At 70.9% G+C, this 56,352-nt stretch carries 49 protein-coding genes, 10 tRNA genes, 1 other RNA gene, 2 pseudogenes and 1 riboswitch (2 of these 63 cut by a window edge); of the genes and pseudogenes, 27 read left to right on the forward strand and 35 right to left on the reverse strand.

What is annotated here, in order from left to right; genetic code table 11:
* From ACIRQ9_RS00490 to ACIRQ9_RS00505, 4 genes are all read right to left on the reverse strand, one after another.
* Positions 1-683, reverse strand: partial view of a M23 family metallopeptidase gene (locus ACIRQ9_RS00490; protein WP_404165627.1) — the 5' portion only. 361 nt of this gene lie to the left of the window's left edge; only the first 683 of its 1,044 coding nucleotides appear in the window; its start codon is at positions 681-683; its stop codon lies beyond the left edge, outside the window.
* Between the two features lie 7 nt (positions 684-690).
* Positions 691-851, reverse strand: a riboswitch (cyclic di-AMP (ydaO/yuaA leader).
* Positions 852-1,108: 257 nt separating this feature from the next.
* Positions 1,109-2,203 carry a PP2C family protein-serine/threonine phosphatase gene (locus ACIRQ9_RS00495; RefSeq protein ID WP_404165629.1) on the reverse strand — a complete coding sequence of 365 codons (1,095 nt, stop codon included), beginning with the start codon at positions 2,201-2,203 and terminating at the stop codon, positions 1,109-1,111.
* Between the two features lie 201 nt (positions 2,204-2,404).
* Positions 2,405-2,478 (reverse strand) — tRNA-Met (locus ACIRQ9_RS00500).
* A gap of 56 nt (positions 2,479-2,534) precedes the next feature.
* A complete protein-coding gene (locus ACIRQ9_RS00505) occupies positions 2,535-3,665 on the reverse strand; it encodes a dihydrofolate reductase family protein (RefSeq protein ID WP_404165631.1) in 1,131 nt (376 codons plus the stop codon).
* A gap of 69 nt (positions 3,666-3,734) precedes the next feature.
* Here ACIRQ9_RS00505 and ACIRQ9_RS00510 point away from each other — a divergent pair, with 69 nt between their 5' ends.
* Positions 3,735-4,262, forward strand: coding sequence for a MarR family winged helix-turn-helix transcriptional regulator (locus ACIRQ9_RS00510; protein WP_404165633.1), 528 nt, complete (start codon positions 3,735-3,737; stop codon positions 4,260-4,262).
* A 207-nt stretch (positions 4,263-4,469) separates the two neighbouring features.
* Positions 4,470-5,111, forward strand: coding sequence for a GTP cyclohydrolase II (ribA, locus tag ACIRQ9_RS00515; protein WP_404165635.1), 642 nt, complete (start codon positions 4,470-4,472; stop codon positions 5,109-5,111).
* A 15-nt stretch (positions 5,112-5,126) separates the two neighbouring features.
* Here ribA and ACIRQ9_RS00520 read toward each other — a convergent pair whose 3' ends face one another.
* From ACIRQ9_RS00520 to ACIRQ9_RS00550, 7 genes are all read right to left on the reverse strand, one after another.
* The gene (locus ACIRQ9_RS00520) at positions 5,127-5,681 is read right to left on the reverse strand and encodes a DoxX family protein (RefSeq protein WP_404165637.1); all 555 of its coding nucleotides are present in this window, start codon (positions 5,679-5,681) and stop codon (positions 5,127-5,129) included.
* A 186-nt stretch (positions 5,682-5,867) separates the two neighbouring features.
* Complete coding sequence (locus ACIRQ9_RS00525; RefSeq protein ID WP_404165639.1) at positions 5,868-6,596, reverse strand: SDR family oxidoreductase; 729 nt, start codon at positions 6,594-6,596, stop codon at positions 5,868-5,870.
* Positions 6,597-7,036: 440 nt separating this feature from the next.
* Positions 7,037-7,109 (reverse strand) — tRNA-Lys (locus ACIRQ9_RS00530).
* 98 nt (positions 7,110-7,207) lie between these two features.
* Positions 7,208-8,722, reverse strand: a complete 1,515-nt coding sequence (locus tag ACIRQ9_RS00535; RefSeq protein ID WP_404165641.1) for an amino acid permease — start codon at positions 8,720-8,722, stop codon at positions 7,208-7,210.
* 226 nt (positions 8,723-8,948) lie between these two features.
* A complete protein-coding gene (locus ACIRQ9_RS00540) occupies positions 8,949-11,138 on the reverse strand; it encodes a DEAD/DEAH box helicase (RefSeq protein WP_404165642.1) in 2,190 nt (729 codons plus the stop codon).
* A gap of 261 nt (positions 11,139-11,399) precedes the next feature.
* Positions 11,400-11,924, reverse strand: coding sequence for a hypothetical protein (locus ACIRQ9_RS00545; protein WP_404165644.1), 525 nt, complete (start codon positions 11,922-11,924; stop codon positions 11,400-11,402).
* A 79-nt stretch (positions 11,925-12,003) separates the two neighbouring features.
* Positions 12,004-12,357 (reverse strand): metallopeptidase family protein, encoded by a 354-nt coding sequence (locus ACIRQ9_RS00550; protein ID WP_351316094.1) that lies wholly within the window; start codon positions 12,355-12,357, stop codon positions 12,004-12,006.
* 148 nt (positions 12,358-12,505) lie between these two features.
* On the opposite strand from ACIRQ9_RS00550, the gene ACIRQ9_RS00555 reads away from it, so the two are divergent.
* The 9 genes from ACIRQ9_RS00555 (at position 12,506) to ACIRQ9_RS00595 (ending at position 20,063) form a co-directional block, all read left to right on the forward strand.
* Positions 12,506-14,074, forward strand: a complete 1,569-nt coding sequence (locus tag ACIRQ9_RS00555; protein ID WP_404165646.1) for a metallophosphoesterase — start codon at positions 12,506-12,508, stop codon at positions 14,072-14,074.
* A gap of 80 nt (positions 14,075-14,154) precedes the next feature.
* Positions 14,155-14,227, forward strand: a tRNA-Glu gene (locus tag ACIRQ9_RS00560).
* Positions 14,228-14,264: 37 nt separating this feature from the next.
* A tRNA-Asp gene (locus tag ACIRQ9_RS00565) sits at positions 14,265-14,339 on the forward strand.
* 24 nt (positions 14,340-14,363) lie between these two features.
* Positions 14,364-14,440 (forward strand) — tRNA-Phe (locus ACIRQ9_RS00570).
* Between the two features lie 246 nt (positions 14,441-14,686).
* Complete coding sequence (locus tag ACIRQ9_RS00575) at positions 14,687-14,962, forward strand: hypothetical protein (protein WP_404165648.1); 276 nt, start codon at positions 14,687-14,689, stop codon at positions 14,960-14,962.
* Positions 14,963-15,034: 72 nt separating this feature from the next.
* Positions 15,035-15,385 carry a hypothetical protein gene (locus tag ACIRQ9_RS00580; protein WP_404165650.1) on the forward strand — a complete coding sequence of 117 codons (351 nt, stop codon included), beginning with the start codon at positions 15,035-15,037 and terminating at the stop codon, positions 15,383-15,385.
* An 81-nt stretch (positions 15,386-15,466) separates the two neighbouring features.
* The gene (gene hrpA / locus ACIRQ9_RS00585) at positions 15,467-19,411 is read left to right on the forward strand and encodes an ATP-dependent RNA helicase HrpA (protein ID WP_404165652.1); all 3,945 of its coding nucleotides are present in this window, start codon (positions 15,467-15,469) and stop codon (positions 19,409-19,411) included.
* A gap of 93 nt (positions 19,412-19,504) precedes the next feature.
* Positions 19,505-19,579: transfer RNA gene (locus ACIRQ9_RS00590), tRNA-Asp, on the forward strand.
* A gap of 292 nt (positions 19,580-19,871) precedes the next feature.
* Positions 19,872-20,063, forward strand: coding sequence for a DUF6274 family protein (locus ACIRQ9_RS00595; protein ID WP_404165654.1), 192 nt, complete (start codon positions 19,872-19,874; stop codon positions 20,061-20,063).
* A gap of 526 nt (positions 20,064-20,589) precedes the next feature.
* Here the strand turns inward: ACIRQ9_RS00595 and bldC are convergent.
* Together bldC and ACIRQ9_RS00605 are read right to left on the reverse strand one after the other, a co-directional pair.
* On the reverse strand, positions 20,590-20,796 hold the full coding sequence (gene bldC, locus ACIRQ9_RS00600) for a developmental transcriptional regulator BldC (RefSeq protein WP_003949541.1): 207 nt from the start codon (positions 20,794-20,796) through the stop codon (positions 20,590-20,592).
* 633 nt (positions 20,797-21,429) lie between these two features.
* Positions 21,430-22,272: a hypothetical protein gene (locus tag ACIRQ9_RS00605; protein ID WP_404165656.1), complete on the reverse strand. Its 843-nt coding sequence runs from the start codon at positions 22,270-22,272 to the stop codon at positions 21,430-21,432.
* Positions 22,273-22,508: 236 nt separating this feature from the next.
* Here ACIRQ9_RS00605 and ACIRQ9_RS00610 point away from each other — a divergent pair, with 236 nt between their 5' ends.
* Both ACIRQ9_RS00610 and ACIRQ9_RS00615 read left to right on the forward strand, forming a co-directional pair.
* Positions 22,509-23,600: a Leu/Phe/Val dehydrogenase gene (locus ACIRQ9_RS00610; protein ID WP_404165658.1), complete on the forward strand. Its 1,092-nt coding sequence runs from the start codon at positions 22,509-22,511 to the stop codon at positions 23,598-23,600.
* A 300-nt stretch (positions 23,601-23,900) separates the two neighbouring features.
* The gene (locus ACIRQ9_RS00615) at positions 23,901-24,161 is read left to right on the forward strand and encodes a DUF3073 domain-containing protein (protein ID WP_351937593.1); all 261 of its coding nucleotides are present in this window, start codon (positions 23,901-23,903) and stop codon (positions 24,159-24,161) included.
* An 87-nt stretch (positions 24,162-24,248) separates the two neighbouring features.
* On the opposite strand, the gene purM is transcribed toward ACIRQ9_RS00615, so the two are convergent.
* From purM to purS, 8 genes are all read right to left on the reverse strand, one after another.
* On the reverse strand, positions 24,249-25,319 hold the full coding sequence (gene purM / locus ACIRQ9_RS00620) for a phosphoribosylformylglycinamidine cyclo-ligase (RefSeq protein WP_404165661.1): 1,071 nt from the start codon (positions 25,317-25,319) through the stop codon (positions 24,249-24,251).
* Positions 25,320-25,350: 31 nt separating this feature from the next.
* Positions 25,351-26,880, reverse strand: coding sequence for an amidophosphoribosyltransferase (gene purF / locus ACIRQ9_RS00625; RefSeq protein ID WP_404165663.1), 1,530 nt, complete (start codon positions 26,878-26,880; stop codon positions 25,351-25,353).
* Between the two features lie 221 nt (positions 26,881-27,101).
* On the reverse strand, positions 27,102-27,515 hold the full coding sequence (locus ACIRQ9_RS00630) for an META domain-containing protein (protein WP_404165665.1): 414 nt from the start codon (positions 27,513-27,515) through the stop codon (positions 27,102-27,104).
* 78 nt (positions 27,516-27,593) lie between these two features.
* Positions 27,594-28,391 (reverse strand): sterol carrier family protein, encoded by a 798-nt coding sequence (locus tag ACIRQ9_RS00635; protein WP_404165667.1) that lies wholly within the window; start codon positions 28,389-28,391, stop codon positions 27,594-27,596.
* 40 nt (positions 28,392-28,431) lie between these two features.
* Positions 28,432-28,944 (reverse strand): GNAT family N-acetyltransferase, encoded by a 513-nt coding sequence (locus ACIRQ9_RS00640; RefSeq protein ID WP_404165669.1) that lies wholly within the window; start codon positions 28,942-28,944, stop codon positions 28,432-28,434.
* A gap of 313 nt (positions 28,945-29,257) precedes the next feature.
* A complete protein-coding gene (purL, locus tag ACIRQ9_RS00645) occupies positions 29,258-31,516 on the reverse strand; it encodes a phosphoribosylformylglycinamidine synthase subunit PurL (RefSeq protein WP_404165671.1) in 2,259 nt (752 codons plus the stop codon).
* Positions 31,513-32,193 (reverse strand): phosphoribosylformylglycinamidine synthase subunit PurQ, encoded by a 681-nt coding sequence (purQ, locus tag ACIRQ9_RS00650; RefSeq protein WP_404165673.1) that lies wholly within the window; start codon positions 32,191-32,193, stop codon positions 31,513-31,515. The genes purL and purQ overlap by 4 nt, the downstream gene beginning before the upstream one ends.
* The gene (gene purS / locus ACIRQ9_RS00655; protein WP_093501106.1) at positions 32,190-32,453 is read right to left on the reverse strand and encodes a phosphoribosylformylglycinamidine synthase subunit PurS; all 264 of its coding nucleotides are present in this window, start codon (positions 32,451-32,453) and stop codon (positions 32,190-32,192) included. Before purS ends, purQ begins: the two co-directional genes overlap by 4 nt.
* 358 nt (positions 32,454-32,811) lie before the next feature.
* Between purS and ACIRQ9_RS00660 the strand changes: the two genes are divergently transcribed.
* From ACIRQ9_RS00660 to ACIRQ9_RS00695, 8 genes are all read left to right on the forward strand, one after another.
* Complete coding sequence (locus ACIRQ9_RS00660) at positions 32,812-33,129, forward strand: Lsr2 family protein (protein ID WP_404165676.1); 318 nt, start codon at positions 32,812-32,814, stop codon at positions 33,127-33,129.
* A 136-nt stretch (positions 33,130-33,265) separates the two neighbouring features.
* Positions 33,266-33,337 (forward strand) — tRNA-Gly (locus tag ACIRQ9_RS00665).
* 81 nt (positions 33,338-33,418) lie between these two features.
* Positions 33,419-33,494, forward strand: a tRNA-Gly gene (locus tag ACIRQ9_RS00670).
* Positions 33,495-33,623: 129 nt separating this feature from the next.
* Positions 33,624-34,559 carry an ABC transporter ATP-binding protein gene (locus tag ACIRQ9_RS00675; RefSeq protein ID WP_404165678.1) on the forward strand — a complete coding sequence of 312 codons (936 nt, stop codon included), beginning with the start codon at positions 33,624-33,626 and terminating at the stop codon, positions 34,557-34,559.
* Positions 34,556-35,362 (forward strand): ABC transporter permease, encoded by an 807-nt coding sequence (locus ACIRQ9_RS00680; RefSeq protein ID WP_404165680.1) that lies wholly within the window; start codon positions 34,556-34,558, stop codon positions 35,360-35,362. Before ACIRQ9_RS00675 ends, ACIRQ9_RS00680 begins: the two co-directional genes overlap by 4 nt.
* A gap of 126 nt (positions 35,363-35,488) precedes the next feature.
* On the forward strand, positions 35,489-36,727 hold the full coding sequence (locus tag ACIRQ9_RS00685; RefSeq protein WP_404165682.1) for a sensor histidine kinase: 1,239 nt from the start codon (positions 35,489-35,491) through the stop codon (positions 36,725-36,727).
* Positions 36,727-37,341, forward strand: a complete 615-nt coding sequence (locus ACIRQ9_RS00690; protein WP_362170131.1) for a response regulator transcription factor — start codon at positions 36,727-36,729, stop codon at positions 37,339-37,341. The genes ACIRQ9_RS00685 and ACIRQ9_RS00690 overlap by 1 nt, the downstream gene beginning before the upstream one ends.
* Positions 37,342-37,363: 22 nt before the next feature.
* Positions 37,364-37,439: transfer RNA gene (locus ACIRQ9_RS00695), tRNA-Gly, on the forward strand.
* A gap of 39 nt (positions 37,440-37,478) precedes the next feature.
* On the opposite strand, the gene ACIRQ9_RS00700 is transcribed toward ACIRQ9_RS00695, so the two are convergent.
* From ACIRQ9_RS00700 to ffs, 6 genes are all read right to left on the reverse strand, one after another.
* Positions 37,479-38,378 carry a phosphoribosylaminoimidazolesuccinocarboxamide synthase gene (locus ACIRQ9_RS00700; RefSeq protein WP_404165685.1) on the reverse strand — a complete coding sequence of 300 codons (900 nt, stop codon included), beginning with the start codon at positions 38,376-38,378 and terminating at the stop codon, positions 37,479-37,481.
* Between the two features lie 70 nt (positions 38,379-38,448).
* Positions 38,449-39,942 carry a N,N-dimethylformamidase beta subunit family domain-containing protein gene (locus tag ACIRQ9_RS00705; RefSeq protein WP_404165687.1) on the reverse strand — a complete coding sequence of 498 codons (1,494 nt, stop codon included), beginning with the start codon at positions 39,940-39,942 and terminating at the stop codon, positions 38,449-38,451.
* A 255-nt stretch (positions 39,943-40,197) separates the two neighbouring features.
* On the reverse strand, positions 40,198-41,961 hold the full coding sequence (locus ACIRQ9_RS00710) for a hypothetical protein (RefSeq protein ID WP_404165688.1): 1,764 nt from the start codon (positions 41,959-41,961) through the stop codon (positions 40,198-40,200).
* Positions 41,962-42,241: 280 nt separating this feature from the next.
* Positions 42,242-43,495, reverse strand: a complete 1,254-nt coding sequence (gene purD, locus ACIRQ9_RS00715; protein ID WP_404165690.1) for a phosphoribosylamine--glycine ligase — start codon at positions 43,493-43,495, stop codon at positions 42,242-42,244.
* A gap of 82 nt (positions 43,496-43,577) precedes the next feature.
* Entirely contained in the window at positions 43,578-45,788 is a 2,211-nt protein-coding gene (locus ACIRQ9_RS00720) for a DNA polymerase III subunit gamma and tau (protein ID WP_404165692.1), read from the reverse strand.
* A 45-nt stretch (positions 45,789-45,833) separates the two neighbouring features.
* Positions 45,834-45,932: signal recognition particle sRNA small type (gene ffs / locus ACIRQ9_RS00725), an RNA gene on the reverse strand.
* 72 nt (positions 45,933-46,004) lie between these two features.
* On the opposite strand from ffs, the gene ACIRQ9_RS00730 reads away from it, so the two are divergent.
* Positions 46,005-46,092 (forward strand) — tRNA-Ser (locus tag ACIRQ9_RS00730).
* 79 nt (positions 46,093-46,171) lie between these two features.
* Here the strand turns inward: ACIRQ9_RS00730 and ACIRQ9_RS00735 are convergent.
* The 4 genes and pseudogenes from ACIRQ9_RS00735 to ACIRQ9_RS00750 all read right to left on the reverse strand — a co-directional run.
* A complete protein-coding gene (locus ACIRQ9_RS00735; RefSeq protein WP_404165694.1) occupies positions 46,172-46,522 on the reverse strand; it encodes a hypothetical protein in 351 nt (116 codons plus the stop codon).
* A 49-nt stretch (positions 46,523-46,571) separates the two neighbouring features.
* Positions 46,572-47,817: pseudogene (locus ACIRQ9_RS00740) on the reverse strand (tyrosine-type recombinase/integrase).
* A 10-nt stretch (positions 47,818-47,827) separates the two neighbouring features.
* Positions 47,828-48,058 carry an excisionase family DNA-binding protein gene (locus ACIRQ9_RS00745; protein WP_404165696.1) on the reverse strand — a complete coding sequence of 77 codons (231 nt, stop codon included), beginning with the start codon at positions 48,056-48,058 and terminating at the stop codon, positions 47,828-47,830.
* A pseudogene (locus ACIRQ9_RS00750) lies at positions 48,051-48,968 on the reverse strand (replication initiator); the annotation flags it as partial. The pseudogene ACIRQ9_RS00750 and the gene ACIRQ9_RS00745, both read right to left, overlap by 8 nt.
* 156 nt (positions 48,969-49,124) lie before the next feature.
* On the opposite strand from ACIRQ9_RS00750, the gene ACIRQ9_RS00755 reads away from it, so the two are divergent.
* Positions 49,125-49,532: a hypothetical protein gene (locus tag ACIRQ9_RS00755; protein ID WP_404165698.1), complete on the forward strand. Its 408-nt coding sequence runs from the start codon at positions 49,125-49,127 to the stop codon at positions 49,530-49,532.
* A 97-nt stretch (positions 49,533-49,629) separates the two neighbouring features.
* Here the strand turns inward: ACIRQ9_RS00755 and ACIRQ9_RS00760 are convergent, their stop codons facing one another.
* Complete coding sequence (locus tag ACIRQ9_RS00760; RefSeq protein WP_404165700.1) at positions 49,630-49,806, reverse strand: hypothetical protein; 177 nt, start codon at positions 49,804-49,806, stop codon at positions 49,630-49,632.
* A 367-nt stretch (positions 49,807-50,173) separates the two neighbouring features.
* Here ACIRQ9_RS00760 and ACIRQ9_RS00765 point away from each other — a divergent pair, with 367 nt between their 5' ends.
* On the forward strand, positions 50,174-50,380 hold the full coding sequence (locus ACIRQ9_RS00765) for a hypothetical protein (RefSeq protein ID WP_404165702.1): 207 nt from the start codon (positions 50,174-50,176) through the stop codon (positions 50,378-50,380).
* Between the two features lie 218 nt (positions 50,381-50,598).
* Here ACIRQ9_RS00765 and ACIRQ9_RS00770 read toward each other — a convergent pair whose 3' ends face one another.
* Positions 50,599-51,036 carry a DUF6228 family protein gene (locus ACIRQ9_RS00770; RefSeq protein ID WP_404165704.1) on the reverse strand — a complete coding sequence of 146 codons (438 nt, stop codon included), beginning with the start codon at positions 51,034-51,036 and terminating at the stop codon, positions 50,599-50,601.
* Between the two features lie 837 nt (positions 51,037-51,873).
* On the opposite strand from ACIRQ9_RS00770, the gene ACIRQ9_RS00775 reads away from it, so the two are divergent.
* Both ACIRQ9_RS00775 and ACIRQ9_RS00780 read left to right on the forward strand, forming a co-directional pair.
* Positions 51,874-52,398 carry a hypothetical protein gene (locus ACIRQ9_RS00775; RefSeq protein WP_404165705.1) on the forward strand — a complete coding sequence of 175 codons (525 nt, stop codon included), beginning with the start codon at positions 51,874-51,876 and terminating at the stop codon, positions 52,396-52,398.
* Positions 52,399-52,897: 499 nt separating this feature from the next.
* Positions 52,898-53,275 (forward strand): hypothetical protein, encoded by a 378-nt coding sequence (locus ACIRQ9_RS00780; protein WP_404165707.1) that lies wholly within the window; start codon positions 52,898-52,900, stop codon positions 53,273-53,275.
* Positions 53,276-53,390: 115 nt separating this feature from the next.
* Here ACIRQ9_RS00780 and ACIRQ9_RS00785 read toward each other — a convergent pair whose 3' ends face one another.
* Both ACIRQ9_RS00785 and ACIRQ9_RS00790 read right to left on the reverse strand, forming a co-directional pair.
* The gene (locus ACIRQ9_RS00785) at positions 53,391-53,768 is read right to left on the reverse strand and encodes a hypothetical protein (RefSeq protein ID WP_404165709.1); all 378 of its coding nucleotides are present in this window, start codon (positions 53,766-53,768) and stop codon (positions 53,391-53,393) included.
* A gap of 532 nt (positions 53,769-54,300) precedes the next feature.
* A complete protein-coding gene (locus tag ACIRQ9_RS00790; RefSeq protein ID WP_404165711.1) occupies positions 54,301-54,612 on the reverse strand; it encodes a hypothetical protein in 312 nt (103 codons plus the stop codon).
* A 625-nt stretch (positions 54,613-55,237) separates the two neighbouring features.
* Here ACIRQ9_RS00790 and ACIRQ9_RS00795 point away from each other — a divergent pair.
* Positions 55,238-56,352, forward strand: partial view of a helicase-associated domain-containing protein gene (locus ACIRQ9_RS00795; protein WP_404165713.1) — the start only. The gene runs 1,321 nt beyond the window's last position; 1,115 of the gene's 2,436 nt are visible here — the first part of the coding sequence; the start codon lies at positions 55,238-55,240; the stop codon falls past the right edge of the window.

Here is a 56,352-nt window from a genome sequence, read left to right on the forward strand (position 1 = left end):
GTGCCGGTGATCGTGTACGAGACGACCGGCAGCGTGTACTGCTTGGCCAGCGCGGCGAGCCGCTTCTGCTCGGCCTGCGCCTTCTCGGCGGCCTGCGCCTTCTGCTTGGCGTCGGCGGCCTGGGTGGCCGCGGCCTTCTCCGCCTTGGACTCGGCGTCGGAGACCGCCTTGTCGGCGGCGGCCACGGCCTTGGCGGTGGCCCGGACGTCGATCTGGGTCTGCTGCTGCTCGGCCTGCGCGATGATCCGGCTGCGCAGTGCCTCACCGGCGTCGGAGGAGGAGTCCGCGTCGGTGGCGGTCGCCGTGGTGACGCGGCTCAGCGCGGTCTGGGTGGCCTGGGTGGCCTGGTGGCCGGTGCCGTCGCCGAGCAGGGAGTCGACGGAGGACGGCAGGTCCGGCAGCGAGAGGGAGACCGGCGGCTTGCCGGTGTTGGCGCTGGCCATGCCGCCCGCGCCGACGGCGGCGATGACACCGACGCCGAGGACCGTGGAGCTGCGGGCGAGTCCGCCGCCGCGCTGCTTGGCGACGCGGTGCCGGCCGCGTACCGGGGCGAGGGACTCCTCGGTGGGGTTCCACTCCTCCCAGGGGCCCTCGTCGGTGCGCCCGGCGCCGTAGCCGTAAGCCTCGGGCTGACGCTGACTGGGCACGAACGGGGCTGTCGGAGCAGGCCGGTTGGACGCCACGCGGGCGCACTCCTTTCCTTCCGCTGCCTACCGGGTTAGCTGACGGGTTCGGAGCGGGAAGGTCTCCTACGCGCGTATACCGACCGTTTCGTACCCGGCGACATACGAGCGATTCACCCCAATGAGGTGGTTCCCCGGTTCCCTTGCGGGATTCGGCGCGTGCGCACGGAGCCGTCGCGGGTGACGGCTGGGACGACCGCGCTGCGTTATCGAACGTTAATAGACGCGGCTGGCAGATTCCAAGCCGTTCTCCTTGATCATTAAGCTTTCGAAGCGAGGACTTACCTGTCACGAACGGCCAAAAACGGTCGAGTTGGCCGCGCGGTCGGTGCGGCACGGGAGTCACAGCGTTTTGATGGTGACCCGGGCGTGATGCGGAGGGCTGCCGTCCGCACACCGAGGGTGACCTTCCCCTGGACGGACGCTCAGGCGCGCCGCACCACCAGCAGCGCCATGTCGTCCGCCGTCCGGCCGCCGGTGTGCCGGCGCACCTCGGCCGCGAGACGGGCCAGCAGCGCTCCCGGGGCGGTGCCGGCCCGGCCGGCCAGGCGCCGCTCCGGGTCGAAGAACCGGCCGTGCGCGTCCCGGGCCTCGGAGAGGCCGTCGGTGTGCAGCAGCAACGCGGTCCCGCTCGGGAACGGCCGCTCGGCGGCCCGGTCCGGCCAGGCGCCCAGCTCGCCCATCCCCAGCGGCAGCGCGGCCTCGGACACCTCGACCGGGCGCACCGTGCCGTCGGCGTGCAGCAGCAGCGGTGGCGGATGGCCCCGGTTGACGACCCGGACCCTGCCCTCGCCGTGCGGGAGTTCGGCGAGCACGGCGGTGGTGAACCCCTCGAAGGTGTCGACTCCGCCGCGCCGGACGCACTCCCGGGCCAGCGCCCGCTCCAGCCGGCCCGCCACCGCCTCCAGCGAGGCCTCCTGCTCGGCGGCCTCCCGGAACGCGCCGAGCACCACCGCGACGGCGGCGACCGCGCCCATGCCCTTGCCGCGGACGTCGCCGACGACCAGCCGTACCCCGTACGGGGTGTCCTGGACGGCGTACAGGTCCCCGCCGACGAGGGTGCCCTCCTGGGCCGCCTCGTAACGGGCGGCGATCTCGAAGCCGCCGATCCGCTCGGCGGGCTCGGGCAGCACCGCGCGCTGGGCGGCCTCGGCGACCTCGCGGGCGGAGGCCAGCCGCTGGTCGCCGAGGCGCACGACCCGGTTGATGCCGGCGGCGAGGGCGGAGACGGTGGCCACGGTGGTCAGCTCGGTGACGGCGTCCGCGTCGGGCACGAGACCGAAGCGCGCGTGCACGCCGTAGACGGCGAGGAAGGAGGCCAGGCCGGTCAGGACCGTGGTGCGCAGGGAGGAGAGCGGGGCGGCGACCAGCGGGGCGGCCGTGAAGAAGGGGACGGCCGTGTACGCGACCGGGGTGAGCACGTCGTAGAGGACACCGGCGACGATCAGCAGAGCGGGCAGCAGGCGGGCCAGGGTGCGGACGGTCACGGACCCGTCCTCCCGCGCCTCTTCGAAGCCCACGGCCTGACTCTCCTCTGTTCGGGGATCCCCTTGTGTGTCCGTCCAGATTTGCGGTTGCGAGCGGACGGGGGCGAGCGGTGTGCGCCGGGTGGATGAGCACGGAGAGATGTGACGACGGACACGTGCCGGTGCACGCCGGGCCGCGCCGGACACGACTCAGGGCCGGAATCCGTGTTCTGGATTCCGGCCCTGGGCCTTCAGTAGCGGGGACAGGATTTGAACCTGCGACCTCTGGGTTATGAGCCCAGCGAGCTACCGAGCTGCTCCACCCCGCGTCGTTGAAACCAGCATACGCCATCGGGAGAGGCGAAGTCACATCGGTCGAACGCGGTCAGCCCAGCAGGTGGCCGTTCGGGGCCTTCGCCAGCTCCTCGTAGGCGCCGAGCACCAGCACCGCCACCCCCGCCTCGCGCAGCGCTCCCGTCCCGTCGGCCGCCTCGACGAAGGTGTCCGGTTCGCGCCACGCCGTCACCACCCGGCGCACCCCGGCTCGCAGGATCAGCTCCGCGCAGGGATGCGGCCGGGAGGCGCGGCGGGTGCAGGGTTCGAGGCTGGTGTAGACGGTGGCCGCGGCGAGCCGCGGGTCGTCCGCGGGGATCTTGGCCAGGGCCGCCTCCTCCGCGTGCACGACGGGGTCGCCCGCCTCGCGCGAGTGACCGCGGGCCAGTTCCGTGCCGTCGGCCGCGACCACCACGGCGCCGACGCTGAACGCGGTCCGCGAGGGCGGGCAGTCGGCCGCCAGTTCGCAGGCGATCCGCAGCCAGTGCCGGTCGGCGGCGGACACCGACCCGCCCGCGCCGGGTGCGGTGGGCTCGTACCGCATCAGAACGACGTCCTCGATACGGCGGCTCTCCACGAGCCGCAGCCGTCCCGCCTGGTATCCGCCGGGGCCGAACAGGCGCGGCGCCTTCGGGTCGCCGACGAGGAGGGGCGCCAGGACGAGCTGGAGTTCGTCGGCGAGGCCCTGCCGCAGGAGCTGGGTGTGGACGGTGCCGCCGCCCTCGACCATCAGCCGGCCGACCGCGCGCGCCTCGTACAGGTCCCGCAGCAGCGCGGGCCAGTCGAGCTCGGCGCCGAGGGAGACGACGTCCGCGGCGACCCCGAGGCCGCGGATCCGCGCCGCGCCCGCGTCCGTGGTGTACACGACCTTCTCGCCGCCGGTGTGCCAGAACCGCGCGTCCGGATCCAGGTCGCCGGTCGCGGTGACCGTGACCTTCAGCGGGTACTCGGGCCTGCCCGCCGCGACCCGGGCGGCGCGCCTGCCGGGGTCGTTCACCAGCAGCCGCGGGTTGTCCGCGCGGATGGTGCCGGCGCCGATCAGGATCGCGTCGACGCAGGCCCGCACCTCGTCGACGCGGTCGAAGTCGGCCGGGGAGGAGAGCAGCAGCCGGTCGGGGCCGGTGTCGTCGAGAAAGCCGTCGAGGGAGACGGCGGCGGACAGCAGGACGTAGGGGTACGGCATCGGACGGGCTCACTCCCGGGGGCGACGGGCAGGCTTGGTTAAAGTTTGAAACAAACCTACACTGGCGGTATGACGACTCGCTGGCTGACGCCGAAGGAGCAGAGCGCCTGGCGCGCCTACATCTCGGCGACGCACCTCCTGGAAGACGCTATGGACCGGCAGCTCCAGCAGGACGCCGGCATGCCGCACCTGTACTACGGCATCCTCGTCAGTCTCTCCGAGGCCCCCGAGCGCAGGCTGCGGATGACCGACCTCGCCGAGAAGTCGAAGATCACCCGGAGCCGGCTGACGTACGCGGTGACCCGGCTGGAGAAGGACGGCCTGCTGCGGCGCGAGGACTGCCAGTGGGACAGGCGCAGCAGCTTCGCCGCCCTGACCGACGAGGGCCTCGCGGTGCTGGAGCGGGCCGCGCCGGGGCATGTCGAGACGGTACGGGCGGCGGTGTTCGACCAGCTCTCCCCCGAGCAGGTCGCGCAGTTGGAGGAGATCAGCGCGGCGATCACGCGGGCACTGGAGGGCGACGCGTCGACGCCGCGGCCGACCTCCGACGAGGTTCCCTGGCGCCGGCGGTCCTCGCCCTGTTCCGGCCCGTCGTAGCAGCTCCGCGACGGCCTCGGACGGGCCTCCGTCAGACCTCCTCCGGGCCGCCGCCCGCCGGATGGCTCACGGGCGGGAGCGGGTGGTTGTTCCCGCGGAAACGCTGTTGCTTCAAATTTAAAACGTGGGTAGGGTTCCCAGCGGTGAATCTGCTTCAAATCTGAAGCAGATTCCGCTGCCGTCCTGCACCCGGACACAGGAGACCCGATGCCCGACTTCCCCGCCGCCACCCAGCGCGCCCGCGTCCGGGTTCCGCTGCGCTTCACCGACGGCTACACCGTCGACGCCGAACTCGTCACCTTCCACGGCCTCGCCGACGGCCAGGAACACGTCGCCGTCGTCCTCGGCGACCCCGCGCCCGGCACGCTCCCGCTGGTCCGCCTGCACTCCGAGTGCCTCACCGGCGACGTCTTCGGCTCGGCCCGCTGCGACTGCGGACCGCAGCTGCGCGAGGCCGTCGAGCGCATCGCGCAGCGCGGCGGCGTCCTGCTCTACCTGCGCCAGGAGGGACGCGGCATCGGCCTCTACAACAAGCTCGACGCCTACGCCCTCCAGGACCAGGGCCTCGACACCTACGAGGCGAACGCCGCCCTCGGCCTCCCCGAGGACGCCCGCGACTACACCGCCGCCGCCCAGATGCTGGCCGCCCTCGGCCTCACCGAACTCGACCTGCTCTCCAACAACCCCGACAAGGCCGAGCAGTTGCGCGACCTCGGTGTCACCGTCCGCGACCGCGTGCCGACCGGCGTCTTCCGCACCGCGCACAACGTCCGCTACCTGCGCGCCAAGGTCCTGCACACCCAGCACACGCTGCCGCTCGGCGAACTGACGGACCTCACCGCGGGCTGAGGCACCGCCGCGCCGTCACAGACTCAGCGCGATCGCGGCGCCGATGCCGCCGAGGCCGAGGGCGACGGCCGCCTCGGGCCAGCCGCCGTCGCCCCAGCGGAAAAGCCGGTCGGCCGCCAGCCGGCCAGGACCGAGGGCGGCGAGGCCGAGGGCGACCACGCAGATGGCGACGTTGTACTCCACGCCGCCGTCCTCGTCCCACAGGCCGTGCGCGGCGGTGACGGTCACCATGGCGTTGATCATCACGCCGACCACGGCGGCGGCCGCGAGCGGCGTGAGCAGCCCGACCAGCAGGCCGAGACCGCCGAGCAGCTCGGAGAGGCCGCCGATCACGGCGAACAGCTTCCCCGGGTGGTAGCCGAGGTCGGCGAACCCCTTGCCGGTGGCGGTCAGACCGGGCCCGCCGAAGAACCCGAAGAGCTTCTGGGAGCCGTGCGCGGCCAGGAACAGCCCGAAGGTCAGTCTGATGAGCAGCAGCCCCCAGTCACCGGCGGTGGTGTGCCGCTCACGGTCCCGCCGCGCGGGCTGCCGCGCGCGGACCGAAGGCCAATCCGTAGTGCGCCTCGCCATGTGAAGACTCCGGTACGGACGACGATGGGGCGTCTCCCCTGCCGGGAGAGGCGTCGTTGGACCGGACGGCGGCGAGCGCGCGCCACCACGCCGCGTCGGCCGCCCCCACCGATGCTTCCGCACCCGCGCCGGGCGCGCACGTCGAGAGCGCGGCGCCCGCGGCGGGGCCCGCTCGGCGCCGGGCCGTCAGGCGAGCCAGTCGGTGTAGCGGGTGGGCGCGACGCGGGCGTTCGGATCGGTCAGGACATCGCCCTTGACCTGGGCGAACATACCCGCGGTCGGGTCGGTGACGACGGTGCGGTGGTCGCCCTTGCGGGACAGCGTGAGCCGGCCCAGCTCGTCCAGGGGGAAGACGTCGGGTCCCGCGATGTCCCGGATGCCGTTCAGCGGCGCACCCGCGGCGACCTCCGCGACCTCCGCGGCCACGTCGGCGGCGGCGATGGGCTGGATCGGCGTCGCGGGCAGCCGGACGGTGTCGCCGTCGGAGGTCCAGGACATGATGCCGTCGACGAACTCCATGAACTGCGTCGCCCGGACGATCGAGTAGGGCACCGGACCGGTCGCGAGGATGTGCTCCTGCAGCGTCTTGGCCCGGTAGTAGTCCAGCTCCGGCACCTGGTCGACGCCGACGATCGAGAGAACCACGAAGTGACCGACGCCGGCCCGGTCGGCGGCGGCCACGAGGTTGTCCATCGAGGTCTGGAAGAAGGCGGGCGAGGCGTCGTCGAAGGTCGGCGAGTTCGTCAGGTTGACGACGACGTCGGCCCCGGCCATCGCCTCGTCCAGCCCCTGGCCGCTGAGGACGTCGACGCCGGTGGACTTCGAGTACGGCACGGCCTCGTGCCCGGCAGCGCGCAGATCCCGGACGACCTGCGATCCGATCAGCCCGGTACCGCCGATGACTGCGATCTTCATGTCATGCCTTTCGCGAGGCATACGACTGCTTGTGCACAGAAATATGCCACCGAACCCCCACCCGGTCGCGCCAGGAGCCCCGCGCCCACCGCACCCAGCCCCACGGCTGCGCCTCCCCCGGCCCCGATCCGGCCCGCGCCCCCCTCCCCCAACTCACCTCCACCTTCTCCGCCTTGCCGGCCGAGCCCGCGTACCGGATCCAGCGGTGCGGCGATTCGGCGTCGTCCCTGCACGCGGATTCCGCGAAGGCGTCCCACCGTTCGGTCCCGGCGGGAGCAGTCGGCGCCGTCGACGGCCCAGGGCTCTTCGTCGGCCGTCGCCGCGGCGTTGGGCATCCCTGGCGCGGCGCCGCCCGAAACGACACAGCGCCCGATCCGGCCGAGGTCGGATCAGGCGCTGTGTGGCAGGTGGTCAGGGGGCTTACCCCCGACCGCGTCCGGTAGGCCGTGTGGGACTCGAACCCACAACCAATGGATTAAAAGTCCACTGCTCTGCCAATTGAGCTAACGGCCCGGGCGATGTTGCCTCCCCGAGCATAGCCGGACGGAGCCGTGTCGCCGATCGGGTATCGGGGTCACGGCCGCGTCGCGCGGCAGAAGTGGCCCGTAGGGTCAGAGATCGACCAGTTTGGCGGTGTCCTCGTGGCGGGCCGTGTCCGGGCGGAGGAACCAGTTCCGGGCCGAGACGCGCCACCAGATCGCGGCGAAGCCGAGGACCGCGAGGACGGCCACCGGGGCGTAGTTGAAGGACTCCCAGGTGACCGGGGAGACCTGCGGGAGCATGAAGAGGACGGTGATGACGCCGACCCAGGTCACCGAGATCACGCCGATCACCCCGGACCAGCGGCCCAGGTGCCACGGCCCGCGTTCGAACGCGGCGCCCTTCCTGACCCGCAGCAGCGTCGGGATCACGTAGGCGACGTACAGCCCGATGACCGCGATGGAGGTCACCGCGGCGTAGGCCGTGCGGTTGATCAGGTACGGAAGGCCGAGGACGAGCGCGGACAGGGCCGCGAGCCAGACCGCCGCGACCGGGGTGCGGGTGCGCGGGCTGACCGTGTGCCAGACGCGGGAGAAGGGGAGCGCGCCGTCGCGGGAGAAGGCGTAGATCATGCGGCTGTTGGCCGTCACCGACGCCATGCCGCAAAAGAGCTGCGCGCCGATCACGACGAGCAGCAGCAGCTTGCCGGTCGTCGCGCCGAGCGCGTCGAGGAGGATCTGGGCCGGGGGCGCGCCGGTCGGGGACGACAGTTCCCTGTCGTAGGACTGGATGGCGAAGGTGAAGCCGAGGAGCAGCACGAAGCCGGCGATCCACGACGTCCAGATCGAGCGGACGATGCCGCGCGGTCCGGCCGTCGACGCGTCGTGGGTCTCCTCGGTCATGTGCGCCGAGGCGTCGTACCCGGTGAAGGTGTACTGGGCCATCAGCAGGCCGAGCAGGACGACGTAGGGGCCGCTGCTCCAGCCCGTCTCGTTGACGAACTTCGTGAAGACGAAGGAGGCCGACTGGTGGTGGTCGGGGACGAACGTCAGCGCGCCGACGATGACCGCGACGCCGACGACGTGCCACCACACGCTCACGCTGTTGAGCAGGGCGACGATGCCGACGCCGAAGGTGTTGAGCAGGCCGTGCAGCAGGAGGATCGCCGCGAAGAGGAGAATCGTGCGGCCGGGCGTGACGGTGAAGTCGAACTGCAGGTTCAGGTAGGCGCCGAGGAAGGACGCGGCGCCGAAGTCGATGCCCGCGGTCACCGCGACCTGGCCGAGCACGTTGAACCAGCCCGTGAACCACGCCCAGGCGGCCGCGCTGCGCGGCGGGGCCAGGCGGTGGGCCCAGAAGTAGAGGCCCGCCGAGGTGGGATAGGCGGAGCAGATCTCGGCCATGGACAGGCCCACGAAGAGGGTCATCAGGCCCACGGCCACCCAGCCCCAGGTGATCACGGCGGGACCGCCGGTGACCATGCCGAAGAGGTAGAGGGTGAGACAGCCGGAGAGGACCGAGATGATCGTGAAGGAGACCGCGTAGTTCGAGAAGGCCGACATCCGCCGGGCCAGGACCTGGGTGTAGCCGAGCTGGGCCAGCCGCTCCTCGTCCGAGGCCGCTGTGCCTATCGCGTCATCTGTCATGCCCCCAGCGATTCCCTCGCCGAGGGCGTGACATGCATCACAACATGGCTGGAAACACTCTGGAACCCGCCGGAAACAGAGCTGGAAGAGGCCCTCGTAGTGCTGCCGGCCCGTCGCGATCCGCACCCGGTGAAGTGACCGTGAACAGAGGAGGTTGTCGGGTACGGGAACGCGGAAGGGCCCGCACGACCGGAGTCGTGCGGGCCCTTTCTCAGCTCACTCGGGGTCAGCCGTTGCGCTTCCAGCGCGGCTTGTCGTCGCGGCGGCCGAAGGAGCCGGTGCCGCGGTGGTCGTCACGACGGCCGTAGGGGCGGTCGTGGCCGGCGCTGCGGAAGCCCGGACGGTCGTCGCGGTGGTCGCGGTTGAAGGGGCGGTCGCTGCCCCGGTGGCCGGCCGGACGGTCGTCGCGGCGGAAGCCGCCACGGTCGCCGCCGTCACGACGGTCGTCCCGGCGGAAACCACCGGAGGGACGGTCGTCACGACGCTCGAAGGAACGGCCGCCACGGTCACCGTCACGACGGTCGTCGCGGCGGTCGTCCCGGCGGAAACCACCGGAGGGACGGTCGTCACGACGCTCGAAGGAACGGCCACCACGGTCGTCCCGGCGGAAGCCGCCCGAGGCCGGACGGTCGTCGCGGCGGAAGCCGCCACGGTCGCCGCCGTCACGACGGTCGTCCCGGCGGTCGTCCCGGCGGAAACCACCCGACGGACGGTCGTCACGACGCTCGAAGGAACGGCCGCCACGGTCACCGTCACGACGGTCGTCGCGGCGGTCGTCGCGGCGGAAACCACCGGAGGGACGGTCGTCACGACGGTCACGGCGCTCGAAGTTGCCCCGCTCGTCGCGCTGCTGGCGCGGACGCTCGTACGAGGCGGACTCCTGCCGGACCGGCGCCTCGGCGGCCGGCTCCTGCTCCGCGGCCTCGACCGCGGTCGCGGCAGCGGCCTCGGCCACCGCCGTCTCCGGGTCGTCACCGCGCTCACGGGCCGCGCGGACGACCAGGCGGTCGGCCTCCTCGCGCAGCTCGACGGCGCGGCGCTGGGCCCGCTCCAGGTCCTTGGTGAGCTGGGCAACCTCGCGCTCGGCCTGCTGCGCCGCGTTGCCCGCGGACTCGGCCTGGACCTCGGTCATCGAACGGGCGCCGGTGATCTCGGCGACCTCGGGCTCGAAGGCCGTGCCGGAGTTGATGATGTGGCGGCCGGCGTCGACGCCCGCGTCCTCCATGAGCCGGAAGATCTGCCGGCGCTGGTGCGGGAGGGAGAGGGAGACGACGGTTCCCGTGCGGCCGGCACGGGCGGTACGGCCCGCGCGGTGCAGGTAATCCTTGTGGTCACCGGCCGGGTCCACGTTCAGGACCAGGTCGATGCCGTCGACGTGGATGCCGCGGGCGGCGACGTCGGTGGCGACGAGCGCGTTGACGTAGCCGTCCTTGAAGTCGGCCAGCGTCCGGGTCCGGGCGCCCTGCGTCATGCCGCCGTGCAGCGCGTCGGCCTTCACACCGGCGTCGCGCAGCTGCTCGGCGATGCGGTCGGCGCCCAGCTGGGTGCGGACGAAGATGATCGTGCGGCCCTTGCGGGAGGCGATCGCGGCGGTGACCGGCGCCTTGTCCTTGGGCTTCACGATGAGGATGTGGTGGGACATCGTCGTGACGTTGCCCTGGGCGCTGTCGACCTCGTGGATGACCGGGTCGGTCAGGTAGCGCTTGACCAGCGTGGAGATCTCGTTCTCCATCGTGGCCGAGAACAGCATCCGCTGGCCGCCGGCCGGGACCTGGTCGAGCAGCTCGGTGACCTCGGGCAGGAAGCCCAGGTCGGACATCTGGTCGGCCTCGTCGAGGACGGCGATCTGCACGTCCTCCAGGGAGCAGGCGCCGCGGTTGATGATGTCGCGGAGGCGGCCGGGCGTGGCGACGAGGACGTCGACGCCGCGCTCCAGGGCGTAGATCTGGTTGCCCATGGACGTGCCGCCGCAGACGACCTTCATCTTCAGGCCGAGGACGTCGCCGTACGGCTGGAGGGCGTCCGCGACCTGCATGGCCAGCTCACGGGTCGGGGTGAGGATGACGGCGCGGGGCCGCTTCTTCTCGGTACGGCCGCCGGCCAGCGTGGCCAGGGTGGGCAGACCGAAGGAGAGGGTCTTGCCGGAGCCGGTGCGGCCTCGGCCGAGGATGTCCTTTCCGGCCAGGGCGTCCGGGATGGTCGCGGCCTGGATCGGGAAGGGGGTGGTCACACCGTTCTGCGCGAGCTTGCGCACGACGCCCTCGGGGAGGCCGAGGTCGGCGAAGGTGCTCTCAGGGGTGGTGTCAGTGGTGTCGGTGGTGGTGGTGTCAGCGGTCTCCTGGGAGACCTGGGTCACCAGCTCGTTGTCCTCGTTGTTCTCGGACACGACGAACTGATCAGTACTGGACACGGACATGCGAATGCGAAACCTTCCGGAGTCTCTTCGGCACGCGCCCGTCAACTCCGTGATTCGCTCACGACCGCCTCAATGCGGTCCGCCACGGCAAGGGAGAGTACGCGCCACACGGCGCGCTCTGTGGTGGCGCCGGGCAAATGGGATCAAACGATCTACCACCATACGCACCCACCACCCCTCAAGGCAAACCCGCCCCCGAATGCCCAGCTCACACCCCTCGCGGCCTTGGGCCGGGACCGGCGCTCCGGGAGGGAGTGACGCCTAGACGGGCAGGCCCGCCCGCGGCGCCGGCTCCCGCTGGAGCAGCTGCGGCCCGGTGTCCTCGTGGGCCGACGACGACGGCTCGGCGGACGGCGGGTCGGTGTCCGGCGGTGGCGGCGTCGGGGAGGCCGGCGGCGGCGTGGGGGAGGCCGGCGGCGGGGTCGGGGAGGCCAGCGCGCCCGTCGGCCCGGCCGGCGCACCCGGAGCCCCGCTCCCGCCCTGCTTCACCGGCGCCGTCGGCCCCGCGCTCGCGCCCTTCGTCGGCTCGGCGGACGCCGACCCGGACTCCCCCGGCTTCGGCTTCCCGCCGTGTCCGCGCTTCCCGTCGGCCGCCTCGCCGCCGTAGCCCGCACCGCCCTCGCCGGAGACCCCGGAACCGTCGTCGGCCCGGTCACCGGCGCGGTGCCCCGCGGAGTGCGACGGCTTGGCCTTCCCCGCGTCGTCCCCGACGTTCACACAGCCCGCGGCGGCCGCGACGGCCATCACGGTCACGGCCAGACGGGCGGGTACGTACAAAGGGCGCACGGCGGCCACCTCCGAGGGCGGAGAAAGGAGTCAACCTCCCCAACTCCCGCCGCCCGCAAGAGGACACGCAACCGACGTGTCACCCGTACCCCAGTGCGTGCAGCCGCGCGTCGTCGATGCCGAAGTGGTGGGCGACCTCGTGCACCACGGTGACCTCGGTCTCCGCGACGACCTCCTCGCGCGAGGAGCACATCCGCAGCGTCGGACCGCGGTAGACGGTGATCCGGTCCGGCAGCACACCCGCGTACCACTCCCCGCGGTCGGTCAGCGGGGTGCCCTCGTACAGCCCCAGCAGCTCGGGGTCGGACGGGTCGTCGGGCTCGTCCTCGACGAACACCGCCACGTTGTCCATCAGCCGGGTCAGCTCCGGCGGGATCCGGTCGAGCGCCTCGGCGACCAGTTCCTCGAACTCCTCGCGCGTCATCTCCAGCACAGGCCCATTGTCCGGCACGAAGCGCCCGTACGAGAGCCCCGGACGCCCCGGCATCCGCCTCCGGGACCTCCGCCGTCCGCCTCCGCACCCCCGCCCCGGAGCCCGACGTCCTCGCATACGCGCCCGCAATCCTGGGCATACGGCACCAATGGCCAGCGTCCGAGCCCGAGCCCGTACCCGCCTCCCCGATCTGGAACTGGCCCCCGACGCCCACGCGCCGCCCGTCTGGGTCCGGATCCTCGGCCTGACGGCCGTCGTCCTGGCCGGCGCCTGGCTCGGCCTGCTGGTGGTCGGGAACGTCCGGGCCCAGGTCGGCCCGATGGACACGACGATGACCCTGCGCCCGTCCCTGCACGGCGGCACGAAGATCAACGTCTCCCCGCTGGGCGCCCTCTCGCTGGACACGCACACCGCGCCGGTCCGCCTGGACGTCAACGTCGACCAGCTCGACCCGGTCCGCTCCCAGGCCCTGGTCGACCACCCCGAGCGCCTCTCCGGCCTCCAGGACGAGGTCGCCCGGGACGTCGAGCACGGCACCCTCGACGTGGCGGTGCGCTCCTGCGTGGCCGTCGTCTGCGGCGCCGCCGCCCTCGGTCTCGCCGTCTACCGCCGCCCGCGCCGCGCCCTGACCGCCGGCGGCCTCGCGCTGGCCCTGCTGGCCGCCTCCGGCGTGAGCGCGTACGCCACCTGGAATCCCGAGTCGGTCCTGGAGCCGAGGTTCTCCGGCCTGCTCTCCTCGGCCCCGGCCCTGGTCGGCAACGCCCGCAGCATCGTCACGGAATTCGACGTCTACCAGAAGGAGTTGGCGCGTCTGGTGACCAACGTGACGAAGCTGTACGACGCCACCTCCACGCTCCCCGCCTACTCACCGGACCCGACCACCCTCCGGGTCCTGCACGTCTCCGACATCCACCTCAACCCGGCGAGCTGGAAGATCATCGCCTCGCTGGTGGAGGAGTACAAGGTGAACGTGATCGTGGACTCCGGCGACACCATGGACCATGGCACGGCGGCCGAGAACGCCTTCCTGGACCCGGTCGCCGACCTGGGCGTGCCCTACGTCTGGGTCCGGGGCAACCACGACTCGAAGATCACCCAGCGCTATCTGTCCCGCATGAAGAACGTGCACGTCCTGGACGACGGCCGCGCCGAGACGATCGCCGGGATGCGCTTCGCCGGGATCGGCGACCCCCAGTTCACGCCCGACCGCTCGGCCGCGCCGGGCGGGGACGCGGCGGAGGAGCGGGCCGGTGACCGCCTGGCGACCGCCCTGCGGGAGCAGCGCGCGGCCGGCACCCCGGTGGACGTGGCCGTCGCCCATGAACCGACGGCGGCGCGGATGACCGACGGCGAGGTGCCGCTGGTCCTGGCCGGCCATCTGCACCACGAGCAGAACGAGGTCCTGGCGCACGGCACCCGGCTGCGGGTGGAGGGCTCCACCGGCGGCAGCGGCCTGCGGGCGGTCGAGGGCAGGTACCCCGACCCCATCGAGGCCTCGGTCCTCTACATCGACCGTGACACCCGCCGGCTCCAGGCCTGGGACGAGATCAGGCTGGGCGGCCTGGGCGAGACGACGGCCGAGGTCAGCCGTCACCTCACGACGGACCCGTTCGACCGGCGGCTCCGCGGCGGACAGCCGGCCGGCACCCCCTCCTCCTCGAAGGGCCCGTCGGCCCCGGGAGGCACCTCTCGCACTCCGACGCCCGCGGGGTCGTAAACCGTTTTGGCGATACTCCCCGCCATCCCATATGCTTCTCACGTCCCCGACGCGCTGAGAAGCGCCCAGGCGGGCCGATAGCCCTCATCGTCTAGCGGCCTAGGACGCCGCCCTTTCAAGGCGGTAGCACGGGTTCGAATCCCGTTGGGGGCACGCAAGATCGTGTGCGACACTGTTGCACGCAAAGCTTGGTCCTGTGGAGCAGTTTGGAGTGCTCGCCACCCTGTCAAGGTGGAGGCCGCGGGTTCAAATCCCGTCAGGACCGCTGGGGTTTCACGTGAAACCTCGTGGCTGGGTAGCTCAGTTGGTACGAGCGATCGCCTGAAAAGCGATAGGTCGCCGGTTCGACCCCGGCCCCAGCCACCATGAACAGCCCCTCCGGCTTCCGGAGGGGCTGTTCTGCGTGATGAAGCGCTGCCGGGGTCGCCGCGTCTTGGGGAAGATCAGAGCGGACCATGCCATTCCCTTGAGATCGCGCTGCGGGCATGACGGCTGCATGCCAAAGCCGTACCGGACGCTCCGTGGAGACCTCCTGCACAGACCGCCGCGGGACTCTCCCTCGCCGCGATCGTCGTCGCGGGGGTGATGAGCGGCTGGGGAACCGGAGCCGCGGTGGCCGACCCGGGATCCGGCCGAACGCTGTACGTGGACCACGACGTCAAGTGCGGCGACAGCGGGACGGGAACCCAGGGCCTGCCGTTCCGCACGGTGCGGGCCGCGGCGGACGTGACCCGACCCCTGAGCTTCACCAAGGGGCACACCGCGGCCGGCCGCGCCCTGGTCAAGGTCGGCGCCGACGGCGCGATCGACCTGCACCACGCCGGGACCGTCGCGATCGACGTCTCCGCGGACCTGGTCGGCGACGACCTCGTCCTGGCGACGGGCTGATCGGCCTCGCTGGCGCCGGGACCGGCCCGGCGCTAGGTTCTGCCGCGTCGAGTCGTCGTCAGGGTGGGGAAGATGAGCCGGGATCAGGACGTGGAGCTGGAGAAGGTCCGCGCGAGATACGGCCTGCTGGCCGTCGTGATCAGCAATCTCGCGATCGCCGCGGTCGCGGTGTTCGGCGTCTGGCGGCTGAGCGGTGACACGTCGGTGATCATCGGCGTGCTGACCGCGGCCTTCACCGCGGTCAGCAGCATGACCACGGCCTACCTGGGCATCAAGGCGGTGTCGAACACGGCGAAGGCCATCGCCGCGTCCGCCGCCAACGCGGCCCCGGCCCCGGCCCGGCCCGGCCCCGAAACCCCGGCACCGGCCGCCGGCCCCACCGCGGATCCCGCGGCCGCCGCGCCCGCCCAGCGCGCCCGGTAACCACCCGCCGGCGCCCGGCCGAACCGCCGGAGGCAAAAGCGTTCGCCAGGAATTTCCCCGAGGTGAGATCCTGGACCGCGTATGTCTACGCATCCCGCCCCCGCCCTCGGCGCCCTCGCACCCCGCCTGACCGAGCTTTCGCTGCGCGACGCGCACCGGCTCGGGCGCAGGCTGGAAGGCGCACGCAAGATCCGTAAGCCGGAGGCCCGCGCCGCCGTCCTCGCGGAGATCGAGACCGAGGTGGCCAGGGCCGAGGAACGGATGGCCGGCCGACGCGCCGTCGTGCCCGCCGTCTCGTACCCCGAGCAGCTGCCCGTCAGCCAGAAGAAGGACGAGATCGCCGAGGCGATACGCGACCACCAGGTCGTGATCGTCGCCGGTGAGACCGGCTCAGGCAAGACCACGCAGATCCCGAAGATCTGTCTGGAACTCGGCCGCGGCGTGCGGGGCATGATCGGGCACACCCAGCCCCGCCGGATCGCCGCCCGCACGGTGGCCGAGCGGGTCGCCGAGGAACTGCGCACCCCGCTGGGGGAGGCCGTCGGCTGGAAGGTCCGCTTCACCGACCAGGTGAACCCGGACGCCACCTTCGTCAAGCTGATGACGGACGGCATCCTGCTCGCCGAGATCCAGACCGACCGCGAGCTGCGCGCCTACGACACGATCATCATCGACGAGGCCCACGAGCGGTCCCTCAACATCGACTTCCTGCTCGGCTACCTGGCCCAGCTGCTGCCCAAGCGGCCGGACCTGAAGGTGGTCATCACCTCCGCCACCATCGACCCCGAACGGTTCTCCCGGCACTTCGGCGACGCCCCGATCGTCGAGGTCAGCGGCCGGACGTACCCGGTGGAGGTGCGCTACCGCCCGCTCCTCGAAGAGGACTCCGAGGACGCCGACCGCGACCAGATCACCGCCATCTGCGACGCCGTGGAGGAGCTCCAGTCCGAGGGCAAGGGCGACATCCTCGTCTTCCTGTCGGGTGAGCGCGAGATCCGGGACACCGCGGACGCGCTGGAGAAGAAGAACTATCCCTTCACGGAAGTGCTCCCGCTGTACGCGCGGCTCTCGCACGCCGAGCAGCACCGCGTCTTCCAGCCGCACACCGGCCGCAGGATCGTTCTGGCGACCAACGTCGCCGAGACCTCGCTGACCGTGCCCGGCATCAAGTACGTCATCGACCCCGGCTTCGCCCGCATCAGCCGCTACAGCCACCGCACCAAGGTGCAGCGGCTGCCGATCGAGCCGATCAGCCAGGCCAGCGCCAACCAGCGCAAGGGCCGCTGCGGCCGGACCAGCGACGGCGTCTGCATCCGGCTCTACGCCGAGGACGACTTCCTCGCCCGCCCGGAGTTCACCGACGCCGAGATCCTGCGGACCAACCTCGCCTCCGTCATCCTGCAGATGACCGCGGCCGGCCTCGGCGACATCGAGAAGTTCCCCTTCATCGACCCGCCGGACCACCGCAACATCCGCGACGGCGTGCAACTGCTCCAGGAGCTGGGCGCGCTCGACCCGGACGAGAAGGACCCGCGCAGACGGCTCACCGACAGCGGCCGCAGACTCGCCCAGCTGCCCGTCGACCCGCGGCTGGCCCGGATGGTCCTGGAGGCCGACAAGAACGGCTGTGTCCGCGAGGTCATGGTCATCGCCGCCGCGCTCTCCATCCAGGACCCGCGCGAGCGCCCGGCCGACAAGCAGACCCAGGCCGACCAGCAGCACGCCCGCTTCCGGGACGAGACCAGTGACTTCCTCGCCTACCTCAACCTGTGGCGCTACGTCAGGGAGCAGCAGAAGGAACGCGGCTCCAGCTCCTTCCGGCGGATGTGCAAGCAGGAGTACCTGAACTTCCTGCGCATCCGGGAGTGGCAGGACATCTACACGCAGCTGCGCACGGTCGCCAAGCAGATGGGCATCCACCTCAACGAGGAGGACGCGCCCGGCGACCGCGTGCACGTCTCGCTGCTCGCGGGTCTGCTGTCGCACATCGGCATGAAGGACGTGAAGGACGGCGCGAAGAACGAGTACCTCGGTGCCCGCGGCGCCAAGTTCGCGATCTTCCCCGGCTCGGCGCTGTTCAAGAAGACCCCCCGGTTCGTGATGTCGGCGGAGCTGGTGGAGACCTCGCGTCTGTGGGCCCGGGTCAACGCGAAGATCGAGCCGGAGTGGGTGGAACCCCTCGCCGGGCACCTGCTGAAGCGGACGTACAGCGAACCGCACTGGGAGAAGGACCAGGCCGCCGTGATGGCGCTGGAGAAGGTCACGCTGTACGGCGTGCCCATCGTCGCCGACCGGAAGGTCAACTACGGCCGGATCGACCCCGAGGTCAGCCGCGAGCTTTTCATTCGCAACGCACTGGTCGAGGGCGACTGGCGGACCCCTCACAAGTTCTTCGCCGACAACCGGCGACTCCTCAGCGAGGTCGAGGAGCTGGAGCACCGGGCCCGGCGCCGGGACATCGTCGTGGACGACGACACGCTCTTCGACTTCTACGAGCAGCGGGTGCCCGAGCACGTCGTCTCCGGCGCCCACTTCGACTCCTGGTGGAAGCGGAAGCGGCAGGAGCAGCCGGAGTTCCTCGACTTCGAGCGCGCGATGCTCATCCGGGAGTCGGCGGAGGCGGTCACCAAGGCCGACTACCCGGACTCCTGGCGGCAGGGGCAGCTCAAGTTCCGGGTGACCTACCAGTTCGAGCCTGGCGCGGACGCCGACGGCGTGACCGTGCACATCCCGCTCCAGGTCCTCAACCAGGTCACGGACGAGGGCTTCGACTGGCAGATCCCGGGCCTGCGCGAAGAGGTCGTCACCGAGCTGATCCGGTCGCTGCCCAAGCCGATACGCCGCAACTACGTCCCGGCACCGAACTTCGCCAAGCGCTTCCTGGACGCCGCGGTCCCCCTCCAGGAGCCGCTCACCACGACCATGGCCCGCGAGCTGAAGCGGATGGTCGGCGTGCCCTTCGAGGCCGAGGCCTTCGACTGGGCGAAGGTCCCGGACCACCTGAAGATCACCTTCAGGATCGTCGACGAGCGGCGCCGGAAGCTGGCCGAGGACAAGGACCTGGAGGACCTCAAGCTCCGGCTGAGGCCCAAGGCCCGCCAGGCCATCTCGCAGGCCGCCGCGGCCACCGCGGAGCGCCGGGGCGGCGAGTCGCTGGAGCGCTCGGGCCTGACGGACTGGACGATCGGCACGCTCACCCGCGTATTCGAGACCCGCAGGGCCGGCCAGCCGGTGAAGGCGTACCCGGCGCTCGTCGACGACGGCGACACGGTCTCGGTCCGGCTCTTCGACACCGAGGAGGAGCAGGCCGAGGCGATGTGGAAGGGGACGCGCCGGCTGATCCTCCGCAACATCCCGGTCAACCCGGCGAAGTTCGCGTCCGAGAAGCTGACGAACGCCCAGAAACTGGCGCTGTCCGCGAACCCGCACGGGACGATCCAGGCCCTGTTCGACGACTGCGCGATGGCGGCCGCGGACAAGCTGATCGGCGACTTCGGGGGCCCGGTGTGGGACGAGGAGTCGTACCGGAAGCTGTACGACAAGGTGCGCGCGGAGATCGTCGACACGACGGTCCGCACGGTCGGGCAGGTGCAGCAGGTGCTGGCCGCCTGGCAGGCCTGTGAGCGCCGCCTGAAGGGCGTACGGAGCCCCGCGCTCCTCGCGAACCTGACGGACGTCCGCAAGCAGCTGGACGCCCTGGTGAAGCCCGGGTTCGTGACGTGGGCCGGCATCCGCCGCCTGCCCGACCTCATGCGCTACCTGGTGGCCGCCGACCGGCGTCTCCAGCAGATGCCGACCAACGTCCAGCGGGACACCACCCGGATGGAGAAGGTCCACGAGATGCGGGACGAGTACGCCTGGCTCCTGGAACAGCTCCCCAAGGGCCGGCCGGTGCCGCAGCAGGTGCTGGACATCCGCTGGATGCTGGAGGAGCTGCGGGTCAGCTACTTCGCGCACGCGCTGGGCACGGCGTACGCGATCTCCGACAAGCGGATCGTGAAGGCGATCGACTCCGCGCTGCCGTAACCGACCGGGCACGCTGCGTGAGTTCGACCAGGACCCTCACCCTCCTGTATTGTCCTTCTCGCAGCACAGCGCAGACAAAGTGCCGCAAAACCTGGTCCTGTGGAGCAGTTTGGAGTGCTCGCCACCCTGTCAAGGTGGAGGCCGCGGGTTCAAATCCCGTCAGGACCGCATCGAATGAGGCCCGCATCCCGCAAGGGACGCGGGCCTCTTTCACGTCCCGCCCGCCTCACGCCCCGCTCGCGCTCCCCGCACTCCCCGCACTCCCGGGCTCGCGTGCGCGAAGGCGCGTGTCCCGCGAGGCGCGCGGGCCCGCACGCCGTCCTCGCGGGCGGCCAGGCGCCGGTGACGGCCCGACGGGCGTTGGCCGGGGTCCGCGGGTGCGCTCTTGACGGGGTCACATTCGGTCGGTACCCAGAAGGCAGGGCCCGCTTCCCCTCGGCCCCCCTCCTGGAGGTGGCACATGGCGGCTTCGGCGCGGCACGAGACGCGAGCCCTGTTGCGGGCCCACCTGGCGGCCGCCTCGTCGTACCGGCACCTGACCCGCCACTGCCCGGTCTGCCACCGGCTGCTGCGGCTGGCCATGGACTCCGCCCCGTGCGCGACGGAGGCGCCCGAGGACTCCACGGAGGACGAGGGATCCGTCGGCGTCTGAGCCGGCGCCGGCCCCAACGCCCCTTCCCCTGGGGGGCGGTGGAACCTCAGACTCCATTAGCGCACCCGGGGCGGTACAAACAAGCCGTGCGGTATGTGACGGGAGTCACCGTATGAGTTCCTGAAACAACGGTACTTACCCCCCGCCTACACCAAGTCAATTTAATATGTGCAATTGCACCACCCTGAGGCGCCTCCCGCGCTCTGCCCGCGGACTCCCCCCGGACCTTTCGACGCCCCCTCCGCGGGCGCGTTCACAGCAGATCCGACAGGCCTCCCCAACCTCCGACAAGGCTGCTCACGGAAGCGTCCGCCAGGGTCCGCCAGGCCTCATGGACGCACAAAAAAGATCGCGCTGGACCCGGCGGAGTCCAGCGCGATCTACGACGCACCCTGTGTCGCTGCCTGAAAAGTTCTGTCGGCGTGGGCGTGGGTCCCGTTGGGGCAGGTCCCGCGTCGCTCGGAGCTAGGGTTCGGGGCACCTCGACCAGTTGGGGGACCGGCCGGTTTGCCCGCTATTCAGTTGGTCAGGCCTCGCTGCGCTGCTGCGGAATGCCCGCGAGCAGTGCGCGGACCTCAGCCTCGCGATAGCGCCGATGTCCGCCCAGCGTGCGGATCGACGTGAGCTTGCCGGCCTTCGCCCACCGCGTGACCGTCTTGGGGTCGACACGGAACATGGTGGCGACCTCAGCCGGGGTCAGCAGCGGCTCGGCATCAGGGGTGCGAGCGGTCATGAGCGGCCTCCTCGGGAGAACCGAACCTTCTCGGTTCTTTCCTCTAAATTCTGCACCTTGACCCGCGTTGCCCGAAATGGCGGACGCGAGTCGAGTCGGTTATAGGACGAACGGCTTGTCCTCGGCACTACAACTACACCATCCGTCCAGCCGCGTCGGCCAAACCGATGGAATTGCCCTCCCAGGTAGTCATCAGCCGCGGAAGCCGATGGACCATGCCATAGCGGACAGTCACGCCACTGTGACGATCAGTCACATGGCGATCAGGAGGCACCAGACCCCCCAAAGCGAGTGCAATGCGGGGATTCCGCCCACAGTGCACCACAAGCGGACGGAAGGAGCCCTCCCCGGACTCCTTGTCCTATTTTGGCACGAGGAGTGGCAAGAGGCGCAAGAGCCGCGTAAGTGCGGTCCGTCACCCTTGACGCAAAAGCCCGGATCGGGACCAACGTCCCGTGCGTTCACTGAAGTGCCGTCAACGTACGTTGTTTCATGGCATCTGGGCCGTGACCTACATCACTCGGCACCCAGACGTCACCGAGGTGTCACCCATCTGTCACACCATCAGGTGATCCGACAGTCAGTACGGAATGATCGGCTCCAGCGCTCAGACCCGGAGCTCAGACCCGGAGCTCAGTTCGCGGACCGGCGGTCCCTGACCGCCCGCCAGCGCTCCACCAGCCGCCCGTACGCCTCGCCGGCCGCGGCCCCGTCGCCCCGCCGCAGCGCCTCGACGCCGGCCGCCACGTCCGCCGCCGAACGGTCGCTCTCCAGGTCGCCGGCCGGCAGGACGTGCACGAGGCCGCCGTAGTCCAGCTCGACCAGGGACCGCGGGTGGAACTCCTCCAGCCAGCGGCCCACGTCCACCAGACCGTCGATGAGCGGCCCCTCGTCGATGGTGTCCTTGAGGGTGCGCAGCGCCCGCGCCACCCGACGCCGGGCCTGCACCATCGGCGTGCGGTAGCGCAGCATCGGCGGGATCTCCCCGGTGCCCTTCTCGTACCGGCGCTCCTCGTCGGAGACCAGCACGAACCAGTTCAGCGGCACCTGCCAGGTCGCCGTGCGGATCCACGGCCGGGCGTCGGGGTTGCGGGCCAGCCACCGCTCGTAGTCCATCGAGGCCTGCCGCCGCACGACCGGCGGCAGCATCGCGTCCAGGACCGGGTTCGGCAGCTCCTCGGGCAGCTCCTGCAGGGCCTGCCAGCCGCGCAGCCGCGTCCGCCACGGGCACACGCACACGACGCCGTCGACCTCCAGCACGAAGGCCTCGGCGCTCTCCTGCACCGGCACCGGGACCGGCGGGGTGGGCAGCAAGTCGGCCAGCGAGCGCCGGAGTTCGTCCTGGTACGAAGGGCGCTCGGTGCGACGGGCGTACCGCGACCAGTGGCCGCGCTCGGGCTCCGGGAAGGCGGCCAGCGGCTCGTACACACGCAGGTACGCCGCATACGGGACGATCACCGAGGACACCTTGGGCACGCCTGCTCCCTCCCCATCCGACCGGGCTCGAAACCAGCGGAACCCACTACGGAGCAGCCGCGAAACCACAGCAAATCGTCCCACGCTCATGCGTGCGTACACGGCGCGGGAGAGTGATCCTGAACACGGCGCGGATGGTGGACGGGCAATAGCTCTACGCTCATGCCACGGCCCCCGCCACCCGTACGGAGGCCCCCCGTCTCCACTCGCCGCGAACACAACCGGGAGTCACCACAGTGACCGACGTTTCCACCGGCGTCCTGCACACCCTGTTCCACTCGGACCAGGGCGGTCACGAGCAAGTCGTGCTCTGCCAGGACCGCAAGAGCGGCCTCAAGGCCGTCATCGCCATCCACTCCACCGCGCTGGGCCCCGCCCTCGGCGGCACCCGCTTCTACCCGTACGCCAACGAGGAGGAGGCCGTCGCCGACGCCCTCAACCTCGCGCGCGGGATGTCGTACAAGAACGCCATGGCCGGGCTCGACCACGGCGGCGGCAAGGCCGTGATCATCGGGGACCCCGACCGCGACAAGACCGAGGAGCTGCTGCTCGCCTACGGGCGGTTCGTGGCCTCCCTCGGCGGCCGGTACGTCACCGCCTGCGACGTCGGCACGTACGTCGCCGACATGGACGTCGTGGCCCGCGAGTGCCACTGGACCACCGGCCGCTCCCCTCAGAACGGCGGCGCCGGCGACTCCTCGGTGCTCACCGCCTACGGCGTCTACCAGGGCATGCGGGCCAGCGCCCAGCACCTGTGGGGCGACCCGTCGCTGCGCGGCCGCACCGTCGGCATCGCGGGCGTCGGCAAGGTCGGCCACCACCTGGTGGAGCACCTGCTGGAGGAGGGCGCCCGGGTGGTGATCACCGACGTGCGCCGGGACGCCGTCGACCGGATCTCCGACCGGCACGCCCAGGTCGCCGTGGTCGCCGACACCGAGGCCCTGATCCGCGTCGAGGGTCTCGACATCTACGCGCCGTGCGCGCTCGGCGGCGCCCTGAACGACGCGTCGGTGGCGGCGCTGACGGCGAAGGTGGTGTGCGGCGCGGCCAACAACCAGCTCGCCCACCCCGGTGTCGAGAAGGACCTCGCCGACCGCGGGATCCTCTACGCGCCGGACTACGTGGTGAACGCCGGCGGCGTCATCCAGGTCGCCGACGAGCTGCACGGGTTCGACTTCGACCGGTGCAAGGCGAAGGCCGCGAAGATCTTCGACACCACGCTGGCCATATTCGCTCGTGCGAAGGAGGACGGGATTCCGCCCGCCGCGGCGGCCGACCGGATCGCCGAACAACGGATGCACGAAGCGGCAACGGCGGCCGGCCGCTGACCGAACGCCGGGTTTCCGCACGGATTTCCGGTACCCGCCGGCGGGCAGGTGGAGAGAACTCTCACGTTCGTCGGCGGGTCGCCCGCCAGGAAGTGGTTAAAATCGTCGTTGACCAGCGGGGACGGGGCACCTCGCGGGTCGTGCAGCCAGGCGCGTGGTGCGGGCGACGTACCGTATGGGCGCGGGCTCAGGTACCGTGGAAGCCCTACGGACCGGTCTCTCCGAGGAGAGCCCGTTCCGGATCATGAACGCGTGTCAGACTCTGGGGCCGTCGAGCCCCGTCACCGAGGGGGTCGAGCCATGGGGCGCGGCCGGGCCAAGGCCAAGCAGACGAAGGTCGCCCGCCAGCTGAAGTACAACAGCGGTGGGACTGACCTGTCACGTCTGGCCAGCGAGCTGGGCGCATCGACTTCGAGCCAGCCGCCGAACGGCGAGCCGTTCGAGGACGACGACGAGGACGACGACCCGTACGCCCAGTACGCGGATCTCTACAACGATGATGACGACGAGGACGAGGACGACCAGTCCGGTCCTCAGTCTCAACATCGTCGCGGTGCGTAATGCCTGCGGCTGCTTAGCCGTTCACCGACCCGGTCCGGGGTTTCCACGCCGGACCGGGTTTTGTGCTGGCCTCACGGGCCGGCCGGCCTACGCGTAGTCGCCGACCAGTTCCGCACCCGTGGTGTGGTCGCCGCGCTCGGTGATCTCGCCGGCCACCCACGCGTCGACCCCGCGGTCGGCCAGGGCGTCCAGCGCCACGTCGACCGACTCCTGCGGCACCATCGCGATCATGCCGACACCCATGTTGAGCGTCTTCTCCAGTTCGAGCCGCTCGACGTTGCCGGTCCGGCCGACCAGGTCGAAGACCGCGCCGGGCGTCCAGGTCGTCCGGTCGACACGCGCGTGCAGGTGGTCCGGGATCACCCGGGCCAGATTCGCCGCGAGTCCGCCGCCGGTCACGTGGCTGAACGCGTGCACCTCGGCGGTGCGGATCAGGGCCAGGCAGTCCAGCGAGTAGATCTTGGTCGGCTCCAGCAGCTCCTCGCCGAGGGTGCGGCCGAACTCCTCGACATGGGCGTCGAGGGCGAGCCCGGCCTGGTTCAGCAGCACGTGCCGGACCAGGGAGTACCCGTTGGAGTGAAGCCCGGAGGACGCCATGGCGATCACCGCGTCACCCGTACGGATACGATCCGCGCCGAGCAGCCGGTCGGCCTCCACGACACCCGTACCGGCGCCGGCCACGTCGAAGTCGTCCGCGCCGAGCAGGCCCGGGTGCTCGGCCGTCTCACCGCCCACCAGGGCGCAGCCGGCCAGCACACAGCCTTCCGCGATGCCCTTGACGATCGCGGCGACCCGCTCCGGGTGGACCTTGCCGACGCAGATGTAGTCGGTCATGAACAGCGGCTCGGCGCCGCACACCACGATGTCGTCCATGACCATGGCGACCAGGTCGTGGCCGATGGTGTCGTACACGCCCAGCTGCCGGGCGATGTCGACCTTGGTGCCCACGCCGTCGGTGGCGGAGGCGAGCAGCGGGCGCTCGTAGTGCTTGAGGGCGGAGGCGTCGAAGAGGCCGGCGAAGCCGCCGAGGCCGCCGAGGACCTCCGGCCGCCGGGTCTTCTTCACCCACTCCTTCATCAACTCGACGGCGCGGTCGCCCGCTTCGATGTCGACGCCGGCAGCCGCGTAGGAGGCACCGGAAGGCTGGCTCTCAGACATTGCCTGGGATCTTTCGGGTTGATGACAGGGCTTACGGGCGACGGATCGCGTCGGCCGCGGCCGTGGCTGCCGGACCGGCGGCCAGCTCGGTCTCCAGGAGCTGCTTGCCCAGCAGTTCGGGGTCCGGGAGCTCCATCGGGTACTCGCCGTCGAAGCAGGCGCGGCACAGGTTCGGCTTGGCGATGGCGGTCGCCTCGATCATGCCGTCGATGGAGATGTAGGCCAGGGAGTCGGCGCCCAGCGAGGTGCCGATCTCGTCGATGGTCATGCCGTTGGCGATGAGTTCGGCCCGGGTGGCGAAGTCGATGCCGAAGAAGCAGGGCCACTTGACCGGCGGCGAGGAGATCCGGATGTGGACCTCGGCGGCGCCCGCCTCGCGCAGCATGCGCACCAGCGCCCGCTGGGTGTTGCCGCGCACGATCGAGTCGTCGACGACGACCAGCCGCTTGCCCTTGATGACTTCCTTCAGCGGGTTCAGCTTCAGGCGGATGCCGAGCTGCCGGATGGTCTGCGACGGCTGGATGAAGGTCCGGCCGACATAGGCGTTCTTGACCAGACCGTTGCCGAAGGGAATGCCCGAGGCCTCCGCGTAGCCGATGGCGGCCGGGGTGCCGGACTCCGGGGTCGCTATGACCAGGTCGGCGTCGGCAGGGGCTTCCTTGGCGAGCTTCCGGCCCATCTCCACCCGGGAGAGGTAGACGTTCCGGCCGGCGATGTCGGTGTCGGGGCGGGCCAGGTACACGTACTCGAAGACACAGCCCTTGGGCTTCGCATCCGCGAATCGTGAGGTGCGCAGGCCGTTCTCGTCGACGGCGACGAACTCGCCCGGCTCGATCTCGCGCACGAAGCTGGCGCCGCAGATGTCGAGGGCGGCGGACTCGGAGGCGATGACCCAGCCGCGCTCCAGGCGGCCGAGGACCAGCGGACGGATGCCCTGCGGGTCGCGGGCCGCGTAGAGGGTGTGCTCGTCCATGAAGACGAGCGAGAAGGCGCCCCGGACCTTCGGGAGGACCGCGTGCGCGGCCTCCTCGATGGTCAGCGGCTTGCCGTCGTCGTCGACCTGGGCCGCGAGGAGCGCGGTGAGCAGGTCGGTGTCGTTGGTGGCGGCGACCCGGGTGGACCGGCCGTGGGTGTCCTTCGGAAGGTCGGCGACCATCTCGGCGAGCTGCGCCGTGTTGACCAGGTTGCCGTTGTGACCGAGCGCGATCGAACCGTGCGCGGTGGCGCGGAACGTCGGCTGGGCGTTCTCCCATACGGAGGCACCGGTGGTCGAGTAGCGGGCGTGACCGACCGCGATATGTCCCTGGAGCGATCCGAGGGAGGTCTCGTCGAAGACCTGGGAGACCAGCCCCATGTCCTTGAAGACGAGGATCTGGGAGCCGTTGCTGACCGCGATTCCCGCGGATTCCTGGCCCCGATGCTGGAGGGCGTACAGCCCGAAGTACGTGAGCTTGGCGACCTCTTCACCGGGAGCCCAGACACCGAAGACGCCGCAAGCGTCCTGGGGGCCCTTCTCACCGGGGAGCAGATCGTGATTGAGGAGACCGTCACCACGTGGCACGCCACCGAGTGTAGGCGAGGTCGACCACTGGTCCGAATTGGGGATGTCCGGCCGGAGTGGATCTACGACCACGGCCGCACTGGTGGGTTTCTACATTCCCGCTGTTCAGCGCGGTGGGAGGATGCTCCAGCCGGGCCACGTTCGGGCGGACCGGGGCCCGCGCAACCCCCTCACACCGTATCTGTGAGTGAGGTGTCGCACATCATTCGGGGCGCCGGAGGTCACTTCTCGACCAGCTCGACCCGGTCGCCGCCGGCCTCGGTGAGGGTCAGTTCCCGGCCGTCGGCGCGGGTGGCGAGCGGGCCCGCGGTGAGGGTGCGGGCGAGGGCGCGCTCGAAGGCCGTGCGGGCGCCGTCGCAGGCCATGCGGGTGGTGCGCAGGCCGCTCAGCCGGATCCGGCCGTCGGTGACCCGTGCCGTGGCGGTGAACCGGTTGCATCCCAGGCTGCCGGCGGCCCGGCCGTCGTCGATCCGCAGGTGGGCGCCGGACGGGGCGTCCCGGGTGGTGCCGTCGGCGGTGACGGCGGCGACCGTCCACTCGGTCCCGGTCACCGGCGGCCCGCTCGCCACCGGCGCGCCGGCCCGCTCGCCGCCGCAGGCCACCGCGAGGGGGACGAGCACGGCGGTGGCCGTCACGGTCAGGGTCCTGCGCCGCGTGCGCCGCTCGTACCCGTACATACCGGTTCGACGGAACCCACCGGCCGGTCGGTTCCCTCAGCCCATCAGGGGCAGCAGGCCGCCGATGTCCGCGCGCTCGCCGCTGGCGCTGACCCTGGCCTGCGCCAGCGCCTCCTGCCAGCCCAGCCGGCCGGTGGCCAGCCGGATCCAGGTCAGCGGATCGGTCTCGACGACGTTCGGCGGGGTGCCCCGGGTGTGCCGGGGGCCTTCGACGCACTGCACCACGGCGTACGGCGGCACCCGGACCTCGGTGGAGCCGCCGGGCGCCTTGACCGCGAGCGCGTCGGCGAGCAGCCGGGTGCAGGCGGCCAGGGCCTGCCGGTCGTGGGGGACGTCGAGTCCCGGGACCGCCGAAGAGAGGTCGTCGGTGTGCACGACCAGCTCGACGGCACGGGTGACCAGGTAGTCGTCCAGGGACATCGCGCCGGCGCTGGTGGCGAGCAGCCGGCTGCCGGGGTGTGCGTCCAGGAGGGCGCGGAGGCCGTCGTCGGCGGCGGCGAGGTAGGCGTCGAGGTCGGGGTGGCCGTCGGCGAGGCGCCGGGTGAAGTCGGAGATCGCCGAGGAGTCGGCGGCGGTGCGGAAGGGCCAGTCGAGGAGGACCGCGTCGGCCTTGGCCGGTTCGGGCTCGTCCAGGGCCCGCTGGACGGCGGTGAGGGCCATGCCGACGTGGGCGACGAGGTCCCGCACGGTCCACTCGCCGAGCCGGGTGGGGAGCGCGAGCTGCTCCGGGGTGAGCGTGCGGACGGCGTCCCGGACGTGGGCGGACTGGGCGAGGACCGCCGCACGGGTCCGGGCCGGGTCGTAGGTCCTGGTGCGCTTCTTGGCAGGCGGCATGGCGGTGAGCGTATGCCCTCGGTCCGACGGTGCCGCGCGGTCAGGGGGCGAGGTCGCGGGCCGGGTCGATCACCCAGTGGTTGCTGCGGATGACCCGGCCGGCGAAGTCGACGTCCCGCTCGCCCAGGAGGCGGAAGCCGAGGGAGCGGCAGATGCCGTTCGAGGGGCCGTTGGCCGTCGCCGGGAAGGCGTGGACGGCGCCCCAGCGGTCCTCGTCCCTGGCCTGTTCGAGGATCGCGCGGGCGGCGAGCTTGCCGAGCCCGCGGCCCTGGAACTCGGGCAGCACCATCCACCCGATCTCCGAGACCCGCTCCCCGCCGTCCTCGTGGGCCCAGACGCACACATGGCCCGCGACGACCTCGGGCGCGCCGGGATCGGGAACGATCATCTTGATCCACCCGATGCCGGAGGCCGCGGTCTCGGCGTCCCGGCGCACCTTGTCCCGCATCCCCTCCTCGGGCAGCGGCCCGCCGAGGTCCCGCATCATCACGGGATCGCAGCGCATCCGGACATAGGCGTCCACGTCGTCCTCGGTGACATCTCGCAAGTGCATGACGGCAGGATGCGGTCTCCGGCCCCGAACCCGGAAGGTTCCGGCAGTGAGTTGCCAGAGGCGAGGGCGATCACCGGTGCGGGTGATGCGCGGCGAGACCCGCACCTCGGCCCCGAGGCCCTGCAACCCCGGTCTTCGCCTGGAAGGGCGTGCCACAACGGTTATGGCCGAGCGCACGTCTCAAAGGTGGTCCTGCCCGAGCCGACGGGCATCGACCTCGACACCGAGATCCTCAAGAACTACGTCCGCTGAAACCGCGAAGGCCCCGCCCGGAACATGCGTCCGGGCGGGGCCTTCGTCGTCGCAGGACCGGCTACGCGAGCAGGGCCTCGATCGTGCCCTCGTGGGCCTCGCGGAGTTCCTCCAGGGTGAGGGCGAACTCGCCCTGGATCTCGACGGTGTCGCCGTCCACGACACCGATGCGCGCCACCGGCAGGCCGCGGGCGCCGCACATGTCGTTGAAGCGGACCTCCTCGGAGCGCGGCACGGCCACGACCGCGCGGCCCGCCGACTCGGAGAGCAGGAACGTGAACGCGTCGAGCCCGTCCGGGACGACCAGCCGCGCGCCCTTGCCGCCGAGCAGCGCCGACTCCACGACCGCCTGGATCAGACCGCCGTCGGACAGGTCGTGGGCGGAGTCGATCATGCCGTCGCGGGAGGCGGAGATCAGGATCTCGGCCAGCAGGCGCTCGCGCTCCAGGTCGACCTTCGGGGGCAGGCCGCCGAGGTGGTCGTGGACGACCTGGGACCAGGCCGAGCCGCCGAACTCCTCGCGGGTGTCACCGAGGAGGTAGAGCAGCTGGCCCTCCTCCTGGAAGGCGACCGGCGTGCGCCGGGCGACGTCGTCGATGACGCCGAGGACGGCGACGACCGGGGTCGGGTGGATGGCCGCCTCGCCGGTCTGGTTGTAGAGCGAGACGTTGCCGCCGGTCACGGGGGTGCCCAGCTGCTGACAGGCGTCGGCGAGGCCGCGGACGGCCTCGGCGAACTGCCACATCACCGCCGGGTCCTCGGGGGAACCGAAGTTCAGGCAGTCGGAGACGGCGAGCGGCTTGGCGCCGGTCGTCGCCACGTTCCGGTAGGCCTCGGACAGGGCCAGCTGCGCGCCCGTGTACGGGTCCAGCTTGGCGTACCGGCCGTTGCCGTCGGTCGCGATGGCGACGCCGAGGCCGGTCTCCTCGTCCACGCGGATCATGCCGGAATCCTCCGGCTGGGCGAGGACGGTGTTGCCCTGCACGAAGTGGTCGTACTGCGAGGTGATCCACTTCTTGGAGGCCTGGTTGGGGGAGCCGACCAGCTTCAGGACCTGCTGCTTGAGCTCCTCCGCCGTCGCCGGGCGCGGCAGCCTGTTCGCGTCGTCCGCCTGGAGGGCGTCCTGCCAGGCCGGGCGGGCGTACGGGCGCTCGTAGACCGGGCCGTCGTGGGCGACCGTGCGCGGGTCGACGTCGACGATCTTCTCGCCGTGCCAGAAGATCTCCAGGCGGTCGCCGTCGGTCACCTCGCCGATGACGGTGGCGATGACGTCCCACTTGGCGCAGATCTCCAGGAAGCGCTCGACCTTCGCCGGCTCGACCACCGCGCACATGCGCTCCTGCGACTCGCTCATGAGGATCTCCTCGGGCGAGAGCGTGGAGTCGCGCAGCGGTACGTCGTCGAGGGTCACGGTCATGCCGCCGGAGCCGTTCGAGGCCAGTTCACTGGTCGCGCAGGACAGGCCCGCCGCGCCCAGGTCCTGGATGCCGACGACCAGCTTCTCGGCGAAGGCCTCCAGCGTGCACTCGATCAGGAGCTTCTCCTGGAACGGGTCGCCGACCTGCACCGCGGGGCGCTTCGACGGCTTGGCGTCGTCGAAGGTCTCGCTCGCGAGGATGGAGGCGCCGCCGATGCCGTCGCCGCCGGTCCTGGCGCCGTACAGGATGACCTGGTTGCCCGCGCCGGAGGCCTTGGCGAGGTGGATGTCCTCGTGCCGCATCACGCCGATGGCCCCGGCGTTGACCAGCGGGTTGCCCTGGTAGCAGGCGTCGAAGACGACCTCGCCGCCGATGTTGGGCAGGCCCAGGCAGTTGCCGTAGCCGCCGATGCCGGCGACGACGCCGGGCAGCACGCGCTTGGTGTCGGGGTGGTCGGCGGCGCCGAAGCGCAGCGGGTCGACCACGGCGACCGGGCGCGCGCCCATCGCGATGATGTCGCGGACGATGCCGCCGACACCGGTCGCGGCGCCCTGGTAGGGCTCGACGTACGACGGGTGGTTGTGCGACTCGACCTTGAAGGTCACCGCGTAGCCCTGGCCGACGTCGACGACGCCGGCGTTCTCGCCGATGCCGACGAGCAGCGCGTCGCTCTGCGGGGCCTTCTCGCCGAACTGGCGGAGGTGGACCTTGGAGGACTTGTACGAGCAGTGCTCGGACCACATGACCGAGTACATGGCGAGTTCGGCGCCGGTCGGGCGGCGGCCGAGGATCTCCACGACCCGCTCGTACTCGTCCTTCTTGAGGCCGAGTTCGGCCCAGGGCAGCTCGACGTCGGGGGTCGCGGCCGCGTGTCCGACCGTGTCCAGAGGCGTCCGGCTCATGCGTTGACCAGCTTCTTGAGGATCGAGGTGAAGAAGGGCAGCCCGTCGGTGCGGCCGCTGCCGATGAGCGGCTCGACGGCGTGCTCCGGGTGCGGCATCAGGCCCACGACGTTGCCGGCCTCGTTGGTGATGCCGGCGATGTCGCGGAGCGAGCCGTTCGGGTTGACGTCGAGGTACCGGAACGCGACCCGGCCCTCGGCCTCCAGCTTGTCCAGCGTGTACGCGTCGGCGACGTAGCGGCCGTCCATGTTCTTCAGCGGGATGTGGATCTCCTGGCCCTCGCGGTAGTCGCCGGTCCAGGAGGTCCCCGCGTTCTCCACCCGCAACTTCTGGTCGCGGCAGATGAAGTGCAGGTGGTTGTTGCCGAGCATCGCGCCCGGGAGCAGATGGGCCTCGGTGAGGACCTGGAAGCCGTTGCAGATACCGAGGACCGGGAGGCCGGCCTTCGCCTGCTCGATGACGGTCTCCATCACCGGCGAGAAACGGGAGATGGCGCCGGCCCGCAGATAGTCGCCGTAGGAGAAACCGCCGGGAAGGACCACGGCGTCGACCTGGTGAAGGTCCTTGTCCTTGTGCCAGAGGGCCACCGGTTCGGCACCCGCGAGGCGGATCGCGCGCTGGGTGTCCCGGTCGTCCAGACTTCCCGGGAAAGTGACGACGCCAATACGAGCGGTCACTTGGCCGCCTCCGCGACTTCGTCGACCCGAACGGTGAAGTCCTCGATCACGGTGTTGGCGAGGAAGGATTCCGCGAGGTCGTGGATGCGGGCGAGCGCGGCCTCGTCGACCGGCCCGTCAACTTCCAGTTCGAATCGCTTTCCCTGACGTACATCGGAGATGCCTTCGAAACCCAGGCGCGGCAGCGCACGCTGGACCGCCTGGCCCTGGGGGTCGAGGATCTCCGGCTTGAGCATGACGTCGACTACGACGCGTGCCACTGGCACTCCCGGTGTTGTGGTGCTGGCTGCTGAGCAGTTACCCGCCGGTGCTCCGACAGGCGTCTTCAGACTACCCGCACAAAATTTCTACGCGGGTAGAGTTGTAGGAAACTACGTGAGCCGCATCACGATCGGGTGACGGCGGGGGATCCGCGCGAAAAGTTCTGGGAAAGTTCCCCGGGTTCGCCCACGACATCTATTGCGCCGGAGACACGCGGCGGATTTAGTCGGGCTTCACTTTGTATTGCCAGGCACTGTACAAATGAATTGGCAATAGCCGATACTCGGCACGTCATCTCCGCCATCGCGTCTTCGCCGATGAGCTGTATAGACGTGCCACACGAAGGGACCGATATTCGTGGCGCAGAAGGTCGTGGTCACTCTCTTCGACGACATCGACGGCTCGGAAGCGGCGGAAACGATCGCCTTCGGACTCGACGGCAAGTCGTACGAGATCGATCTGAATCGAGCCAACGCCGAGGAACTGCGCAAGGCGCTGGAGCCGTTCGTGTCGGCCGGCCGCAAGCGGTCGAAGTCGGGCAAGGCGTACAAGCAGACGGAGGTCGCCCCCGACCCCGCCGCCGTCCGCGCCTGGGCCCAGGCGAACAAGATGGACGTCCCGGCGCGCGGCCGCATCCCGAAGAAGGTCTACGAGGCGTTCAGCGCCGCGCAGTGAGGGACGGCGCCGGCTGCCCTCAGGGACCGTCACCGACCCCCGAGGGCAGCCGACTTGCGCTACCCCCCTGCTGATCAGCTAATGTCTGGAGCACGCCGAGGGGCGAGGCCGAAAGGCCGAATCCCAAGGAGTACATGCGGGTGTAGTTCAGTAGCAGAACATCCCCCTTCCAGGGGGAAGGCGCAGTGTGCAATTCCTGTCACCCGCTCTGCACCGCCGGTCCTGGTCATGCTTGTGGATCAGGTAGGCTGGTGCTCGCACCGATCGGTGGGAGCCGGTCGGGAGCAGTGCGGACGTAGCTCAGTTGGTAGAGCGCAACCTTGCCAAGGTTGAGGTCGCGAGTTCGAGCCTCGTCGTCCGCTCCAGCTCACGAGAGAAACCCCAGTCCTACGACTGGGGTTTTTTCGTGTCCCGCGACGCGCTCTGACATTTGTCATGGCGAGTGATGACACCGCGCACTGCCACCGGGTCCGGGTGCCGGGGACGCTCGTTCCATGGAAGCCATCGAGGACAACGAACACGTGATTGAGGTCACAGACCTCCGGCGTGCCTACGGAGGCGGGTTCGAGGCTGTCCGCGGCATCACCTTCTCCGTGGACCGCGCCGAGATCTTCGCGCTCCTCGGCACCAACGGCGCGGGCAAGACCTCCACCGTCGAACTGCTGGAGGGCCTCGCCCCGCCGAGCGGCGGCCGGGTCCGGGTGCTGGGCCGCGATCCGCACCGGGAACGGGCCGCCGTACGGCCGCGCACCGGCGTGATGCTCCAGGAAGGCGGCTTCCCGTCCGAGCTGACCGTCACCGAGACCACCCGCATGTGGGCAGGGTGCACGACCGGCGCGCGGCCGACCGCCGAGGCGCTCGGCCTGGTCGGGCTCGCCGCCAAGGCGGACGTCCGCGTCAAGCAGCTCTCCGGCGGCGAGCGGCGCCGCCTCGACCTGGCGCTCGCCCTGCTCGGCCGCCCCGAGGTGCTGTTCCTGGACGAGCCGACCACCGGCCTGGACGCCGAAGGCCGCAGCGCCACCTGGGAGTTGGTGCGGTCCCTGCGCGACGCCGGGACCACCGTCCTGCTCACCACCCACTACCTGGAAGAGGCCGAGGACCTCGCCGACCGGCTCGCCATCCTGCACGAGGGACGCATCGCGGCCGCCGGAACACCCTCCCAGGTGACCGCGGACCGGCCCGCCCGGATCTCCTTCGAGCTGCCGCTCGGCTACTTCGTCGGCGACCTGCCGCCGCTCGCGGCCCTCGGCGTGTGCGGTCACGAGACCGACGGCCGCGCGGTGCGGCTGCGGACCCGCGAGGTCCAGCGGACCGCCACCGGAGTGCTGGACTGGGCGGAGCGGACCGGCGTCGCGCTGGACCGGCTGGAGGTGCGCTCGGCCTCGCTCGAGGAGGCGTTCCTCGGCATCGCGAAGGAGGCGGTCGTATGAGCACGGCGGACCTCCCCGCGGCCGGGCGCCGGGCCGCGCGCGCCGCGTCCTGGCGGCGGCTGAGCGCGCTCGGCCGCGCCGAACTGCTGCTCCTCGGCCGCAATCGCGGTGCCGTGCTCACCGCGCTGCTGGTGCCGCTCGCGCTGCCGTTCAGCGTGCGGCCCGTGATCGACCAGCCCGGCCCGAAGGGCCAGGGGCTCGACGTCGGCACGCTGATGCTGACCGCCGCGACCGGCTTCTCCTTCCTCTTCGCCGTGTACACGCCCCTGGTGAGCGCCTTCGTGGCCCGCCGCGAGGAACTGGTCCTCAAACGGCTGCGCACCGGCGAGCCGGCCGACACCGAGATCCTCGCCGGCACCGCCCTGCCCGCCCTCTGCCTCGGCCTGACACAGGCGCTGGTGCTCTCCGCGGGCTGCGCGGTCCTGCTCGACGCGGGCGCGCCGAAGGCGCCGTACCTCACCCTGCTCGGGCTGGTCCTCGGTCTGCTGCTCGGTGCCGCGCTCGCCGCGCTCACCTCGGCCGTCACCCGGACCACCGAGAGCGCCCAGGTGACCGCGCTGCCCCTGGTCTTCGTCTCGATGCTGGGCTCGGGCATCGCGGTGCCCACCGATCTGCTGCCCGACCGGGTCGCCCGCTTCTGCGAGTTCCTCCCGCTCTCCCCGGCCGTCCGGCTGGTCCGCGCGGGCTGGACCGGCGAACTCGGCGCCGCCCAGGCCCTGGGCACCGTCCTCACCGCGCTGGCCTGGACCGCGGTCGCGGTGTTTGCTGTACGGCGGTGGTTCCGCTGGGAACCCCGGCGCTGAGGCTCCGCCGGGCCCCCGGCGCCGGGCGGGCACAGCGGGACAGGACCGGACCGCACGGGACGGCGCGGAACAGCACAGGACGGCACAGGGCGGCACAGGACGGCACGGCACGGGACGGGACCGGGGATGAGCGGGGCAGGCGGCTGGTGGCGGGCGAAGACCACGCCCGCCAAGGTCGAGACGTACACACGCTGGTCGTTCCACTTCTTCGCGGTGATCGAGGTCTCCGCGATCGGGCTCCCGGTGACCGGGCAGGGCGGTGCGGCGCTCTCCGGCCGGCTGATCACGTTGGTCACCTGCCACGCGGTGCTCTGCGCCGTGACCGCCTCCCGGGCGCTGGACTGGACGCGGGGCCGCCGGGAGCAGCCGGTGCGGCTGCTGTGGGTGCTCGGCGCGGTCACGTTCGTCTTCGCCGTCACCGCCCTGGCGCTGTGCGGGCCCGGCGCGCCGGGCGATGGGACGCGCGGCGCCACGGTCACCGTGTTCGTGGGGATCCTGGCCTTCGGAGCCGGGACCACGGCGCTCGGCGTCCGCGACCGGCGGCGTGCGGTGGCCCTGATCGCGGGCTTCGCCTGCGGGGCCGGCGCGGTCTGCCTCCCGCTGGCCGTGCCCGCGGTGGCCGCGCTGATCACGGCCGCGGCGGTGTTCGTGGCCGGCGGCTTCCTCGCCGCCACCTCGGTCTTCTCCGTCTGGTTGCTCAACGCCGTCTACGAACTCGACGAGGCGCGGGAGACCCGGGCCCGGCTCGCCGTCGCCGAGGAACGGCTGCGGTTCGGCCGCGACCTGCACGACGTGCTCGGCCGCAACCTCGCCGTGATCGCCCTCAAGAGCGAGCTGGCCGTGCAACTGGCCCGCCGCGAACGGCCCGAGGCCGTGGAGCAGATGATCGAGGTGCAGCGGATCGCGCAGGAGTCGCAGCGGGAGGTGCGGGCCGTCGTACGGGGCTACCGCGACGCCGACCTCGCGGCCGAACTCGCGGGCGCGCACGGCGTGCTGAGGGCCGCGGGCATCGACTGCACGGTGACCGGCGACACCGCGGGCCTGCCCGCCCCGGTGCAGTCGGCACTGGGCTGGGTGGTCCGCGAGACGACCACCAACGTCCTCAGGCACGGGGACGCGAAACGGTGCACGGTGAGTCTGCGGGTGATGGAGGGACACGTGGTGCTGACGGTGGAGAACGACGGGGTCACCCCGCCGCCCGGCGGCGGGAGCGGCGGCTCCGGCATCGCCGGCCTGCGGGAGCGGCTCGCGGCGGTCGCCGGGACCCTGGAGGCCGGACCGGTGTACGCGGACGGGTTCCGGGTGGTGGCCTCGGTGCCGCTGTCCGGCCGGACGGCGGGCACGCTGGTGGGCGGTGTCACCTGATGACCGCTCCGGTACGGCTGCTGCTCGCCGACGACGAGCACCTGATCCGCGGTGCGCTCGCCGCGCTGCTCGGCCTGGAGGACGACCTCGTCGTGGTCGCCGAGGCGGCCACCGGGCCGGAGGCGCTCGCCATGGCACGGGCCCACCGGCCCGACGTGGCGGTCCTTGATCTGCAGATGCCGGGCGCGGACGGTGTGAGGGTCGCCACATCGCTGCGGTCCGAACTGCCCGGCTGCCAGGTGCTGATCGTGACCGGCCACGGCCGCCCCGGACACCTGAAACGGGCCCTGGCCGCCGGTGTGCGGGGATTCGTCCCGAAGACGGTCAGCGCGCAACGGCTCGCGGAGATCATCCGTACCGTGCACGCGGGAAACCGCTACGTCGACCCGGAGTTGGCCGCCGACGCGATCTCCGCCGGGGACTCGCCGCTGACCGCGCGGGAGGCCGAGGTGCTGGAACTGGCGGCCGACGGCGCGCCGGTCGCGGAGATCGCCGAGCGGGCCGCGCTGTCGCCGGGAACGGTACGGAACTACCTCTCCTCGGCGGTCACCAAGCTCGGTGCGGAGAACCGTCATACGGCAGTGCGTCTCGCACGGGAGCGAGGTTGGGTATAGTTGCTCTCGCGCCACGGCGCATGCGGACGTAGCTCAGTTGGTAGAGCGCAACCTTGCCAAGGTTGAGGTCGCGAGTTCGAGCCTCGTCGTCCGCTCCACGGAGAAGGCCCCCGGTTCCCGCCGGGGGCCTTCCGCGTTCACGACCAGGGGGTGCCGGTCAGGCGCTCGTACGCCTCGATGTACTTGGCCCGGGTCGCCTCGACCACCTGGTCCGGCAGCGGCGGCGGAGGCTGCTCGCTCCGGCGGTCCCAGCCGGACTCCGCCGACGTCAGCCAGTCGCGCACGAACTGCTTGTCGAACGACGGCTGGGCGCGGCCCGGCTGCCACTCGTCGGCCGGCCAGAAGCGGGAGGAGTCCGGGGTGAGCACCTCGTCGGCGAGGACGAGGGTGTCGCCGTCGAAGCCGAACTCGAACTTGGTGTCGGCCAGGATGATGCCCCGGTCGCGGGCGATGTCCCGGGCCCGCCCGTACACCGCGAGGGTGGCCTGGCGCAGCTGGGCGGCCGTCTCGGCACCGACCTGGCGGGCGACCTCCTCGTAGGAGACGTTCTCGTCGTGCTCGCCGACCTCGGCCTTGGTGGCCGGGGTGAAGATCGGGGCGGGCAGCTCGGAGCCGTCGACCAGGCCCTCGGGGAGGGCGAGTCCGCAGACCGTGCGGGACTCCTGGTACTCGGCCAGGCCCGAGCCGGTGAGGTAGCCGCGGGCCACGCACTCCACCGGGAGCATCTTCAGCGACTTGCAGATCAGGGTGCGGCCGGCCCAGTCGGCGGGCGCGCCCTCGGGCAGCTCGGTGCCGACGACGTGGTTGGGCGCGAGGTCGGCGAGCTTGTCGAACCACCACAGGGACAGCTGGGTGAGCACCCGGCCCTTGTCGGGGATCTCGGTCGGCAGCACCCAGTCGTACGCGGAGATGCGGTCGCTGGCGACCATCACGAGGTCCCCGGCCGCGTTCTGGTACAGCTCGCGCACCTTGCCGGTGTGCAGATGCACCAGGCCCGGCACCTCGACGGGCTCGGGCTTTTCAACGAATCCGGACACGGTTCCTCCCCGTGGTTCTGTACAGGTGCCCCCGATTCTCCCGTATGCCGGGTTGCCGTCGGACACGGGGTCAGTCCCGTTTGCAGATGCGGTCCAGGAGATTGGCGGTGGCGCGCTGGACCCGGGCGTCGACGTGACCCGGGCGGTCCAGGGCCGGGGACCAGGCGAACGTGCCGGACGCGAAGACCAGGGCGCCGGACGGGGCGCGGTAGAGGGAGGTCTCCTGATGGCGCAGGACGCCGTCGCCGTCGGCGTACGGGGAGTGCGCCAGCAGAATGCGCTCCTCGTGCTCGGGCAGCGCGGTGCGCGGGAAGTAGCGGTCGGCCTCCCCGGCCACCAGGCCCGGCAGTTCGTCGCCCTCCTGCGCACCGGTGGCCTCCCACAGCCAGTGGCCGGCGTTGCGGACGATCAGCGGGTGCGGCTCGGGCACCCGCCCCGCGTACTGGATGCCGACCGTCTGCTGCTCGGCCCGGTCGATCTCGCGCCAGAGCACGGCCCGGCCCGGACCCTTGCGTTTGCGGCAGGTGAGCAGGCGGTCCGCGACCCCGGACGGGGACGGCCCCAACTCCACCTGCCAGTACATGGTGTTGGCCGAGAGGAAGACCAGCGAGGTGCCGCTGTCGCGGGCCAGGTCGACGGTGCGGCGCATGCGCGGCGACCAGTACTCGTCGTGCCCCGGGAAGACCAGGCCCCGGTAGCGGGCCGGGTCGACCCGGCCGGCGTGCAGGTCGCGGGCGTCGGCGTAGGCGAGGTCGTAGCCGTAGCGCTCGGCCCAGCGGATGAAGTCGTAGGCGTGGCCGACGTGCAGCGGCAGGCCCGCGCCCGCGTAGGGCCGGTCGAAGGAGACCGTGGTGGCCGCGTCGGCCTCGCCGAGCAGCCGGCCGCCCTCGTCCCAGGCGTGGTAGAGGCTGGCGCCGGTGCGGCCGTCCTCGGGGTAGAGGTTGTAGGCCTGCCAGGTGACGTCCGGCAGCAGCAGGAGCAGGTCGGCCGGATGGTTGTCGCGGATCGTGAACGGCACGTGGGAGCGGTAGCCGTCGGCCGTGGTGAGCACGGCCACGTAGGCGCCGATGCTCCAGTACGACGGGACCTGCAACCGCCAGGACAGCCACCAGTGGTGGCAGGAGACCGTGCGGTCGGCGGCCAGCGGCGGCGGCTGGACGATGCCGGACAGCCGCGGGCTGGTGGTGATCTTGGCCGCGCCGTCGCCGCCGTAGTGGCCGATGCGGTAGACGTCGACGCTGAATTCCTGCGGCGGATCGACGGTGATGTGGAAGTCGACGGCCTCGCCGGGACGGACCGCGCCGGTCGAGGTGAAACCTTTGATCTGGCGGTGCACGTCGTCCGCCGAGCGGGGGCCGCCGGCACTGCGGGGGGCCGGGATCCGCGGGTTCTCGCCGGTCGGCTGCGGCCGGGTCGGGTCGACGTACCAGGGGACGACGTGACCGGTGTCGTCGAAGTAGGTCTCGCTGCCGCGCAGCCAGGGGACCGGCCCCAGGCCGAAGGGATCCGTGACGGCGTGCGCGAGTGCTCCCGACTCCCAGCGGCGGATGTGGTCCGATGCCATGGTGGCTCCCCTCCCTCGTGCACCCGTGCAATGTGCCGGTACGAGTCGTCGTGCGGTGGCTCGGTCCCGTGCGGGTGCCGGACGGCGGCCGGCTGTCCTGTGGCGCTTGTCTTATGTCGGATGCGCTTGCCATATGACCGAACGATCCCAGCACATCACATAACGCACGTGTCCGGTCACGGTTCGTTGTGAATTTGCCTGAAGTGGAAGGGTTCGCTCCGCCAAAGCCTCCGCAGGAGCGGCGAAACGCCGAGGTCAGACCAGCCGTACGGGCTTCTCGGGACGTATCCCGGACTCGACCAGCCAGGCTCGCAGCGGGGCCGGGTCTCCCTCCTCGATGAGACTGAGGACTCTGGGTGTCAGGTCGGCGGCACGCTCGCCGTCGACCAGCAGGGACGGGCCGTCGAGCCAGTCCAGGCCGGGGGTGGCTCCGGCGGTGTCCACGGCCGCGCAGCACACCATCGCCCGGACGTGGTCGGCGAGCAGCTCGCGGGCGGTGCGCGGGGGCTGGAGGGGGAAGAGGGGCAACGCGCAGTTGTCCCACAGAGCACTGTCGGGGCCCTGTCCGGCGGGTGCGGGCCCGTCGGGGCCGGGAGTGGCCGCGGCGGCCTCCTCACGGGCGAGGGCGGCGGTGAGGCCGGCGGCCAGGGCGGCGCTGCACTCGGTGCCGGCGGCCTCCTCGGCGTCCTCGTCGGGGCCCGGCGGCGCCTTGGGTCCGCCGGGTGCGGCCGGTTCGGTCAGGTGGTCCAGGACCCGGGCCAGGGTGGGACCGCCGGGATCGGGGGCGGCGGGGTCGAGGGAGGCGCGGACGCCCAGGGAGTCCAGGACCCGGTGCAGCCGGGCCGCCTCGGTGCGCCAGGTGCGGTCGACGACCTCTTCCGGATACTCCGGCCAGGCCACCGGCGACCAGTCGGGGCCCGGTTCGGCCGGGCCGCCGTGGAAGAGGCGGGCGGCGAGCAGCGAGGCCGCCTCGTCCACCAGGCCCGGCTCCTCCAGCAGGTCGCAGGCGGGCCGCTCGCCGAGCCGGGAGGCGAAGCCCTCGGCCAGCCGGTCCCGCCGGGACAGTTCGGTGAGTGCCGCCACCACGCCCGCGTCCAGCCGGGAGGGCCAGCGGCCCATCCGCCAGGCGGGCAGGGCGACCCGGGTCAGGAGACGGTCCCAGCCGGCGTAGGCGAGGCCGACCTGTTCCTGGGCGACGATCCGCAGTCCGTAGTCCACGGCCTGCGCGCGTTCGGCGGCCGCGGCGGCGACTCCGCGCTCCATCAGCGCCGCGTGCTCCCGGCAGCTCCGCAGCAGCACCCGGGCCACCCAGCCGAGGCCCGCGCACACCAGGCGGGTCGCCGGACATCGGGCGGCCGTCGCGGAGACGGCGACCGTCGCGTCCAGACCGCGCACGAAGCGGCGGGCGGCGGCTATGTCGGGCTGCGCGGAGGGTCCCGTACCGGCGACGACCGGGGCGAGGACGGCACGCAGTTCGCCGACGCGCATCCACCACAGGAACGGGGAGCCGATGACGAGCACGGGTGCGGCCGGTACCCGGCGCTGCGGGCCCGGACTGTCGAGCTCGTCGCGGCCCTTGGGAGCGGGCGGGCCGTGCGCCGGGTGGGTGCGGTCCTCCAGCCAGCTGTCGCAGTCCGGGGTGAGGGCTATCGCGGAGGGCGCCGGGACGTCGAGGCGGTCGGCGAGGTCGCGGACCATCCGGTACAGGTCCGGCGCGGACTCCTCCGGGATCGGGACCGTCGGGCTCACGGCCGGCCGGGCGCGGGCCACGACCAGCGCGACGCCGGCGGCGGCCAGCAGGACGACGACGGCGAGGGCGCCGACCGCCCAGCGGGCGGTGTCCCAGCCGCGGCCCACGAAGTGCCCGGTGGAACCGCCGGCCAGCAGGATCACCGTGGCCGCCGCGGGCAGCAGCGCCACGGCCAGGGCCCGGCCGCGGACGCGCAGCACGGCGAGGGCCCGGGTGCGCGCCGCCTGCGCGCCCGCCTCCACACCGATTCCGCTACTGGTACTGGTCACGTCGGGACCTCACCCCCTCCCTGCCGTCCTCGTCCTGTCCTGACTGTTGCTCACTCCCCCACTGTGGCACCCGTCACTGACATCGCAATGCCGGTGGGCCAAGTGCCGGAACGCCTGCGCCGCACCATAGTTGGGGCCTCGGCCTCAGTCAGCCGGATGGGGCATCGGTCACTCGATGGAATGGCTTTGGTCAGAGGTGATCGACAGACAGCAATGATCAGGCCCCGGATTTTCGGGGTCCGGGGCCTGGTCGGGATCGTCCGGGGACACAGAGGCGGGCTCAGGCCTCGGCCGCCGCCTTCGCCGCGATGTCGGTCCGGTGCTGCGAGCCGTCGAGCCCGATCCGCGTCACGGCCGCGTACGCGCGCTCACGCGCCTGGGTCAGGTCCTGTCCGGTCGCGGTGACCGAGAGGACGCGGCCGCCGGCGCTGACGACCGCCTCGCCGTCCCGCTTCGTGCCCGCGTGCAGCACGTAGGCGTGCGGGGCGTCCTGGGCCGCCACCGCGTCGAGACCGGTGATGGGGTCGCCGGTGCGCGGGGTGCCCGGGTAGTTGTGGGAGGCGACGACCACGGTGACCGCGGCGTCGTCGCGCCAGCGCAGCGGCGGGACGTCGTCGAGGGTGCCGTTCGCGGCGGCGAGCAGGACACCGGCCAGCGGGGTCCGCAGGCGGGCGAGGACCACCTGGGTCTCGGGGTCGCCGAAACGGGCGTTGAACTCGATGACCCGGACACCGCGCGAAGTGATCGCGAGACCGGCGTAGAGGAGCCCGGAGAACGGGGTGCCGCGGCGCCGCATCTCGTCGACGGTCGGCTGCAGCACCGTCTCCATGACCTCGTCGACCAGCTTGGGGTCGGCCCAGGGCAGCGGGGAGTAGGCGCCCATGCCGCCGGTGTTGGGGCCCCGGTCGCCGTCCAGGGCCCGCTTGAAGTCCTGGGCGGGCTGGAGCGGGAGGACCGTCACGCCGTCGGTGATCGCGAAGAGGGAGACCTCGGGGCCGTCCAGGAACTCCTCGATGACCACGCGGTCGCACTCCGCGGCGTGCGCGCTGGCGGTCGCCAGGTCGTCGGTGACGACGACGCCCTTGCCAGCCGCCAGCCCGTCGTCCTTCACGACGTACGGCGCACCGAAGGCGTCGAGGGCCGCGGCGACCTCGTCGGCGTCTGTGCAAACGTACGAACGGGCGGTGGGCACGCCGGCCGCCGCCATCACGTCCTTGGCGAACGCCTTGGAGCCCTCGATCCGCGCCGCCTCCCCGGAGGGGCCGAAGACGGGGATGCCCGCCTCGCGCACCGCGTCGGCGACCCCGGCGACCAGCGGGGCCTCGGGGCCCACCACGACGAGACCGGCGCCGACTTCCCGGGCCAGGGCGGTGACGGCGGCACCGTCGAGGGCGTCCACCGGGTGCAGCTCGGCGACCTCCCCGATACCGGCGTTGCCGGGGGCACAGTGCAGCGCGGTGACGTCGGAATCGAGGGACAGAGAGCGGCACAGGGCGTGTTCGCGGGCGCCGCTGCCGATGACGAGGACCTTCACGGGGGCCAGCGTAGCCCGGCCGGGGTACTGGAGGTTCCTCCAAGGGGTCGCGCGCGGGCGGGGAGAGCCGCCGCGCGGGAGGTCACTCGTTCTGGAACTCGTCCACCACGGTCGCCCCCAGCTCCCGCACGATCAGCTCGTGACCGGAGAGCGCCGACTCGTCGAGATCGGGGTCGTCCTCCTCGGGGATGTCGTCCTCCGGGGAGACGGGAGGCGGTTCGGGGGCCGAGGGCGGCGGGGCGGCGGCCGGTGACGCGTGCGGCGGAGCCGACTGCGGGGCGGGCCGGGGGGCCCCCGAACGGGCCGGGACCGCCGGGGCGGAGCCGCCGTACCCGGACGGTGCCGCGGGCGCGCCGCCGTAACCGGGACCGGCCGGGGCCGAGCCGCCGCCCGTCGGGTCGACGACCGCCTCGACCCGCCAGGTCACGCCGAACTGCTCGGTCAGCGCCTGCCGCAGCACGTCCTCGCTGCCGCTGCTCGCGAAGTTGTCCCGGGCACCGGCGTTGACGAAGGCGAGCTGGAGGGTGGTGCCGTCGAAGCCGGCGACCTGGGCGTTCTGGCTGAGCAGGATCCAGGTGAAACGGCGGCGGTTCTTGACCGCCTCCAGGATGTTCGGCCAGAGGTCACGGGGGTTCGGGCCGCCGGCGGGAGCGGCGGCCGGAACGGCGGCGGGGGAGGCCTTCGCGGCGGGTGCCGGAGCCGCGGGAGCCGCGGCCGGCGGGGCCGCCGGGGCGCCCGCGCCCGCAGCCGTGGGCCAGCCGCCGGGACGCCGGGCGGCGCCGCCACCGGCCGGGGCGGCGGTCGGCCAGGCGCCGGGCGGAGTGGCGGCGGGCGGAGTGGCGGCGGGCGGGGCCGCTGCGGCGGCCTCGCCCGCCGGGGCCGGAGGAGCCGCCTGGGCCGGGGGCACCGGGGCGGACGGCTGCGGAGCCGCCGGCTGGACCGGGGCGGGGGCGGGCTCGGGCTCGGCTCCGCCGCGCACGGCGGCGCGGGCCGCGGCGGGGCCGCCGCCCTGCGGGACGGAGGCTTGCGGGACGGCGGCCTGCGGGACGGCGGCCTGCGGCGTCCGGGAAGCCGGATGGGCCTCGGGTCCCGGCACGTATCCCATCGCGGGCGCTCCGCCGCCGCCCGAGAAGTTGACGCCCCGCTCCAGCCGGTCGAGGCGGGCCATCAGGGACCGCTGGTCGCCGTAGGCGGCCGGGAGCAGCACGCGCGCGCAGATCAGCTCCAGCTGGAGACGCGGCGAGGTGGCACCACGCATCTCGGTCAGGCCCTCGTTGACGAGGTCGGCGGCGCGGCTCAGCTCGGCCGCGCCGAACGTGCCGGCCTGGGCCTGCATCCGCTCCAGAACGTCGGCGGGCGCGTCGAACAGCCCCTTCTCCACGGCGTCCGGGACGGCGGCGAGGATCACCAGGTCCCGCAGCCGCTCCAGCAGGTCGGCGACGAACCGGCGCGGGTCGTTGCCGCCCTCGATGATGCGGTCGACGACCTCGAAGGCGGCGGCCCCGTCACCGGTCGCGAAGGCCTCGACGACGGAGTCGAGCAGGGACGCGTCGGTGTAGCCGAGGAGAGAGGTGGCCATGGCGTAGGTCACACCGTCGGCTCCGGCCCCGGCGAGCAACTGGTCCATGACGGACATGGAGTCCCGCACGGAACCGGCGCCCGCGCGCACGACGAGCGGCAGCACGCCCTCCTCGACGGGGATGTCCTCCTTGCCGCACACCTCGCCGAGGTAGTCCCGGAGCGTGCCGGGGGGCACCAGCCGGAAGGGATAGTGATGGGTCCGCGACCGGATGGTCCCGATGACCTTCTCGGGCTCGGTGGTGGCGAAGATGAACTTCAGGTGCTCCGGGGGCTCCTCGACGACCTTGAGCAGCGCGTTGAAACCAGCCGGCGTGACCATGTGGGCCTCGTCGATGATGTAGATCTTGTAGCGGCTTCCCGCGGGGCCGAAGAACGCCTTCTCGCGCAGCTCACGGGCGTCGTCCACACCACCGTGAGAAGCCGCGTCGATCTCGATGACGTCGATGGAACCCGGCCCGTTGCGGGCGAGGTCCTGGCAGGACTGGCACACGCCGCAGGGCGTCGGCGTCGGACCCTGCTCGCAGTTCAGGCAGCGCGCGAGGATCCGTGCGCTGGTGGTCTTCCCGCACCCACGCGGCCCGCTGAACAGGTACGCGTGATTGACCCGGTTGTTCCGCAGCGCCTGCTGCAACGGGTCGGTGACATGCTCCTGCCCGATGACCTCGGCGAACGACTCCGGGCGATAGCGGCGGTACAGCGCGAGAGACGACACACATACGAGGTTATAGGCGCCCACTGACAAGCAGCCCCGCCCGCAAACGCAAGCGCCCCCCACGCACCCGCCAGAGCCAACCTACCCTTGCTGCCTTCCGGCCCTGGGGGAGTTCAGTCAGATAGCGCCGCGTGAGGGGCTCCGCACAGAGTACCCGACGTCAGGGGGTGAGAACGAGTTCGCGAGCACTCCTCCCGGTCATGTAATGTCTCCAGCGGAGGATTCGCCTAGAGGCCTAGGGCGCACGCTTGGAAAGCGTGTTGGGGGCAACCCCTCACGAGTTCGAATCTCGTATCCTCCGCCAGTGCCTCACCGGGCACGATGTCGAAGGGTCCCACCGTTCGCGGTGGGGCCCTTCGACGTTCTCCGTCTCACTTTCCGTCTCAGTCGGCTTCTGCGGAGTACCAACCAGGGGCGCTCTCCTCGGTGACAACCGGCTCCGCCCAGGCCGCGACCGCGAGGACATCCCGCTTCGCCATGTGCCCGTCGACGACGTCATAGAGCAGCCGCCGCACTCGTGGGCCCAGCCGGATCACATACCGAACACCCTCGACGTCCACCGCGCCGATTTCACCCCGGTCAGTGTCGGCGACGAAGCCGTCAGCCTCCACCACCTGCCATCCTGCCTTCGAGGCGAGATAGACCCAGGTACCGAATGCCCGCTCGCGATCCGAGTAGGGCGTCACGCCACCCACCCGCGCGATGATCTCGACAGGGTCCGTGCGCTTGTCCATGATTCCTCCCCCAGCTGTCCCTCCCGGATGGGAGACAACCGATCCCGGATCATGGCAGATGCCGCCCATCGGTACCCCAAAGGGCCTCCCCGACCTGCTGAGCAGTCCTTTTCAGCACCGGACCGGTGACATGCATGTACCGGGCCCGCATACGAGCCGCTCCCCCGGGCTCCCAACCCATGATCGAGTCGATCACGACGTCCGGGACGCCGAGGATCAGTAGGGCGGTCGCGGCGGTGTGGCGAGCGTCATGGAGACGGCCGTCTCGTACGCCGGCGTTCCGGAGAAGTCTCTTCCAGACATGGAAGTCGGTGTTGGGGCTCAGCGGTCCGCCGACCGGCGAGGCGAAGACTTAACCCTTGCCCTCCCAGTCGGCACAGGCCGCGACCCGCTCCCGCTCCTGGGCTTCCTGGTGCTGGCGGAGGATCTTGATCAGCGGATCGGGCAGGCCGATGGTGCGCCGGCCCGCGCGGGATTTGGTGGACTTGTGCTCACGGCGGGTCTGCTCCCGCTTGGGGCAGTAGCCCACCTTCCGGCCGCAGGGGTTCGCCGCCGCAACCGTGCGCGTACCTCGGCCGGAGCCGGTTCTTGCGGATGCGGGCGTAACCCGCATCGAGGTCGATGTCTTCCCAGTGCAGACCGAGCGCCTCACCCTGGCGAAGACCGAGCGCAAGGGCTACGACCCACCGCGCGCTGTTGCGGAGCTTGGCCGCCTCGACGAGGAGGCTCTGTAACTCCTCGACGTGTACGGCTCGATGTCCGCCTCTTCCAGGCGGGGAGCCTTGACGATCTCGGCCGCGTTCGTGGCGACGTGCCCGCGCCGGACGGCTGCACCGAGGGCGACCCGGATCGTCCGGTGCGCGTGCTGGGCGGTGCCGGCGGAGCTTCCAGCCGCCTGCATCTTCCGATAGAAGCGTTCGAGGTGCTCAGGCTCCAGGCGGTCGAGCTTGTGGGCGCCCAGGCCAGGAACGAGATGAACGCGGACGTCCACCTCGTAGCCGTCGTGCGTGTTCTCGGAGACGTATGGCTTGGCGATGTTCTCGACCCAGTCCTCAAGCCAGGCCTGGAGCGTCCAGCTCTGCCCCGGCTTCTTGAGCTTCTTGTCGTCCCGTGCCCCGCTCCATTTCGCGGACCGCCTTGGTCACCTCGGCCTTGGTCTTGCGCTCGATGTGGCGGCGGTCGGGCTTGCCGTCATCACGGACGCCGACCGTCACTCGACCATGCCACTTCCCATCCCTGCCGAGGTAGATGGTCGAGGCCCCGTTGGGCTGGCGAGTGCGCTTCTGCTCTGCCATGTCGTCCCTCTCAGGCCGCGTGGTCGGGTCGGTGGCGGAGCTTGGCCACGTAGGCGGGTACGGCGTCGGCGGGGACCCGGCGGAGCCGCCCGACCGTGACGGACTCGATCTCTCCCGCGAGGACGAGCCGAAAGCACGTCGTGCGGCCAATGCGGAGTCGGCGGGCAGCTTCCTCCACCGTCAGGAGGACCAAGGACTGGTCGGAGGTCTCGGGCACGGTGGCGAGTCGGGGCTCAGCCATAGGCTGGTTTTCCTTCCGTTCCGGGGGCGGGTTCGAGGGATGCGGCAAGCCAGGTCTCGGCGGCGCTGAATCCGGTGCCGGCGAAGACCCAGTGCGCGAGGACGTACGTCGTGTCCGGCTGAGAGCTGGCGGCTGCTGCCGCCGCTTGCGCTCGGCGCCATTCGGCGCGGGTGTCGCGGAGGGCGCCGAGGGTGGTGGAGTAGCGGCGGGATTTGGTGGAGAAGTGGCCGCGGAAGCCGAGCATGTGGGCCCAGGCGCGCAGGCGGAGGTGTTCTAGGTCTTTGCGTGCGCCGAGGGTCCAGCCGAGCTGATGGGCGGCATCGTGGACAGGCCGAATGACGAGAGCGATAAACAGGCGCTGGATCTCGTTGCAGGTCAGCGGTATGAGGCCGTTCGATGCCGGTTGGCGGGCGTGCTCATCGGCTCTGATGACGGCGAGGAAGGCATGGGCGAGCATGGCGAGGGTGACCCAGCGGGACCAGGACGCATAGCGGCGGACCTGGTGCTCGTCCAGAGCTGCCAGGCCCTTTCCGGACTGGAAGAACTCCTCCACCCGCCACCTTGATCCAGCGACTCGCACCAGCTCGGCCAGTGGCACTGCGACAGGCGAGTAGCAGCGGTAATAGGCGAGTTCGCCGGTGCTGCGGTTGCGGCGGATCAGCAGCTGGCTGCCCCCGGGCGAGGGTCGGCGAGGTCGATGACGGCCCAGTCGTAGAAGCGGTGACCCTTCGACCCGGCACCGGCCGACAGCTTCTGCCACGCTCGTTTGGGGACCTTCTTGGCCAGGGCGTCAGCGCGGAACTTTCCAGCTCTCGTGGCGACTTCGTGCGAGCAGGCCACCGCGAGGACGTAGCCGGTGCCGGCGTTCCTCCAGCGCAGTGCGAAGTTTTGGGTTGCCGCCGTAGACCTCCATCCGCGCACACGGCGCGAGGCTCGTTGGGCCTTGTAGGGGCTGTGGCTTGCGTTCGCTCCATCAGTACCCGGGTCACAACACGACTACAGCACTGGGACGGTGCATCGAGCCGACGCATGATGACCCTCAGCACCAACAGAATCTGGAGGAACCATGCGTCGCACGACCATGCTGCTGGCCATCGTCTTGTTTGCCAGCCTCACGGCGTGTGGAAGCAGAGACACAGGTCGTTACGCTGCTGCGAATCCGATAGTTACGCCGCCTGGTACCAAGAAGGACCGCTACCTCAAGTCGGCCGCCAGCCTGTCGTACACCCATAAGCATCCGACTGATGCGGAACTCCTTGCTTTTCCACCGAAGTGGTGCCACGAACTGGCTCTAGAGCACAGCGTCGAGTATGTGTTGGATCCCAACGGAGGAGGCCTGTATCCATATGGGCCGGGCTGGGGGATGCTGCTGAAAGACGCGCACGAGCTGCTGATCGTAGGCGTAACGGTCTACTGCCCGGAGTATCGGGGGCAGGTGTTGAAGGATCTGCGATCCACAGGAGCAGGCTTGTGAACACCGTGCCACGAGAGTCATGAGGACAGAGGCGGATGCGCAAGCCGCGGGATCGTCGCCGAACCCGGGTGCGGCCAGCTCACCCAGCCTCACAGTCTCACGACCCGAAGATCACCTGCAGAACGATGCCGACGAGTGCCAGCCCAGGGAGCGCGGCGACTGCCAGGCACAACCAGGACGCCGCCTTCGCAAGCCGCGTTCCGTGCTCCCGCAGAACCGCGAAAGCTATCAACGCGACGCCGACCACGACAGCGGAATAGAAAAGCGCGGCCATGGTTCACCTCCCCAGTCCGCGAGACTCTATCTTGGCTGTCTCCTCTCCCACGCCGGCACCTGCGCCCCCTCATCCTCGGCCTCTGGCACCCAGGCAATGCCTGTGCGCGGGCATCTGCCGAACAACCGTGACAGCGTGCCCTTGGCGTGCCCGTTGGGGAGGCAGGCCGAGGGGAACCACGGGGAGCGCCGGTCAACGATCAGCGAACGCGCAGGTTAGCGTTCTGCTAGGTCAGATCGAAATCGAACCCTTATATGCGATCTTCCAAACTGGTGCTCCAGGATCGGGCCGACGAGCTTGACCGGGTCGTTAAGACTGCACCGCCCGCGCGGTACAGTGCCGCTCCCCATAGATGGAGAAGGCGAGCATGGAGGTCCCGTTCAGGGATGGCGGTCCGGCGGAAAAGGCGATGCCCTATCTGAGCCTCATCGTCTCCGCGATCCTCTTGGCAGTGGGCGTGAAGATGCACCGTGAGGGAGCATCTCTGTTCTGGCCGCTCGCTGCCGGGCTCCTGATGCTGCCCGCATGTCACGCGATCTACCGGCGGATACGTTCCCAACGCGACCGCGCCTAGAGTGACGTGCGTGCGGCGGCTGACACCAACAAGCGCTAACCGCAGCGGACGAGGCGGGACCTCAGTGAACGATCGGTCGCGGCACAGGGGCAGTTGGTCGACGTGACCGACCCCTGTGATCGACCTGATAAGGATGAGGCCACAGCTTCAAGCCCGTAGCCATTGCGTGTGCCGGCCGCACTTCAAGGCCGGTATGCACCGACTTGAGCCTCTTTCGGCTACTTGGCAATGCTCGCAGTGAACGTGTGAATGTCGGCGGCGAGGTTGCGCATGTCCTCGCCTGCCGCGTGCGTCGTGGTGGTCTCGAAGTGCCACTCCTCGGAGGGCGCCCGATCGCGGATGCCCCAGGTCAGTTGGACGTGGCTACCACGGTGCTCCGCCGAGAGGGTCAGGTCGTAGCAGAGGGAGTGCCAGGCACGTGCACCTTCCCAGCCCCGGAAGTCTTCGGCAAGCGAGGCGAGGAAGGTGTCGAGGCCATCGCCGTTCCAAGTCTCCACCGAGGTCTCAACACTTCCCCAGGGCCCGCAGGCTCTGATGAGGAAGTCGAGCGTTGGTTCATCCTCGAACGGGCGTGTCGGCTCCGACAGCAGCAGGCGGACTGGACCGGGGTCTCCCACCTGGACGGCTGGGCGTCCGGAATCGTCGTAGTCGATCACGCGAACAGATTAGAAGACCGGGCCGACGAACAGCCACCACTCTCGGACGGAGCAGCATCGGGAGCGGCGTCCTTCAGACGTGATCGCCCACCATGGCTGTGGATTTCACACAATCTGGTTCCTGACAGCCTTTGGGATCGGGCTGTACAGCAGCGAAGTACAGCAACCGCAACGACCAGCCCCGTGCTTTGGCAGCCGCACCGGACCGATGTACGTCGGTTACGACCTTCGATGACCGATCCACATAGAGCTACGGAACAGAAGTCGTCTGTGCCCCACTCTGGTCGCGGCACTCGTCGAAGTGGTGTCGCGCCGCCACGGTAGGGTCTCCCTCTGCCGACGGGGAGGGGCCAACAGTTGACGGCGTACCAATTGGGCTATGAGGAGGGACAGTGGACCCTCTGGATCGCCCTGGGCTTGGCGGCAGTCTGGGTTGCAACAGGCCGATGGCGGGATTACCCACGCGCTGAAGGCAGGAACACAGAACAGCTCGCCGCCTTGGTGCGGCGCCGGTCCCGGTGGGTCAAACGTTCGATCCTCGCCGTTGCCTCTCTGTGGATCCTGACGAACATCGTCGTCGATCTCTGGGCGGTACCGCAGTAACGACCGTCACGGGTCCTTGCGCATGGAGAGCGATGAGCATCGTGTACAGCGCTCGTGCCAGATCCGTGCCAGATCCGTGCCAGATGGCTCGGGGAATCACGGAGAACACGGGGAGTCCTCAGACGGCCGGGCATGTGCCGACACCAGCCCGCCGCACGTCAGCGAGGTAATCAACTCTGGATCACCTGAGCTTCCCAAGCTGAATGCCGATCGCTGCCCGATAGCCTGCTCCCTGTGCCGTTCGCTCAGGCGCCAACGGGCGCCCTTCAGCTGAAGTGGGAACTCCAGGACCACGGTTGGGCGAGGTGCCACCTGGCCAATGACTCCCATCAAGCTTCGCTCGTAGTCAGCTACTGCACGGACGCGTTGGCGGATCTCGTGGCAGCTGCAGGAGGGCTGTACGGGCAGCAGCGCACGACCCGATTCTTCTTCGACGCCGAGCCGCAGGAACTCCGCTGGGTGCTCCGTGCCAGGGATGTACTGATCGACGTGACCATCTACAAGTTCCCCGATGTCTCGGTCAGCCCCGACCTACCGGACACCGCCGGCACGGTGATCTGGCAGTCGGCACACTCGCGTCGCTTGTTCTCCCACGCCGTGCTGAACGCCGCTCAGAATGTCTTCACAGAACACGGCGAGGCCGGCTACCAGGCCAAGTGGATGCTCCATGCCTTTCCCGTCGCTCTGGTCCAGGACCTCCGCAGACTGCATCTGCGTGACGACGCCTGCGGCCTGCCCCACGACCAAACACATCCCTAGGCGAATGAGGGGTTCCTGACTTCCCAGGGCTCCCGCGGTGACACCCGACGTGCAGCAGCAAGAGTGAGGGTCTGACTGCGTGACAACGCCGACGAACAGCGGCGGACGAGCGCGGACTCCAGCGGACCATCAGCGCCGGTAGGAAGCGTGCCAGCCCAAGGCAGAACCCCTACTCAAGTTGCTCGGGGAGAAGCGGTCGCTCCGTTAGGGTGCGCTACACGACCGACGACGCCCCGGCCTGTCCCGAGTGCAGCCAGCCCATGAAGTTCGGCGGCTTCGTCCTCGTCAAGCGGGAGCACGATGGGCGGCGGACCTGCCGGGCACTGTGGGGGTGTACCGGTCGGCATGTCCGATGGCGCCGGGCCGACCGGTCGGAGGAGCCGTGGGAGGTGTGCCCGATGCCCGAACTGTTCCTCTGACATCCATCGCTGGCACCGCCATCGCCGTACCCGGCGCGGCCGTCCCTCTCAGCGAAGTCACGATCGGAGAGTCTGGGGGCATGCTGTTGCCGCTAACCCATGGGAAGACCGAGCTCATCGAGGTCGTCCGCATCACCGACGCCGTCAGGCACCTCAGTTCGGAGGACCTGGCCGGCGACACTGCCGCGATCTGGGAGGGAGACCAAGCCCAGCAGGCCCTGTCCCTGGCCGCCGACCTACCAGGAAGTGAGCTGTACCGCTGCTTCCTCCCAGGCTGGGGAATCCGGGCGCACAGCTCCACCGATCAGCTCTTCGAGATCGCCTTCTGCTTCCGCTGTCACGGTGCCCGTATCTGGGGGCCGGGGCTTCCTGTCGAACAACGAGGCCAGACCTTCGACGCAGAGAGCCCTACCGCGCTTGAGCTGCTCCGCCGATTCCGCTCCTGCCTGCCGGACTGACGAACAGGTCTCGGCAGCTTCGGGACGAAGAGGTCGCCCTGCCACGGCCGTGCCAGATGCCGGGGTGAGCAGCGGTCAACAAGGGTGGCTGGCAGGCGCTTCGACGCACCACGCGTCAGTCTTCTCCGACTTGGAGCAGGGCCACGACAAACCCGTTGCCCGTGCCTGCGACCACTCCGTCGAAGGTGAACCGAGATACCGGGTTCCACCCACGGCCCGCATCCGATAGTTCGATGTTCGTCCACCACGTGGAGTCCCGTCCCAGCAGCTTCACGACTCGCTCTGCCGCTCGATGGGCGTGCTCACGATCACGACGCAGCCGACCGGGGAAGACCAGGTCACCCGCCGACAGGTAGGTCATGACGGTTCCCGCCTCTTCCCTGTCGACGGCCGTCAGGGCATCGGCGATGTCAGCGGGGCGGGCCGGCCCCCGCGAACCCTCGATGGCGTACGGCGCCCAGGCTTCCTGCGCATCAAGGACCAAGCTGTACACGTGCTCTTCGACCGGAGCCCGCATCCTCGCTCTCGACCCGGCCGAAGACACCGTCCTCCTTGGCCAACGACTCAAACATCACTTGCAGGTCCGCCGCGGTCTCCACCCCCACATACTCCCCTGTAGTGACAGCGTCAGCACGAGGCACAAAGCCGTATCGGCGGCCAGCCGAGCCGTCTCAGTTTCCGTCCCATTCAGCCCGTTCACGGCCGTTCAGCGGGGACTACTCACAGGGCTTGCCCCACCAGTCGACCTCTCATGAACGCAGATGAACGGACCCGGCCGAGGCCTCCGGGGCCACCACCACAGTTGGCAAGCGTGTTGGGGGCAACCCCTCACGAGTTCGAATCTCGTATCCTCCGCAGCCGCCTGACCAGGCGAAACGAAGAGCCGGACCGCTCATTGCGGTTCGGCTCTTCGGCACGCCCTGGTTGCAGTTTCGGTCGCATTCACAGCCGACCTTTGAGGTATGGCCGTCAAACAGGAAAGGTGCATTCAGGGGCTCGGCTGGGCCGTGGTGCGACGCGCCGGTTCAGCGGGCCCAGGAGCGGTATGCCTCGATCCATTGCGAGCCCTCGGGGGCGGGTTTCGGCGGCGGCAGGTCCAGAATTCCGATGTCCTGTCGGGCCGACCCGCGGGCGCAGCGTGCGACCACGCGCCCGTCCTCGGCCAGACCGACACCGACCACGCTCACCTCGACGCCGAGAACAGTCGTGGTGAACGGCACGGCAAGGCGCTCCTCAATCATCGTGAAGAAGCCGGTGAGCTGCTCGTCCTGGCCGTAGGCGTCGACGGTTGCCTCTTCGATCAATGCCTCCAGCGCGGCTGGGTCCCAGGTGCTCATGGCTCACCGTAGCGCTGCACCTTACGGTGAGGACGAGAGCGTTCAGCAGCGGCGTATCCACCGTGGCGCCACGTCGCCGGCAGTCAGGCAAAGGCCCGTGGTTGCCAGCGTGTGACGTTGCATGGTGGGGTTCGGTAGTGAGCGGGCCTGGGATGGGATGGGGTCGGCACACGACAGGGCGGAAGAGAGTGGCACGAGTCGTCGTACGAGAGCCGAGTACGGGCGCGAGAAGCACACCGCCTCTGGCCCGGCAGGAAACATCCGTCCTCGTGAGAGAACTGGTCCTGCGGCACGGCCGCTCGGTCAGGCGGCGCAGGGTCGAGGGTTACGCGCCGCCTGTCGCCGTCGCTGTCTCCGCCCCGGCCGATGCGGAGCCGACGCATCCTTCCGGCGCCGCCTGGCAGGCCGCCACTCGCTTCGCGCTGCGACTGCTGGCCGACGGCCGCCGCCCCCCGGCCCTCACCCCCGCCGGTTACGACACCTGGCAGGCGGGTCCTTTCACAGCCGCCCAGCGCCAGACCCTGGACACCCCGGCCACCGCCTTCCCGCCACACGCCCACTGCCTGCCCGAGCCAGGCCCTGGGACGCCCGCGTGCCGGGCGTCGTCCACGACGAGGTGCACCCCATGAAGTCCCGATCAACGCTGGCGACATGGCTGAGCGGCCTCGACGGCTCTCGTCTGGCACGCGTGCTAGAAGCACGAAAGGACGCCATGTCCCCTCCGGAGCCGCGCTCGGTGGGGGAACTGGCGGACCGTCTTCAGCGCCCCGGATCGGTGGCACTGGCCCTGCCACGGCTCGCGCTGCCACACCTCCAGGTGGCCGAGGCGCTGGCGGCGCTGGGGGCGCCCGCGTCGCGCGATGCCCTGGCGGAGCTGCTGGGGGCGACGGAGGAGGAAACCACCCGCGAACTGGACGTCGTGCTGGAAGCGCTGGCCGATCAGGCTCTGGTCTGGCCGGACGGCGCGGCGAATCTCCGCATGGCCGCACCACTGCGCCACGCATGGGACGCGCCCCTGGGACTGGATGCGCCACTGGAGCGGCTGCTCGCGGGCGCGACCTCCGAGGACCTGCGCGGCATGCTGGCAGCCCTGGGCATCAAGCCGCCGGGCACCAAGCCGCAGCGTCTGGCCGCACTGGTGGCACATCACAGCGACACGGAACAGGTCGTCCCACTGGTCGCGAAAGCTCCTGCGGCGGCTCGGAAGCTGCTCGAACGCCGCGCGGAGGGCGTGCCGGGGCAGCCGCAGTCCATCGTGTTCGGCGCTCCCGGCCCCGGCCTCGAACCGAGCGCCCGGTGGGCACTGGAGCGGGGACTCCTGATTCAGGATCGTCACGCCTACGGTCCGGTCCGTATGCCGGCCGAGGTGACGCTCTCGCTGCGCGGACCCGGCTGGCACGCCCCGTTCGTACCAGTCCCGCCTTCCGTGCGATCGGCGTCCGTCACCCCGGCTGAGGTGGACCACGAGGCGTCGGCCGCGGCCACGGCGTTCGCGTCCCGTGCCGTCTCGGTCCTGTCGGCCTGCTCGGGCACCGCGCCGACCCGACTGAAGTCCGGCGGGATCGGGGCGCGTGAACTGGTCCGCATCGGCAAGGCCGCGCAGGCCGACGACGCCGTCGTACGCCTTGCTCTCGAGACGGCGTACGCTGCCGGGCTCCTGGGCCTGGACGGCGACCGCGTGGTGCCCACCGAGGCATACGACGCCTGGGCGGAGCAGGAACCCCCGGAGCAGTTCGCGGT

It is taken from the genome of Streptomyces sp. NPDC101237, from assembly GCF_044767465.1.
Classification (GTDB): Bacteria; Actinomycetota; Actinomycetes; order Streptomycetales; family Streptomycetaceae; genus Streptomyces; species Streptomyces gramineus.

Coding starts and splice junctions, on each gene's coding strand:
- ACIRQ9_RS00505 (WP_404165631.1), bottom strand. CDS start 3,665: ATGCCGTACCCCTACGTCCTGCTGTCCGCCGCCGTCTCCCTCGACGGC.
- ACIRQ9_RS00510 (WP_404165633.1), top strand. CDS start 3,735: ATGACGACTCGCTGGCTGACGCCGAAGGAGCAGAGCGCCTGGCGCGCC.
- ribA (WP_404165635.1), top strand. CDS start 4,470: ATGCCCGACTTCCCCGCCGCCACCCAGCGCGCCCGCGTCCGGGTTCCG.
- ACIRQ9_RS00520 (WP_404165637.1), bottom strand. CDS start 5,681: ATGGCGAGGCGCACTACGGATTGGCCTTCGGTCCGCGCGCGGCAGCCC.
- ACIRQ9_RS00525 (WP_404165639.1), bottom strand. CDS start 6,596: ATGAAGATCGCAGTCATCGGCGGTACCGGGCTGATCGGATCGCAGGTC.
- ACIRQ9_RS00535 (WP_404165641.1), bottom strand. CDS start 8,722: ATGACAGATGACGCGATAGGCACAGCGGCCTCGGACGAGGAGCGGCTG.
- ACIRQ9_RS00540 (WP_404165642.1), bottom strand. CDS start 11,138: ATGTCCGTGTCCAGTACTGATCAGTTCGTCGTGTCCGAGAACAACGAG.
- ACIRQ9_RS00555 (WP_404165646.1), top strand. CDS start 12,506: ATGGCCAGCGTCCGAGCCCGAGCCCGTACCCGCCTCCCCGATCTGGAA.
- ACIRQ9_RS00580 (WP_404165650.1), top strand. CDS start 15,035: ATGAGCCGGGATCAGGACGTGGAGCTGGAGAAGGTCCGCGCGAGATAC.
- hrpA (WP_404165652.1), top strand. CDS start 15,467: ATGTCTACGCATCCCGCCCCCGCCCTCGGCGCCCTCGCACCCCGCCTG.
- ACIRQ9_RS00595 (WP_404165654.1), top strand. CDS start 19,872: ATGGCGGCTTCGGCGCGGCACGAGACGCGAGCCCTGTTGCGGGCCCAC.
- bldC (WP_003949541.1), bottom strand. CDS start 20,796: ATGACCGCTCGCACCCCTGATGCCGAGCCGCTGCTGACCCCGGCTGAG.
- ACIRQ9_RS00615 (WP_351937593.1), top strand. CDS start 23,901: ATGGGGCGCGGCCGGGCCAAGGCCAAGCAGACGAAGGTCGCCCGCCAG.
- purM (WP_404165661.1), bottom strand. CDS start 25,319: ATGTCTGAGAGCCAGCCTTCCGGTGCCTCCTACGCGGCTGCCGGCGTC.
- ACIRQ9_RS00635 (WP_404165667.1), bottom strand. CDS start 28,391: ATGCCGCCTGCCAAGAAGCGCACCAGGACCTACGACCCGGCCCGGACC.
- ACIRQ9_RS00640 (WP_404165669.1), bottom strand. CDS start 28,944: ATGCACTTGCGAGATGTCACCGAGGACGACGTGGACGCCTATGTCCGG.
- purL (WP_404165671.1), bottom strand. CDS start 31,516: ATGAGCCGGACGCCTCTGGACACGGTCGGACACGCGGCCGCGACCCCC.
- ACIRQ9_RS00675 (WP_404165678.1), top strand. CDS start 33,624: ATGGAAGCCATCGAGGACAACGAACACGTGATTGAGGTCACAGACCTC.
- ACIRQ9_RS00680 (WP_404165680.1), top strand. CDS start 34,556: ATGAGCACGGCGGACCTCCCCGCGGCCGGGCGCCGGGCCGCGCGCGCC.
- ACIRQ9_RS00685 (WP_404165682.1), top strand. CDS start 35,489: ATGAGCGGGGCAGGCGGCTGGTGGCGGGCGAAGACCACGCCCGCCAAG.
- ACIRQ9_RS00690 (WP_362170131.1), top strand. CDS start 36,727: ATGACCGCTCCGGTACGGCTGCTGCTCGCCGACGACGAGCACCTGATC.
- ACIRQ9_RS00705 (WP_404165687.1), bottom strand. CDS start 39,942: ATGGCATCGGACCACATCCGCCGCTGGGAGTCGGGAGCACTCGCGCAC.
- ACIRQ9_RS00735 (WP_404165694.1), bottom strand. CDS start 46,522: ATGGACAAGCGCACGGACCCTGTCGAGATCATCGCGCGGGTGGGTGGC.
- ACIRQ9_RS00745 (WP_404165696.1), bottom strand. CDS start 48,058: ATGGCTGAGCCCCGACTCGCCACCGTGCCCGAGACCTCCGACCAGTCC.
- ACIRQ9_RS00755 (WP_404165698.1), top strand. CDS start 49,125: ATGCGTCGCACGACCATGCTGCTGGCCATCGTCTTGTTTGCCAGCCTC.
- ACIRQ9_RS00760 (WP_404165700.1), bottom strand. CDS start 49,806: ATGGCCGCGCTTTTCTATTCCGCTGTCGTGGTCGGCGTCGCGTTGATA.
- ACIRQ9_RS00765 (WP_404165702.1), top strand. CDS start 50,174: ATGGAGGTCCCGTTCAGGGATGGCGGTCCGGCGGAAAAGGCGATGCCC.
- ACIRQ9_RS00780 (WP_404165707.1), top strand. CDS start 52,898: ATGCTGTTGCCGCTAACCCATGGGAAGACCGAGCTCATCGAGGTCGTC.
- ACIRQ9_RS00790 (WP_404165711.1), bottom strand. CDS start 54,612: ATGAGCACCTGGGACCCAGCCGCGCTGGAGGCATTGATCGAAGAGGCA.